The organism is Kitasatospora sp. NPDC041988 (assembly GCF_055588525.1).
The window spans coordinates 1-48,625 of record NZ_JBVJCO010000019.1 but is presented as its reverse complement, the minus strand read 5'-3'; the positions used below and the strand labels follow the sequence as shown (position 1 = coordinate 48,625).

Sequence of the window (48,625 nt, the reverse complement as noted above, 5' to 3'; positions counted from 1 at the left end):
CCGCCCGCGCCACCCACCCCCCACTCCCCCCCCCCCCCCCTCCCCCCTCCCCCCCCCTCCCCCCCCCCCCCCCCCCCCCCCCCCCCGCCCCCCCCCCCCCCCCCCCCGGGGCAGGTTTCGGCGGCGACAGCGGTTTCGCCCTCGCGTTGGGGCTGACCCCGTTGGCCGGCCCGTTGCTCGGCGGGCTCTGCGCCTGGGCACTGATGGCCGTCACCCCCGCCCGCCACTGGGCCCGGACGGTGAAGGCCGCCCTGGCCGGTCAGGCCGCGCTGGTGGGGGCCGTCGCCGCGCCGGCGTTTCCCTTCGTCACCCTCTTCACCTTCGCCACCCTCCGTTAGGGCTTAGCCTGCGCCTCGGGGTGGCCCGCCCGGGCGACGGCGGCTTCACGGGCGGCTTCGAGGGCGGTGAAGACGGCCTGGCCGGCCTCGTTGCGGCGGCGCAGGTGGGTGACCACGGTGTTGGTGACCGCGATCAGCGGGACGGCCACGATGGCGCCGCCGATGCCGCCGATGATGGAGCCGGCGGCCACGCCGAGGACCACGCCCAGCGGGTGGACGCGGACGGCCCGGCCGAGGATGAGCGGCTGGAGGATGTGGCCCTCGAGCTGCTGGACGGCGATCAGCACCACCAGCACCATCAGCGCGGTCCACGGCGAGGTGGTGACCAGCGCGATCAGCACCGCGACCGTCCCGGTGACCAGCGCGCCGACCAGCGGGACGAAGGCGCCCAGGAAGATGATCACCGCGAGCGGCAGCGCCATCGGCACGCCGAGCAGCTGGATGCCGATGCCGATGCAGACCGCGTCGATGAAGGCCACGCAGACGGTGCCTCGGACGTACGCGGTGAGGGTCGCCCAGGCCTTCGGTCCGGCGCCGGCCATCGCGTAGCGGGAGTGCCGGGGCAGACCGCGCAGCGCCCAGTTCCAGATCCGCTCGCCGTCGTAGAGGAGGAAGAAGGTGGTGAAGAAGGCGAGCAGGACGGTGGTGAGCACCTCGACGGCGATCTGCGCACCGGTGAGGCCGACCGAGGTGAGCTGATCGGTGTTGGTGCTGATCGCCTTGGTGATCTGGTCGGCGAAGTCCTTGATCTGCTGCTCGGTCAGGTGCAGCGGGCCGGTGATCAGCCAGTCCCGAAGGGTGGCGACACCGTCCTGGACCTTGCTGGTGACGTCGGACAGGTTGGTGGTCACCTGCCAGACCACGAACCAGCCGACCAGCCCGATCCCCGCCAGGCCGCTCATGAACACCCCGCCGGCGGCCAGCGAGCGCGGTACACCGTGCCGGCGCAGCCAGGAGACGCTGGGCTCCAGCAGCGCGGAGATCAGCAGCGAGGCCAGCACGGCGAAGGCCACCAGCCGCAGCATGTCGACGACCATGAAGAGCACGTAGAGCGCGGCGCCGAGCAGCAGCAGCCGCCAGGTCGACTCGGCGGCCACCCGCAGGCCCCACGGCACGGCCTCGGCCGGGGTGGCGGGCCGTCCGGGGTGGAGTTCGCGCCCGAACGCGCCGTGGGTCGGTACCGGTGCGGCCGGCGCCGCGGGGGTGGCCTTCGGCGAGGGCGTGGCCTTCGGCGAGGGGGCGACCTCCTCACGGGGCGCCGGCAGGACGGCCGGTGCCGGCAGCGGCACCACTTCGACCGGCGGCTCGTGGAAGTCGGCCGCGATCGCGGCACGCCGGCGCCGTTCGATCACGGCGACCGCGCTCGCCACCACGGCCACACCCTTGGCCATGGCCTTGAAGGCCTTCCCGCCCCGCGCCATTCTCGCTACCGCCGCTCCCCCGCTGGGCCGCCGTGCCCGGCGGTACGCCGTGTACCGTCACGGCCGTCAGGAATGAAACTACCCGCCCGGTGCCCGGCGAGTCCGGCGGGCGGGTCGGTTGGCCGCGATCGGCACCGGGGCGAACGGCCGGATCGGCTGCGCACCTCGGCCCCGTACCGGGACAAACCTGCCTGATCCGGGGCGTTTCAGGCGACGGGCAGCGGGGAGGACTCCGGACGAGAACCGGAGCCATCTGTCGGCGGACCGGCCGGTGCGGGGAGCAACCAGGACCCCTTCCCGCGCCCCGCGTCCGCAACCAGGACCGCACCGCCCGTGAGCGCACTGGTCAGCGCAGCCCGGGCGGCGCGGCCCGCCCCCCGGGCCGGGCCGGCCGGCATGGGAACGCGACGCAGCCCCCGACCGCGAGCAGAGCGGTCGGGGGCTGCGTCGAACAGCGGTGTCGGTACCGGCCCAGTGGCAGTAGCGGCCTAGTACCAGTGGTGCGACTGCCAGAACGACCAGGCGCCACAGGGGCTGCCGTAGCGGCTGTTCATGTAGTCCAGGCCCCACTTGATCTGCGTCGCCGGGTTGGTGCGCCAGTCGGCGCCCGCCGAGGACATCTTGGAGCCGGGCAGCGCCTGGACCAGGCCGTAGGCGCCGGAGCTCTTGTTGGTGGCGGTGTAGTCCCAGCCGCTCTCGCGCTTCACGATCTGGCTGAAGCACTGGAACTGCGCGTCGCTGCCGACGATCTGCTGGGCGAGCGCCTGGACCGAACCGGGGCTGACCGAGACCGGCGGGGCCGACGTGTCGGTGGCGGCCATCGCCGAGCGGGCCTTGGAGCGGTTGGCGGCGGCCTCGTCGGCCTTCCGCTTCTCCTCGGCTGCCTTGGCCGCGTCGGCCTTGGCCTGCGCATCGGCCTTGGCCTGTGCGTCGGCGGCGGCCTTCTGGCGCGCGGCCTCGTCGGCGGCCTTCTGCTCCGCCGCGGCCTTGGCTGCGGCGTCGGCGGCGGCCTGCTGGGCGGAGGCCTGGGTGCCGATGTTGTCGCTGATGGTCTGCGCCTGGGCGCCAGAGGGGACTTCGGCAAGCAGGGTCGCACCGGCGACGTCGACCGTCTGCGTCGTCTTGCCCTCGCTGCCCGAGGCCATACCCACGACGGCACCAACGGCGGTGACGGCGGTGGCGGAGGCCACAGCAACTCCCCGGACCGAGATCCGAGTCACATGGTTTCCTTCCAGCATCGCCCACGCGTGACCGTGCGGACGCAACATGCCCCTTGGCGCTGCCCTCCGTACGGTGCTGGTCACGGGAGGTACTGACCCGGCGCCGGCCGACGTGAGTCGAGCAGGCGTTGAGATCGGGCGGCGTACGACTCATCGGTGTTCAATTGTGCGTCCACCTACCGGAGTTGGCGGACCATCCGGACGGGGCCACCGGTTGCCCGGAAGCCCTGTCATGCCGTACGCGGGGCCTGACAGAACCCTCACCATGCCGCACCGGGCACTGTCGACGCAATTCCCCGTTGCGTGGCGCATCTCACATTCACCGCACCGGAGTTCTCCGGACAGAAAGCACTCGATGTGATGAAAGGGACGGGGGCCCGCCCCGTCAGGAGCGGGCCCCACGCCCGGAATTGACCGTATTGTCCGACTATGACCCTGCCGGGCGGATCACGGGTGGATGTCCTCCAGCATCTCCGTGACCAGCGCCGCGATCGGCGAACGCTCGGAGCGCGTGAGCGTGATGTGCGCGAACAGCGGATGCCCCTTCAGCTTCTCCACCACCGCCACCACACCGTCGTACCGGCCGACCCGGAGGTTGTCCCGCTGCGCCACGTCGTGGGTGAGCACCACCCGCGAGCCCTGGCCGATCCTGGACAGCACCGTCAGCAGGACGTTGCGCTCCAGCGACTGCGCCTCGTCCACGATCACGAAGGCGTCGTGCAGCGAACGCCCGCGGATGTGGGTCAGCGGCAGGACCTCCAGCATGCCCCGGGAGATGACCTCCTCGATCACGTCCGGGGTGGTGACGGCGGAGAGGGTGTCGAAGACCGCCTGCGCCCAGGGGCTCATCTTCTCCGTCTCGGAGCCCGGCAGATAGCCGAGCTCCTGGCCGCCGACCGCGTACAGCGGCCGGAAGACCATCACCTTGCGGTGCTGCCTCCGCTCCAGCACCGCCTCCAGCCCGGCGCAGAGGGCGAGCGCGGACTTGCCGGTGCCGGCCCGGCCGCCCATCGAGACGATGCCCACCTCCGGATCGAGCAGGAGGTCCAGCGCGACCCGCTGCTCGGCGCTGCGCCCCCGCAGCCCGAAGGCCTCGCGCTCCCCGCGCACCAGCCGGACCCGGCCGTCACCGGTCACCCGGCCGAGCGCCCGGCCCCGCTCGGAGCTGAGCACCAGTCCGGTGTGGACGGGCAGTTCGGCGGCCCCCTCGACGTGCACGGTGGCGTCGTGGCCGGCCGCGAACAGCGCGTCCACGTCGTCGGCCGGGACGTGCAGCTCCGACATGCCCGTCCAGCCCGAGGTGATCGCCAGCTCGGCCCGGTACTCCTCGGCGAGCAGGCCGACCGAACTGGCCTTGATCCGCAGCGGGAGGTCCTTGGAGACGACGGTGACGTCGTACCCCTCGGCCTGCAGGTTGCGGGCGACCGCCAGGATCCGGGTGTCCGCCTCGCCGCCGCCGGACCGGTAGCCGGCCGGCAGTATCGACAGGTCGGAGTGGTTGAGCTCAACCCGGATGGTGCCGCCGAGCTCGCCGACCGGGATCGGCTCGTCGAGCCGGCCGAACCGGATGCGGAAGTCGTCGAGCAGTCGCAGCGCCTGGCGGGCGAAGTAGCCCAGCTCCGGGTGGTGCCGCTTGGCCTCCAGCTCGGTGACCACCACCACCGGCAGGACGACCTCGTGCTCCTCGAAGCGGCTCATGGCGAGCGGGTCCGCCAGGAGCACGCTGGTGTCGAGAACGTACGTGCGCCGGTCTGGTGTCCGGCGGCTCTTGGAACTGACCACTAGGCCTCCAGGGCGGATGACCCTGCGTCATCCGCGGCAAGCCGGCCCCCGCTGCCCCGGTGGCCTCGGAGCCGGTCTGACCGGAGTATTCCCAGGCGAGGGGCGGTGCATTCGCGTCCCCGGCGAACTGACGGATCATTGCCGATGAACGTTTGGCCTCGCCCCGGGCCCGGGTAGGCCAGCTCCTACGGGGCAGTCGGCCGCGGCTCGGCCCGGTGGCTCCCCGCGGGAGTCCCGGAGGGGGTCAGAGCCCCATCCGCCGGTGCCGCTCCTCGTACGCGCGCAGCGCCCGCAGGAAGTCGACCTTGCGGAAGGCCGGCCAGTACGCCTCGCAGAAGTAGAACTCGCTGTGCGCGCTCTGCCAGAGCAGGAAGCCCGACAGCCGCTGCTCGCCCGAGGTGCGGATGACCAGGTCCGGGTCGGGCTGGCCCTTGGTGTAGAGGTGCTCGGCGATGTGCTCGACGTCGAGGATCTCGGCCAGCTCCTCGATCGAGGTGCCACGCCCGGCGTGCTCCTGGAGCAGCGAGCGGACGGCGTCGGCGATCTCGTGCCGGCCGCCGTAGCCGACCGCCACGTTGACGGTGATCCCCTCGATCCCGGCGGTCTCCTCGGCGGCCCGCTTGAGCACGTCCGCGGTGTGCTGGGGCAGCAGGTCCAGCGCGCCGACCGGGTTGACCTTCCAGCGGCGGGCGGCGGCCAGGCCGGTGACGGCGTCCTCGATGATGCCGAGCAGCGGGACCAGCTCGTCGGCGGGCCGGGAGAGGTTGTCGGTGGAGAGCATCCAGAGCGTGACGACCTTGACGTGCGTCTCGTCGCACCAGCCGAGGAACTCGCTGATCTTGTCGGCGCCGCGCTGGTGGCCGTAGGCGGTGGAGCCGCCGGTCGCCTTGGCCCAGCGGCGGTTGCCGTCGAGGATCACGCCGATGTGGTGCGGGGTGCGGGCGAGGTGGACCTCGACCCGGCGCCCGTAGAGGCCGTACATACCGTCCAGCAGGGTGCGCAGACCCGGCGTGCGTTCGACGACATCGCGCAGACCCATGGTTTTCGGCCCCTCCGTAACTCTTCACCGGGGTACGTCACAACCCCCGGCGCAGCCTACTCCCGCACGGACGCGGTGGGTAAAGCCGCAGGTAGCGGTCCGGTCACGGTCCTGTGCGGAGTCTGTTGCGACCGGTGTGGCGGCGGTGGCCGGAAGGCGCTCACCGGCACACGCGACGGCCACCGGGGTGACGGCTACGGAACGGTATCCGATTCCTTAAGGAATCCGTAAGCCGACGATCGATGCTTGACGACCAGCAATGGTCTAGTCCAGCTTTTGACCCAGGGCGGAACAAGCACCGGATCCCCGCCCCACCCGAGGCAGTACTGCGGACCTCCCCTCCCCCACACGCGGCCGCCGCGCCCCCCACCGCGGCGGCCGCTCCTCCCCCACAGGAGCGCACCTCCATGGCCCGTACGCTCAACCAGCCCGCGCACAAGCGCCGGCGCAGCACCCTTCCGGCCCTCGCCGCCGGCGCCACCGCCCTCGCCCTGGCCGGCAGCGGTCTGGCCCTCTTCGCCGGCGGCGCCAGCGCGGCCGCCGGGAACCTGGTCGCCAACGGCGGCTTCGACTCCGGCTCGCTGAGCGGCTGGTCGTGTACCGGCGCCGCGACCACCGTCTCCTCCCCGGTCCACGCCGGCACCGGCGCGCTCCAGGCCACGCCGGGCGCCGCGGACACCGCCGAGTGCACCCAGACCGTCAGCGTGCTGCCCAACACCAGCTACAGCCTGAGCGCCTGGGTCCAGGGCCCGTACGTCTACCTCGGTGCGCGCGGCACCGGCGGCACCGACCCGAGCAGCTGGTCCAACCAGAACAGCTGGAACCAGCTCTCCTCCACCTTCACCACCGGCGCCAACGTCAACACCATCACGCTGTACGTGCACGGCTGGTACGGCCAGAGCGCCTACCTCGCCGACGACATCGTGCTGAACGGCCCGGGCGGCACCTCCACCGCGAGCCCGACCGCGACGCCCACCCCCACCGCGACCGCGACCGCCTCGCCCACCGCGACCGCCTCCCCGACGGCGACCGCCACCCCGACCCAGACCGCGACGCCGACCCCCACGGCCACCGCGACCAGCACCCCGCCGCCGGCCACCGGCCTGCCCAAGCACGTGGTCACCGGCTACTGGCACAACTTCGACAACGGCGCGACCGTCCAGAAGCTCGGCGACGTCCAGAGCGCGTACGACATCATCGCGGTCTCCTTCGCCGACGCCGTGCCCACCAGGACCGGCGCGATCAGCTTCGCCCTCGACCCGGCGCTCTCCAAGGCCCTCGGCGGCTACACCGACGCGCAGTTCCGCGCCGACGTGAACGCCAAGCGGGCGGCCGGCAAGAAGGTCATCCTCTCCATCGGCGGCCAGAACGGCGCGATCTCCGTCAACGACGCCACCGCGGCGGCCGCGTTCGTGGACAGCGCCTACGCGATCGTCAAGGACTACGGCTTCGACGGCATCGACGTCGACCTGGAGAACGGCGTCAACGCGACCTACCTGGGCAACGCGCTGCACAGCCTGCAGGCCAAGGTCGGCCCGAACTTCATCCTGACGATGGCCCCGGAGACCATCGGGATGTACAGCACCGCCGGTGCCTACTTCCAGCTGGCGCTCAACACCAAGGACATCCTGACCGTCGTCAACACCCAGTTCTACAACTCGGGCGGCATGAACGGCTGCGACGGCAAGGTCTACAACCAGGGCACCATCGACTTCATCACCTCGCAGGTCTGCACCCACATCCAGGGCGGTCTGCGGCCCGACCAGGTCGGCATCGGTGTCCCGGCCTCCGGCAAGGCGGCCGGCGGCGGCTACGTCTCGCCGACCGTGGTGAACAACGCGCTGGACTGCCTGGCCACCGGCAAGAACTGCGGCAGCTTCGTCCCGCCGGCCAAGTGGCCCACCATCCGTGGCGCGATGACCTGGTCCACCAACTGGGACGCCAACAACGGGAACGCGTTCTCCAACGCGGTCGGCCCGTTCGTCCACCAGATGCCGTAACCCCCGGGGTCCGTCACTGACGGACCCGTGGCGCGCCGCTCCTTGAGGGTGGGGCCCGCGCGCCGCCGACGGGCCCGTCGTACCCGACCGGTACGGCGGGCCCGTCCGCTTCCTACTGGAGAAGTACTGCGGCGAGCGTGCCGAGCAGCAGGAAGGGGCCCATCGGCAGGTCCAGGCCGCGCACCGGCCGCCGCCGGATCAGGGCGGCCACGGCCAGCGCGATCGCCCAGAGCCCGGCCAGGAACCCGGCCGAGAACAGCCCGGCGAAGGCCGCCGACCAGCCGTACCGGCCGAGCAGCGCGCCGAGGCCCAGCGCCAGGACGGTGTCCCCGGCACCCATCAGGCCGAACCAGCCGGGCAGTTCGAAGAGCGCGGCGGCGGCCAGCGCCACCAGCAGGCAGCGCAGCAGCACGCCCGGGCGGCCGTCCGCGAGCTCCAACACCACCAGCAGCAGCGCCAGTCCGGCCGCCAGCGTCCAGCTCAGCGGGTACGGCAACCGGCGCACCCGGGCGTCGGTGAAGCCGAGCACCACGCCGGGCCCGGCCGCCCAGAGCAGCAACAGGGCGTCGCCCGGGTGGGCCGCACCCAGCGCGGCGGCGGCCGACGCCGCCGCCACCGCCTCGACCAGCCAGGGCCGCGGGCCCAGCCGCTCCCGGCAGCCCGGGCAGCGGCCGGTCGGCGGCAGGCCGCGCAGCTCCCGGGCACAGAACGGGCAGGCGGTGCACCACGGTTGGCCCTCGGGCACGGCGTACCGCACGACCAGCCCGCGCAGCGCCGGTGCCAGCAGCAGACCGGCCAGCACCGCTCCGAGTACCGTGACGGCCACGGCGCCCCCTCTCGCTCACCGCCGGAACCGGCCCTCCGGGAACCGGTCGGCGCTCCTCGGCGTCCGACCCCTGCGGTGCCCATCGGAGTCCGGGCGCCGCACCGACCACATCATCCACGGGGAAACACTGTGACCAACACTCAGAACGCGGTGCGCGCGGCCGTCCCGCTCGCGGCCCTGGCCCTGCTGCTGACGGCCTGCGGGCCGGACAACGCGGACCCGGCCGACCCGGGCGCGGCGGGCACCGGCGGCGCGACGGCGGCCGTCACCGGCACCCCGGCCGCCACCGGGACGCCGTCGGCCACCGGCGGGGGCTCGGCCGGCACCGCGGGCACCGGCGGCACCGCGGCCACGGGCGGCACCGGCGGTTCGACCCCGAACCCCGTCCCCTCGGCCGCCACCAGCGGCAACCCGATCGGCGGAGCCAGCGGCGGCAGCGGTAGCAAGATCAGCTACGACAACCCGCTGGCGCCCACCGCCACCGGCAGCTACCTCGGCAAGACCAAGGCCGACGTCGCCCCGGTCTCGGTGGTCAAGGGCAACGCCGCCGAGATCGCGCCGTTCAACTTCAAGCCGGCCGACGTGGAGGGCAAGACGCCGTACTACGTGACCGTCTCCTTCACCAACCGCACCGGCGCCCCGCTCACCGACGAGTACTTCATGATGCGGTTCAAGGTGAAGTCCGACGCCTCGGGCACCGGCGGTGCCCTGCCGGCCCCGACCATCATGAAGTCGATCCCGCAGTGCGACGCCGGCAAGAAGCCCGGCACCCTGGCGGACGGCCAGACCCAGCAGCAGTGTGCCGTCTATCTCGTCCCGACCGATACCCCGCCGAAGTTCCTCGTCTTCGGCAGCGTTCTGGACACCGAGCCCCTGATCTGGAAGGCCGGCTGACAGCTGCGCCTCTCGATCGAAGGGGCACCTCACGGGCGGTCCGGCACGTGTCCTCGCACGCGCGCCGGACCGCCCCGCCGTACCCCTAAAGTAGGCAGGCATGCAGGTCATCCAGTCCAGCAAGCTCGCCAACGTCTGCTACGACATCCGCGGCCCGGTGCTCGACGAGGCGATGCGGCTGGAGGAGCAGGGCCACCGCATCCTGAAGCTCAACACCGGCAACCCCGCCGTGTTCGGCTTCGACGCGCCCCCGGAGATCCTCCAGGACATCCTGCGCAACCTGGCGTCCGCGCACGGGTACGGCGACTCGAAGGGCCTGCTCTCGGCCCGCCGCGCCGTGGTGATGCACTACGAGGACCGCGGCCTGCACGGCCTCACCGTCGAGGACGTCTTCCTCGGCAACGGCGTCTCCGAGCTGATCCAGCTGGCTATGACGGCGCTGCTGGACGACGGCGACGAGGTGCTCGTCCCGGCGCCGGACTACCCGCTCTGGACCGCCTCGGTCTCACTGGCCGGCGGCACCGCCGTGCACTACCGCTGCGACGAGCAGTCCGAGTGGTACCCGGACCTCGCCGACATCGAGGCCAAGGTCACCGACCGGACCAGGGCGATCGTGGTGATCAACCCGAACAACCCGACCGGTGCGGTCTACCCGCGCGAGGTCCTGGAGGGCCTGGTCGAGATCGCCCGCCGGCACAAACTGGTGGTCTACGCGGACGAGATCTACGACAAGATCCTCTACGACGACGCCGAGCACATCCCGCTGGCCACCCTGGCCCCGGACCTCTTCTGCGTCACCTTCAACGGCCTCTCCAAGGCGTACCGGGTCGCGGGGTTCCGCTCCGGCTGGATGGTGCTCTCCGGCGACCGCCACCGCGCCCGCAGCTACATCGAGGGCCTGACCGTGCTCGCCTCGATGCGGCTCTGTGCCAACATGCCGGCCCAGCACGCCGTGGCCGCGGCGCTCGGCGGGCGGCAGTCGATCAAGGACCTCGTCCTGCCCGGCGGCCGGCTGCTGGAGTCCCGGGACGCCGCGTGGCGGCTGCTCAACGAGATCCCCGGGGTGAGCTGCGTGAAGCCGAAGGGCGCGCTCTACGCCTTCCCCCGGCTGGACCCGAAGGTCTACAAGATCAAGGACGACGCCCAGATGGTGCTGGACCTGCTCCGCGCCGAGCGGATCCTGCTGGTCCAGGGCACCGGCTTCAACTGGCCCGAGCCGGACCACTTCCGGGTGGTCACCCTCCCGCGTGCCGAGGAGATCACCGACGCCGTCACCCGCATCGGCGACTTCCTCAGCGGCTACACCCAGCCCTGACGGCGTTCCTTCGTCAAAACGCTGCGGCTCGTCAGAACGCTGCGGCTCGTCAAAACGCTACGGCCGGAGTCCCGGTCCGGACGATCTCCTTGGTCGGGGAAAGATCGTCCGGCGGGGCTCCGGCCGTCCTGTCGCTCGGTCGGTGCGCGATTCGTGCCACGCACCGCCGATTGCTCTCGGCTGAGGCTCAGGCTCAGCCGAGGCGCGCGACCAGGTCTCGGTACTCATCCCACAGCTCGGTGGGCGTGTGGTCGCCGAACAGCTCCAGGTGGGCCGGGACGAGCGCGGCCTCCTGGCGCCAGATGTCGGCGTCGACGGTGAAGAGCAGGTCGAGGTCCTCCTTCGACAGCTCCAGGCCGTTCAGGTCGAAGCCCTCGACGGTCGGCAGCACGCCGATCGGGGTCTCGACACCCTCGCCGGCGCCCTGCAGGCGCTCGACGATCCACTTGAGCACGCGGCTGTTCTCGCCGTAGCCGGGCCAGACGAACTTGCCCTCGCTGTTCTTGCGGAACCAGTTCACGTAGTAGATCTTCGGCAGCTTGGCGGCGTCCGCCTGGGCGCCGACCTTCAGCCAGTGGGCGAAGTAGTCGCCCATGTTGTAGCCGCAGAAGGGCAGCATCGCGAACGGGTCGCGGCGCAGCTCGCCGACGGTGCCCTCGGCGGCGGCGGTCTTCTCGGAGGCGATGTTGGCGCCCAGGAAGACGCCGTGCTGCCAGTCGAAGGACTCGGTCACCAGCGGGACGGCGGTGGCGCGGCGGCCGCCGAAGAGGATGGCCGAGATCGGCACACCCGCCTGGTCCTCCCACTCGGGGGCGATGGTCGGGCACTGCGCGGCCGGGACGGCGAAACGGGCGTTCGGGTGGGCCGCCGGGGTGCCGGACTCCGGCGTCCAGTCGTTGCCGCGCCAGTCGGTCAGGTGGGCCGGCGGCTCGTCGGTGAGGCCCTCCCACCACACGTCGCCGTCGTCGGTCAGGGCGACGTTGGTGAAGACGGTGTTGCCCCAGAGCGTCTCGATGGCGTTGGCGTTGGTGTCCACGCCGGTGCCGGGGGCGACGCCGAAGAAGCCGGCCTCGGGGTTGATGGCGTACAGGCGGCCGTCGGCGCCGAAGCGCATCCAGGCGATGTCGTCGCCGATCGTCTCGACCTTCCAGCCCGGGATGGTCGGCTGGAGCATGGCCAGGTTGGTCTTGCCACAGGCGGACGGGAAGGCGGCCGCGACGTACTTGGGCTCTGCCTGGCCCTTGTCGTCGGCGGGCGGGGTGAGCTTGAGGATGAGCATGTGCTCGGCCAGCCAGCCCTCGTCGCGGGCCATGGTCGAGGCGATGCGCAGCGCGTAGCACTTCTTGCCGAGCAGGGCGTTGCCGCCGTAGCCGGAGCCGAAGGACCAGATCTCCCGGGTCTCCGGGAAGTGCGAGATGTACTTGGTGCTGTTGCACGGCCACGGCACGTCCGCCTGACCCTCGGCGAGCGGGGCGCCGACGGTGTGCACGGCCTTGACGAAGTCGCCGTCCTCGCCGAGCTGGTCCAGCACGGCCTGGCCCATGCGGGTCATCACGCGCATCGACACGGCGACGTAGGCGGAGTCGGTGATCTCGACGCCGTACGCGGCCAGCGGGGAGCCCACCGGGCCCATCGAGAAGGGCACCACGTACATGGTGCGGCCCTTCATCGAGCCGTTGAACAGGCCGTTCTCGCCCTGGAAGACGGCCCGCATCTCGGCGGGGGCCTTCCAGTTGTTGGTCGGACCGGCGTCCTTCTCCTGCTCGGAGCAGATGTAGGTGCGGTCCTCGACGCGCGCCACGTCCGTCGGGTCCGAGGCGGCGTAGTAGGAGTTGGGGCGCTTTTCCTCGTTGAGCTTCTTGAAGGTGCCCTGGGCCACCAGCAGGTCCGCGAGGCGGTGGTACTCGTCCTCGGAACCGTCGCACCACTCGATGCGGTCCGGCTGGGTGAGCTCCGCGATCTCGCTCACCCAAGCCAGCAGACGCTTGTGGCGGGTGGGCGCGGATGCGCTGAGAGCGAGGTTCTCGTACGACACGATCGCTCCGTTTCACGCCATCTCGGCAGGGAGGCGGCGTAGCGGGGGTTTGAGGGTGCTTGCAGCGTAGCTCCGGCCTCAAGGCTCGAATACGGCGCAGCGGTGAAATTGACGCATCTTTTACTACATTCAGTCTGGTTACTGGTTGGTAAGGCGTCGCTTTCGGCCGAGCCGAGGCACTCGAACGCTGGAGTCGAACACTCCAAAACGTCCAAGTAGTGATGAGCACCACTTCCTACGCGGCGGTAACCTACGGCTCCGTAGGTAACGGGTAGCATGCTGCCCATGACTGCTGAGCTCGTGGAGATCACGGAGCGTACGGAGAGCAAGCCGAAATGGCGCGGCTGGCTGCACGCCGCGATGTTCCCCGCCACGGTGGCCGCCGGGATCGTGCTGATCTGCCAGGCCGGCTCCACGTCCGCCAAGGCCGCCTGCGCGATCTACTCGGTCAGCGCCTGGATGCTGTTCGGGGTCAGCGCGGTCTACCACCGCTTCACCTGGGGACCACGCGGCGACGCCGTCCTGCGCCGGCTCGACCACGCGAACATCTTCCTGATCATCGCGGGCACCTACACCCCGTTCACCATCCTGCTGCTGGACGGCGCCGCGAAGCAGGTGCTGCTCTGGGTGGCCTGGGGCGGAGCGCTGGCCGGGATCGCGTTCCGGGTCTTCTGGGTCGGCGCGCCGCGCTGGCTGTACACACCGGTGTACATCGCGCTGGGCTGGGCCGCCGTGTTCTTCCTGCCGGACTTCCTGCACACCGGCGGGGTCGCGGTGGTGGTGCTGATGGTCGTCGGCGGGCTGCTCTACAGCGTCGGCGGGGTCGTGTACGGGCTCAAGCGGCCCAACCCGTCACCACGCTGGTTCGGCTTCCACGAGGTCTTCCACGCCTTCACCCTCGGGGCCTTCATCGTGCAGTACGTCGGGGTCTCACTGGTGGCGTACAACGCGGCCGGCTGAGCCGGGTACGCCATGACGGGCGGCCGGCCGGTCCTGTGACCGGGTGGCCGCCCGTTCTGCCGTCCACTCCGGGGCGGGGCGCGGCGAGCGGCCGTGGTCAGGGTGGTCGCGGTGCGCCGGGAGGGCGTCCGTCGAGCACTCGCGCGTGACCTGCTCATGCGACGCGTGCTCGTGCGACGCGTGCCCGTGGGATGCGTACGGGCGGCCGGGGTGCGGGCGGGAGCGGGCCTGCCGGGCGTCCAGCGCCTCGCGGGCCCGACGGCAGCGCTCGCAGTGCGCCGCGTCCGGGGCCCCGCCGGCGGCCTGGTGGCCACGCGGCGCGACGGGTTGGCGCAGCAACCGCCAGCGGCGGCCGACGTACACCATCAGCAGCAGTACCTCGACCCCGGCGACCACCAACACCAGCGGGGCGCCGTTGATCAGATAAGCGGCAACCACGGCCAGCGCCGATCCCACCACCACCGCCGCGCCCCAGATCTGGGCGGTCAACTCCCTGTCGGCCATTCGGTCTCCCCTTCCTGCACCGGTTCCTCCGCCGGGCCAGTGGTCGGCTCCTGCCGCCCCACCCCTTCTCCGCTCTCGGCACGCGTCGGACCGCACTGACCGATTGCCACATCGTATCTACCGACAGTCACCCGCCGACGCCCCCAAGCGGCGAACGACAGATCAACGTTGCGTCAATTCCACGTGCGGAACGCGCACTTCCAGGACACATGACGGAGCGTGACCAAGTGGACGCGCCTCGACGTATTGACGGTCGCCACCTTTTGGGAGGTACTGTCATTTGACAGGAACTTCCCCATCCTTCGACCGGCTCCCGGAGGTTGCCCGTGTCCACCGCTCCCGCCCCCGCCCCGCCCGGGCCGCACCCGCGGCGCTGGCTGGCGCTGGTCGCCGTCGCGCTGAGCGTCCTGGTGATCAGCTTCGACATGACGATCCTCAACGTGGCCCTGCCCACCCTGGCCTCCCAACTGCAGGCCGGCACCGGGCAGCAGCAGTGGATCGTCGACTCGTACACCGTGGTCTTCGCCGCCGCGATGCTCCCGGCCGGCCTCATCGGCGACCGGTTCGGCCGTCGCCGCACCCTCACCGTGGGCCTCGCCCTGTTCGGCCTCGCCTCCGCGGTCGGCATGCTCGCCGACAGCCCCGGCACCCTGATCGCCGCCCGCGCAGCCATGGGCCTGGCCGGCGCGCTGATCATGCCGATGTCCATGGCGGTGATCCCCGGGCTCTTCCCGTCCGGCGAGCAACGCCGCGCCACCGCGATCCTGGCCGCCGCACTGGCGGCCGGGGCCCCGCTCGGCCCGCTGATCGGCGGCTTCCTGCTCCAGCACTTCTGGTGGGGCTCGGTCTTCCTGATCAACATCCCGCTGACCGCCATCGGCATCGTCGCCTGCGTGCTGCTGCTCCCGGAGACCCGCAACCCCGCCGCACCCCGGATCGACCTGCTCGGCACCGTGCTCGGCGCAGGCGGCCTGGCCGCACTCACCTTCGGCATCATCGAGGGCCCCGACCGCGGCTGGGCCGACCCGCTGGTGCTCGGCATGCTCGGCGGCTCCCTGATCGCGCTCACCGCCCTGGTCCTGCGCAGCCGTCGCCAGCGGGACCCGATGCTCGACCTCACCCTGCTCGCCGACCCGACCTTCCGCTGGGCGTCGGTGGCCGCGACGCTCGTCTCGCTGGTCCTGTTCGGCGCCTTCTTCGTCCTGCCGCTCTACTTCCAGAGCGTGCTCGGCGCCGACGCCTTCGGCACCGGCCTGCGGCTGATGCCGATGATGCTCGGGCTGATGGTGGCCGCCAAGCTCAGCGACCGGCTGGTCGCCCGGATCGGCGCCCGCGCGGTGATCGCCATCGGGCTGGCCGTACTGGCCGCCGCCCTGCTGCTCGGCAGCCGCACCGAGATCTCCGACGGCTACGGCCTGGCCGCGGTCTGGCTCACCCTGCTCGGCCTGGGCATGGGCCTGTCGCTGATCACCGCCCAGGCCTCCGCCCTGCTCACCCTGCCGCCCGCCCGGGCCGGCGTCGGCTCCGGACTGATCCAGACGCTGCGCCAGGTCGGCGGGGCGATCGGGGTGGCCGTCTTCGGCAGCCTGCTGGCCGGTTCGTACCGCGGCTCGCTGGACACCGCGGCGCTCTCCGCCGACGCCGCGCACAAGGCCGGGCAGTCGGTGGTCGCCGCCGACGCCGTGGCCGCCGCCACCGGGGACCAGGCACTGACCGCCTCGGCGCACGCCGCGTACGTCCACGGCATGACGGTGGTGCTGCTCGTCTCCGGGGTGATCGCGGTGCTGTCGGCGGTGCTGGTCGCGCTGCGGATGCCGAGCGCCGAGCCGCGAGCGGCAGCGGAGGCGCAGGAGGCCGCCGAGGCGCAGGAGACGGCGGAGACGGCGGAGGTGGCGCAGGCGGCCGCTGCCGAGGCCGGGTCACAGCCGGGGTCACCGTCCGGGACGGCCACCGTACCGGCCACCGATCACGGATAATCGAAGGCATGAACGCAACGCGGCCGACAACGGCGCCCCCGGCAGCAGGACCGGCCCTTTCGGTCCAGGCGATGCTGGAGGCTCCGTTGTCGCTGCGCGAGCGGAAGAAGCTGAAGACCCGCCAGGCGATCCGCCGCGAGGCGTACCGGCTGATCGCCGAACAGGGCTACGAGAACACCACTGTGGAGCAGATCGCAGCGGCGGCCGAGGTTTCGCAGTCCACCTTCTTCCGGTACTTCGGCACCAAGGAGGACCTCGTCCTCACCGACGAGTACGACCCGGCGATGGTCACCGCGCTGTTGGCCCGCCCCGCCGACGAACCGTTCCTGCACTCCTGCCGGGAAGCCCTCATCGGGCTGATCCGCGACCTGCCGCAGCACGAGCGGGACGAGCTGCTCACCCGGATGCGGCTGGTCAAGGACGTCCCCGCGCTGCGCGCGAGGATGCACGAGGACGCCAACAACCCGCAGCAGCTCTACCTCGACGTGCTGACCCGCCGGGCCGGCGTCGAGGAGCCGACCTTCGAGATGCGGATCACCGCGGCCGCCATCGGCGCGGCCACCACCGAGACGGCGCTGCGATGGGCCGAGAGCGAGGGCACGCTGGACATCGCGGACCTCGTCGACCACACCTTCGCCTTCCTGGAGCGCGGGTTCGACGGCCTGTAACCGGCCACACGGGTCGGCATGTGGGTGGCCGTGCGCTGCGTTCGTGCGCTGCGTCCGTGCGCCGTGAGCGTGCGACGGCGGGGCCCGGCCGCCGCGCCGGACCCCGCCGCCCCTCACCCGGTGGCGCTACCCGCGCCGGGCACCCGCCCGCCGACGCAGCGCGACGCCCGCGCCCGCGAGCGCGGTGACGCCCAGGGCCCCGGCCGCCGTGACGGCGGGCAGCGCGGTACCGCCACCCTCCGCCGCCGCCTCCTGCGCGGTGGCGTCCGGCTGGTAGCCGCCGCCCTTCCCGGCCCGGTCGTACGCCGAACCGGGCAGCTTGTCCCCGTACCGCTGCTGGACCAGCTTCTGGTACGCCGCCAGGCTCACCCCGGCCGCGCCCACCGAGCGCCGCGCCTCGTCGTCCAGCGGCAGGACCCGGCCGTCCCGCAGCACGTACCAGGCGTTGAGCTGCGGCTCGCGGAACGCCGTCCCTCCGCCGCTGCCGGCTGCCTGTGCCGCGTAGTCGCTCTCGTCGCCGCCGGAGGCGATGTTGACGACCCGCCAGGTGTCGCCCTGCTTCACCGTCCAGACCGACGCCACCTGGCCGTCCGCCGAGACGGCCTTGCTGGCGGTGAACTCGGCCTTGGCCACCGGCGCGCCCGGGGTCCCGGCCACGAAGGCCGCGTCCAGGGTGTAGACCGGCACGGTGTCGCCGGACAGGCTCGGCGCGGCCGCGCTCGCCGCCTGCGCTTCCTCGGCCGCGCCGATGGTCAACTGTTTGGTCGGCGGCACGCCCTTGCGGGCGAAGAAGTGGCCCAACTGGTCCAGGACGTCCGGGGTCTGGGCCGCGCCCCGGGCCTGCGCCAGCTCGGCACCGGTGACCGGCGAGGGAGAGCCGGCCCCGTTCTCGGCGTGCGCCGCCGGGGTGACGGCCAGGCCCAGGCCGGCGGCGATCAGGACGGCCACGGCCGCGTTACGGATGCCGTTCATGTCGCCCCTCACGCGCCGATCCGGTACAGGGAGTGGGTCCAGGAGAACGTGCCGTTGGACACGTAGTAGTTGTAGTCCGCCCAGTTGTAGCGGTAGTTGGACGGCCACGGGTCGCCCCAGTAGACCCAGTTGTCGGCGGTGTCGTACCCGTACACCACGTGCATGTGGCCGCCGCCGGAGCTCCACTGGATCCGGGTCTCGACCGGGCGGTCGGCGTTCACCTCCGTCTGCACGGTGCTGTAGCGCAGGTACCCGGTGACGTACGAACCCGGGTTGATGCCGGCCCAGCTCAGGCCGTTCTGCACATCACCCAGCGTGGCCTGGCTGTTGGGGCAGCTGGAGTTGGTCGAGCGGCCGAACGCGGCGTTGCAGAACTGGTTCTGGCTGTAGCTGTAGCCGAACCAGGTGGCGATGGTGTTGCCGCTCGCCGCCCAGCACCAGTTGGTCTGCTGTTGCTGCTGCATGGTGATGTTGAGCTTCTTGTACGTGCCGGCCAGGTCGGCCGTACTGCCCGCAGCACCTGCCGGGCGGACGTGCGCGGCAGGGACCGGCGCGCCGTTGGGGGCGGCGGAGGCCGGGGCGGTGGCCGCGACGGTGAGCGCCGGGCCGAGCACGCCGAGCGCGAGCACCGAAACCGCGCGGCGCAGGCGTATCCGTGGAACTGACATGGGGGAGTTCCTCCTTGCACAGGCAGAGGAGTGGAGAAGTGTGGGGGTGCGGTCCGGATCGCGTCACCGAGCATCCCGCCGTTGACAGAGCCTGGTCAACGGCCCTCGTGGGCCCCGTCCACAGGTGTGAACAACCCCGCCCAGGTGTGAACGCCACCCCCCGAAACCACCGCGCGGCACACCACCACCGGTGACAAACCGCCCTCCGCATGTGAATATTCACGACCAACCGGAACCCGCCCGGCCCGTCCCCCGAGGAGGCCGCCATGCAGCGCAGCGAACAGGCCGACCTCGCCACCGCCCTGCGCACCGGCCCCTTCCACCTCGCCCTGCGCACCGCCATCGCCGCCCGCGGGCTCGCCCTGCACCGTGTCCGCGAACACCTCGCCCAACGCGGCGTCCAGGTCGGCATCACCAGCCTCAGCTACTGGCAGCAAGGCCGCCGCCGCCCCGAACGCGCCGAATCACTGCGCGCGGTAAGGGTGTTGGAAGACGTCCTCGACCTCCCCGCGCACTCCCTCACCCGACTCCTCGGCCCCCGCCGCGCCACCCCCGCCGACCCGGCCGGCCCACCCGTCCGCCCCTACCGCGACCTCATCACCCCGGCCACCGCCGTCGACGACCTGCTCGCCACCATCGCGAGCCCACGCGACACCGGCCTGCACACCATCACCCACATCGAACGCATCCGCATCGGCCCCGACCGCCACCTCGTCCGCCGCGACTCCCAGCACGCCCTGCGCGCCCACCGCGACGGCATCGACCGCTACCTGGCCATCTACCAGGGCGACCCCGGCTGCGACATCGACCGCGTCGGCGTCCGCGCCGAGGAGAACTGCCGCCCCGGCCGCATCCGCCGCGACCCCGCCCACGACCTGCTCGTCGCCGAACTCCTCCTCGACCGCCGCCTCCGCGCCGGCGACACCCACCTGCTCGGCTACGGCTTCGACGACACCCCGACCCCCACCCCCAGCAGCGAATACGTCCGCGGCTTCAACTCCGGCGCCGGCCAGTACGTCCTCCAGGTCACCTTCCACCCCGCCGCCCTCCCCGTCCGCTGCCACCGCTTCGCACTCCACTCCCCCGGCGAGAAGCCGTACGAGACGGAGGAGCTGACACTCGACGGCCACCGGTGCGTACACCTGGTGGCGACGCAGCTGCGGCCGTGCCTGCTGGGGATCCGGTGGGACTGGGAGTAGCGGAGGGGTCAGTGGGACCAGTAGGAGTCGTCGAGGTCGGCGCCGTGCCCACCCTTCGGCCTCTTGGCCAGCGGCGGCACCGGCCCGTACTCATGAGCGGGCTGGTACCGCACGAAGTCGAGGTCCGCGCTGAACGAGACACTGTTGTACGCCCCGTCCGAGGACGCGCTGAGCCCCACGAACAGATAGTCGCCGGCCTCGCAGCGAAGGGAGGTCAGCCCGGGGTTGCCCTTGTCAGGCTCGGTCCGGTCCACCGGACGACACCCCAATGCCTCCCAGTTCCAGCTGATCTGATCGAGCAGCCTCGGGAGCTTTGCCGGCGAAATCCGGGTGCGAATGGTGACCGCCCCGAAGAGGAGGGACTTCAGGCTCGGCTCGCCGTCCCAGTGGTCGTCCTCGCGCGCCACCTGGTAGTCGCCACCGAGATAGGCCACGGGCGGCGAGATCCCGTCCATGGTGGCACGCAGGAACGCGTCGATCCGGCCCTTCGCCGCCTCGGGGCTCTTCAGGACTCGCTTGTCCCGCAGAGCCATCGGCCCGTAACCGTTGTAGAAGAGGCCCACTCCGGTGGCCAGCACAGCTGTCGCCACCGCGATCGGGATGACCACCTTCCAACGGATCCTCATCGGCCCGCCGCCAGCTGGACGTCGCCGTTGCGCGTGACGATGGAGGCGATGTTACCCAGTGAGGGGCCGCCGTTCTCCGGGGTGAGGTACTTGGTGTGCATCCCGATGACGTCCGTCGCCGCACCGCCGTTGTTGACGGAGAAACGCTTCGCACCGAAGGAGTCGCTGGCCGGGTCCCTCCCGTACCAGCCCTCGTCCGGGTTGAAGAGTTCGTGCTTGGCCGTGGCGAGGAATGGTCCGAACGGGCCGGCGCCCAGGGCCACGAGCGCGTCCCCCGGTGTCGGCGTATGGGTGACGACGTCATTGGTGGCCGCGCCTGCCCAGACATGTCCGGGCATTCCGAGATCGGACGCCTTGTCCACACCTACACCTGGGCTGCCGAGGAACACCACGTCGTCCGGTGGGCTGAAGGGCCCCGGATGCGTGGCGAGTTTGGTGGCCTGGCCGACCACATAGGAACCGTAGCTGTGGCCGATCGACGTGATGTGCGGCGGCTGACCACCGCCGTGGGCGGCCCGCACCCCACTGAGGAAGTTCGCGTAGTCCGGCGCGCCCTTGAGTCCGGCCTTCGGTGACGCGGCTCCCGGGTCGGCCCCCGGCGGGTCGTAACCGAGCCAGACGATCGAAGCCACCGATCCGCCGGGCGGCACCTTGGCGTTGGCCGCCCGCCAGAGGTTCAGCGTGTTCTCCGCCTCATTGGTCCCGGGGGCCCAGTTGTCCTTCGGCCCCAGTGCTGCGGGGACGGTGGTGATGCCCGGAACGTAGGCGGAGATGTCAGTGGCTGTGTCAGGATTGCCGAACGAGATGATCGCCCGGCCCTGGCCTTCGGTGCTGATCCCCAGCAGGTAGTCCTGCGGACGGCCGTCGCCGGCGTTCTTCGCATCGTCGTTCAGGCGACGCATGATGGGGTTGAGTTTCTCGAACTCCTCCTGTTCGGCCTTGGTACGAGGCCGACCGCCGAGTTCCCGCAGCCGCTTCGCCAGGTACTCCCGGTTCACCTGGTCCCGTACCGGTGCCGGGATGCCGTCCAGGTTGCCGATCGCCTCCGGGTGGTGGTCGATGAACCACTGCTGGCCGGCCGGGTCGAGGCCCTTCCACCAGGAGTTGACCTCCGTCGGGGTGGCGTCCTTCCCGGGCATGTCCTTCTTGTAGGCCGGGTTGTTGAGGTCGCCGAACTGCTGAAGGTACCCGTCCGCGTTGGCCGTCTTCAGGTCCAGTCCGGACTTGTCGGTGGCGCGGCCGGTGAAGCGCTTGAGGGCGACGGCGAGGCCCTGGTCGGCCTGGGTGGCCTCGGTGAGGGCGCCGGTGATCCGCTTGCTGATCTCCTCGGCCGCCGCCTTCTGCCTGTCCGCCCAGTCGGCCGCCTGGTAGGGGTTGGCCGAGGCGCTCCAGCTGACGGTGCCGTCGTCGGCGACCTTGAGGTTCTTGGCGGCCGCGTCGGTGAGTGCCTGCCGCAGCTTGGACTGCGCGAGGGAGAACGTGTCGGCATGGTCGCGCAAGGTGCCCTCGATGCAGGACAGTTCGATGTCTGCCGCCTGCAGCTTGGCCGTGGTCGCGTCCAGGGACTTGGTGGCCGCGTCGGCGGCTTCACCTGTCCAGCCGGAGCCGTGCACCCGGTCGGCGGTGCCGCTCTTCCACTCCGTGGCGTGCTGAACGTACGCCTTGTACAACTGCCCGTACGCCTCGGCCGCGGCGTACAGCTCGTCCGGTTTGGCGTTCTTCAGGCCCGCCAGGTCCACTGCTCAGCCCCCCAGCTGTCACTCACGAGTGCTCCCCCTTGTACTCACCGCTACCATAGCGCGCACAGCCGACAGCACAGCCGAGGGGGAGACGGTGGCCGACGGTACGGGTTTCAAGGTGCGGCCGGACGAGTTGTCCGCCGCAGGTACCAACGCGCAGACGGTGGCGGGGAAGGTTCCGGAGGAGACGGCGAAGCTGGCCGCGCCGAGCGACCGGGCGGCGGCCGGGCTGCCGGGGTGGCAGAGCGGGGCGGCGCTGCACGACTGCTCGGCCGCCTGGAAGACGCTGCTCGACGGGCTGGCCGAGGACATGAAGGCAGCGGGCGGCAACCTGCTCGCCACCGCCCACAACTACCGCAACAGCGACCGGTCGATGGGCGGGACTCCGGTGGCGGAGGGCGGCAGCGACCCGTTCAACACCAAGGTCCGTCATTCGCCCGGGGTCCACGCGATCGACTGACGGCCGGCGGGCGTCGGCCATTCTGTGGTGCGGCGGGTGTCGTACGCCGGGTCGACGGTGCCGAAGAGCCGGTCCCATATCGTGGTGTAGAAGCCCAGGTTGACCGCCGGGTCGGCGTGGTGGCCGGCGTGGAACATCGGCAGCGCGACCCAGCGGAACACCGCGCGCCGCCGTATCCGGGCGGGGAAGGGTTCGACGCCCAGGTGTCCGAGCAGGCCGAAGACGAGGTTGATGCCGACGTACCCGGCGAGGGCGGCGGCGGAGATCTCGTGGACGCAGAGCACGGCGAGCCAGGTGCCGCCGAAGCCCATCACCTCGAGCGGGTGGAGCACGAAGAGGGTGGCCGGGCGCGGGTCGGGGTAGCGGTGGTGGAGTTCGTGGGCCAGCCGGTAGAGCCGGCGGCGGTGGGCGACCCAGTGGCCGCCGTACATCAGTCCGTCCATCACCAGGGTGAACACCAGGAGTTCGGCTGCCGCGCGGAGTCCGGTGTCGGCCGAGAGATGGATCCAGCCGGCCCGCCAGAGCGCCCAGCCGGCCACGCCGACGGCGGAGTTGAGCAGGACGGCGACGGCGGCCAGCAGCAGCTCCTGCCGGTCGGGCGGCGGGGGCGGCGGTGTCACCCGGCGTTCGCCGTAGCGCCGGACGAGCACTCCGCCCACGACCAGTGAGAGCGCCAGCAGCCCCAGGTTGGCGGTGAGCGCGCCGGCCACCACCTCCCCCGGGCCCAGCTTGCCCGCCCAGACGAGTAGCCCGTCCCCCATCGCGGTCACCCCCTCACCCGGCCTACCCGGCCCGACCGGCCCGCAGACCCTCTCAGCCCACGACGTCCGCGACGTCCGCGACGTCCGCGACGCCCTCAACGCCCGCGACGTCCGCGACGTCCACGACGCCCGCGAAGTCCAGCGTCAGGCTGTCTTCCACCGGCCGGTACCCGATCTTCTGGTAGATCGAGTTGCTGGTCGAGTTGGCGAGGTCGGTGTAGAGCAGCACCTCGGACGCGCCCCGGGCGAGGGCTGCTGCCGAGGCGGCCGCCGTGACGCCGCTGGCGTAGCCGTGCCCGCGTGCCTCGGTGGGCGTGTAGACCGGGCCGATCCTGGTCATGCCGACGACAACGGGGCTGTTTCCTGCCATCGCGACGGGGCGGCCGTCGTCCTCCCAGAGGTGGAGCAGGCCGTCGGCGATGCGTTCGTCCACCGTGGCCGGGACGTTGGGGAGTTCGACGGTGGCCTCGACCGCGAATGCCTCGTACCACTCGATCAGCAGCTCGCGGTCGGCCGGCGCGGCGACCCGGTGGCGGCCGGCGGGCGGGCGCGGCGGGTCGGTCAGCTCGCCGAGCCGGTAGAGCCGTTGGTTGAACCGGAGGGACGCGGTGGCGCCGGTGGCGGCCTGCCAGACGGCGGAGAACGCCCGGGCCGCCGAGTCGCCGCCGGACACGCCGGGGACCTCGCTGAACTCGGGCCCGGCCGCGGCCAGTTCGCCGGCGAGCTCGGCAGCCGCCGCGTCCGGCATCACGCCGAGGCGCGGCTCGAACGGCGGCGACCACAGAAAGGCGCCCTCGACCGGGCCGCCCGGCTCGCGGCTCCACCAGCCGAAGACCGGCGTCTCCTCCCCGAAGGCGTGCAGCCCGCGCCTGACCAACCGGTCGACCACGGTGAGCAGCACGGTGTTCTCGGCCGGGCGGGCACCGAGGAAGTCACCGGCCCGGGTGCGGAACTCGTCGAGGGAGGTGGTCAAGGTCCAGGTCATGCCCGATTCTCGCCCGCCCGCCGGACCGGGACCAACCGAATTACGCGGCCGGGCCGCTCAGCTCCGGCAGGGCCCCGAGCCGCTCGGCCAGCGCCGCCGGATCGGTGGTCGGCGCGTCGCAGGCGAAGTGCCGGCAGACGTACGCGGCGGGCGCCCCGCCCACCAGCGGCCGGTCGGCCAGCAGCGGCACCTCGACCGCCCCGGACGGCTCGCCGAGTGCGACCACCGCGCCCGGCGCCGTCCCCAGCAGCGCCGCCCGGTGCAGTGCGGCCGTCGCCGCCGCCCCGGCCGGGCCGACCACGGCGACCTCGCGCGGGCCGTCCGTCAGCGCCTCGGCGACGGCCAGGCCCCAGCCGATGAACCGGGGTGCCCTGGTGGCCAGTGCCCCGACGATGCCGAGCGCCCGCTCGGCGGCGGTGCGGTGGCGCGCCGAGCCGGTGTACGCGGCGTAGGTGAGCAGCGCGCCGGCGGCGGCCGTCCAGCCGGACGGGGTGGCGTTGTCGGTCGGGTCCTGGGGCCGCCGGATCAGTTCCTCGGCGTCGTCGGCGGTGTCGTACAGCGCGCCGGACGTCTCGTCGGCGAAGTGCTTGAGCACGGTGTCCAGCAGCCCGCCGGCCAGCTCCAGCCACTCCGCCTCGCCGGTCACGGCGTACAGCGCGAGGAAGCCCTCGGCGGTGTCGGCGTAGTCCTCCAGCACGCCGGCGTTGGCGCCGGCCCGGCCGTCCCGGGAGGTGCGCAGCAGCCGGCCCTCGGGGGTGAGGTGGACGGCGAGCAGCAGGTCGGCGGCGCGCTCGGCGGCCTCGACCAGGTCGGGGCGGTCGAGCAGGGCGCCGGTTTCGGCGAGTGCGGCGATGGCGAGGCCGTTCCAGGCGGCGACCACCTTGTCGTCCCGGGCGGGCGCCGGCCGCCCGGCCCGCGCTTCGAACAGCCTGGCCCGGACGCGTTCGGCCGCGGCCGGGTCCGCCGCGTCACGCAGCATCTGCAACACCGACGCCCCGTGCTCGAACGTCCCGGCCCCGGTCACCTCGTACAGCTCCGCCGCGAGCGCGCCGTCGGCCTCCCCCAGCACCTCGGCCAACTGCCCGGGCGTCCAGGCGTAGTACGCCCCCTCGGCCTGCTTCCCGGTCGCCGGGTCGAGGCTGTCGGCGTCCAGCGCCGAGGCGAACGCGCCTTCCGGGGTGCGCAGTTCGCGCAGCAGGAAGTCGGCGGTGGAGAGTGCCGTCCGCCGGGCGAGCGGGGAGCCGGTGGCCCGCCAGAGGTGCAGGTAGGCGCGGAGCAGCAGCGCGTTGTCGTACAGCATCTTCTCGAAGTGCGGGACCACCCAGCCGGCGTCCACCGAGTACCGGGCGAAGCCGCCGCCGAGCTGGTCGTGGATGCCGCCGCGGGCCATCGCCTCGCCGGTGCGGACGGCCATCTCCAGGGCTGCCTCGGAGCCGGTGCGGGCGTGGTGGCGGAGCAGGAACTCGATCACCATGGCCGGCGGGAACTTGGGCGCGCCGCCGAAGCCGCCGCGCCGGGCGTCGAAGTCCCGGCTGAGCGTGACCAGCGCCTGGTGCAGGTCCGCCTCGGCCGGCGGGTGGTGGGCGCCGGCCGAGTAGACGGAGGCCCGCTCGGCCAGGTCGGCCCGGATGCGGGTGGCCACCTCGCCGACCTCGTCCCGGCGGTCGCGCCAGGCGGCGTCGACACCTTCGAGCACCTGGCGGAAGGACGGCATCCCGTGCCGGGGCTCCGGCGGGAAGTACGTCCCGAAGTAGAACGGGTCCTTGTCGGGGGTGAGGAAGACCGTCATCGGCCAGCCGCCCTGCCCGGTCGCCGCCTGCACGGCCTCCATGTAGACGGCGTCGACGTCCGGGCGCTCCTCGCGGTCGACCTTCACCGCGACGAACCGCTCGTTGGCGTACCCGGCCAGCGCCTCGTCCTCGAAGGACTCGTGCGCCATCACGTGGCACCAGTGAATTCGTAGAAGCATAAGTGGCAGGACGCATAGCCCACACTCAAGAGGATGGGCACGTCCCGCCGCTTAGCTTCATTCATCGCCTCCTCTCCCCATGGCCACCAATCCACCGGATTGGAGGCATGCTGGAGCAGGTACGGCGACGTCGCATTGGCGAGTCGGTTCATACCGGCATCGTCGCACGATCCAGACCGCCCAGCCCAGCCTCCACGCTCGACCTCACCCAGGCACCAGTCGCGGATCGCTAGGTCATGGCGCGGCGGCGTACTGCCGTTACCGGACCCCAGGAGATCGGCCCCCGACCGGCGACGGGTTCCTCAGGTGGCCTGCGGTGACCGTCTACCACTCACCGCGGGCCGATGCGTTGGGCGGCCGAGCGGGGTCAGGTGTCGGCGGTGGGTTCCTGGCCGTGTTGGGAGGAGCGGAGTTGCTCGTTGATGCGCAGGGCTTCTTCGAGTTGGTCTTCGAGGATGACGATGCGGCAGGCGGCTTCGATGGCGGTGCCCTGGTCGACCAGGTCGCGGGCGCGCATCGCGATGCGCAGTTGGTAGCGGGAGTAGCGGCGGTGGCCGCCCTCCGAGCGCAGGGGTGTGATGAGGCCCTGTTCGCCGAGGGAGCGCAGGAAGCCGGGCGTGGTGCCGGTCATCTCGGCGGCGCGGCCCATGGTGTAGGCGGGGTAGTCGTCGTCGTCGAAGGAGTTGGGGGTGGCGGGGGTGTGGGGCCTGTCGGTCGTCGTAGTCACTGCACCTCTCTTGGTTCCTGGGGAACGCGTCGAGGGGCCCCGGCGCCGTAACGGCTCCGGGGCCCCGAAGGGGAACAACACCATCTACCGGCCTGGGCCGGGTTCCTTGTTCCGCAACTCCCCAGGCGTGGGGGTGTGCGGGGATCGCGTATGCGTGACCGGAAACCACCGTCCTCGTACTCAAAGGGGGTCTGCGGTGTCCGCCCGGGTGAATGCCTCACGGGCCGGGCGATCCTGATGGCGCTCTGTCCCTCCGTTCATCCTCTGTACGGACTGAATACTGCGAACTGCGGTACTGCCAAGCACTGGTAACGCGAACTGCTAGGTACTGCTCACACGGGTACTTCTCGGTACTGCTGAACTTCAACTACCTGGTCCGACAGCCAGCCCCGTTGCCCGTCCTGCTCACCTGCTCGGCTTGGAACCCCACTGCCGGACTCCCAGCACGCGCGCCCGCAGCCTGGCGCCTTCACTGGGATACCGCGTCCTGCGACTGCTGGTACCGCTTGACTCAACTTCACCTGCTGGTACTGCACATGCACTTACCGCGGTACCGCTCGTGGTGACCCCTGATCACTGCGGGCCACCTGGCCCGGCCGCCAGTCCTGTCGCCCTACTGCACCTGCTCTGACTTCAGGACCCTACAACCGTGCCCACCTGCGAACTTCTGCAATGCTGCCCGCCAGTTCGTGTCTGGCGGGTACCGCTTGACTGCGTCTACGAGAGAAACACTAACCACAGCCCACGGCAATGTCTACTCCAGCCAGCACAGATTTTTCAGTGTCCGAAGGGAAGGTAGTCTGCGCTCCGCAGAAGGGCGGTCCGCACCCGCGGCCCGGGACAACGAGCAGCACCACGGACGGGAGGCGACGGTGGAAGGGCCACAGACGACGCGGCCGGTGCGCACGCCCGACCCGGCCACGCGGGCGTCCGTACTGGCCGCCCTCGCCGAAGCCGTCCGTGACCGGGACCAGCGCAGCCTGCGGCGGCTGCTGGCCCGCTTCGCCGAACAGGTCACCATCACCGACCTGCACGCCCTGCGCGATGCGCTCGACCCTCGCCGCAGTCGGCGGCCAGGCCCCTCGTAGTCGGCACGCGACGGGGGCGTCGGTACTACCGTGGCACTACCACCAGTGCGGCCCCGAGTGCCAGGTGGCGCAAACGACGGCGTCACAGGCCAGGCAGATGTGCCCGGCCCAGCGCGCCGGGAACCAGCCCTGCCCCAGGCGGTCCGGCTGCCAGCGGTCGGGCACCATGGCCACGGTGCCCATGCCGCAGAGGGTCCGCGACCCCGGATCGTCCGGGCCATCCGAATCGGAGGGCGCGACGTGGACCCAGCGCACCGCCAAGGCGTCGACAGGCTCCTCGCCCACCCGCTGGATGCGCGCGTCCAGCGGCTCGATCAGTTCCAACACCACCACGATGCCCCTGGGCCAACCGTGCGCGGTCGTGCCCGTCCCTGCACGTGGCCACGGGAGCGGCCGGCAGCGGACCATGTCGGCCACCCCGTTTCGCGGGCCTCCGCCGGAGCCCGGGCCAGGAAGTAGGTCCGGGCCGGCGGACGGAGCCGCGCCCACCGGCCGCTCGATCGCGCCAGCGGGAGGTCGAGCCGCAGGGCGCGGCCGTCCGCTGGCGCGATCCGCCACTGCAGGCCAACGGGTGAGGCCGACACGGGGGGCGGGGTCACTGGGGAAGGGCGACCAGGACGCGGCCGCGGCTGCCGGCGTCGACGCGGTCATGGGCCTTGGCGATGTCCGCCAGCTCGTAACGGTCGCCGACTTCGACGGTCAGGGCGCCCACGGCGGCCGCGGCGGTCAGATCGCGTGCTGCCTGGCGTTTCGCCTCTTCGGGGAAGTCGTCGCTGCCGATCAAGCGCAGGATGACATTGTTGAACAGCAGGGGCCAGAAGGGGATCTCGGTCCGGTCCGCGCTCGTCGCGTAGGCGGCGATCACCGCGCCGTTCGCGACGACGGCGTTGTCCAGGTCGGCGTTGTCGGACAGGGACACCTCGACGACCCGGTGCACGCCCTCGGACGCGTACGCGCGGATCGCCGCCGCTGGGTCCCCCTGGTCCATGGCCACAGCGTGGGACACCACAGCCGGGTCGACCTGCGCGAGATCCGCGCCGCGCCGGACGGTGGCGAGCACCCTCGCCCCGCCCCAGCAAGCGAGCTGCGCGGCCAGGGAGCCGACCCCGCCCAGGACGCCGTGCACCAGCACGAGCTTGCCGTCGACCGGGCCGTCGGCGAACACGGCGCGGTGGGCGGTGATGCCGGGGATGCCTAGGGCCGCGCCGAGCTCGTCGCTGAGGTGGTCGGGCAGCGGGACAGCCAGATCGGCGGGTACGACGGTGTACTGGGCGGCCGTGCCGAAGGGCCGGTAGGACTGAGCGCCGTAGATCCACACCCGCTGTCCGACCCGACGCTCGTCGACCCCCTCGCCCACGGCGTCGACGACTCCGGCGGCGTCGCTGTGCGGGATCACCCGTGGGTAGGGCATAGAGGAGCCGAGCCAGCCGCGCCGCTTCTTGGTGTCACCGGGGTTGACACCGGAGACGGTGACGCGAACGCGGACCTCACCCGGGCCGGGGGTGGGGTCGGGCAGCTCGCCGACGCGCAGCACGTCGGCGGCGGGGCCCTGTCGGTCGTACCAGGACGCAAGCATGAACGGCTACCTCCGGGGCTGGTCAGCGCACAGGTTGTCCGAGCGTAGAGGGGTCCGTCTCGGCGCGCGCGGTGACTGGCTCGTCACCGTCCAGAACCTGGTGCAACCAGGCCCGTTCGGCGCTACTGATGGCGCGGGCGGTCAGCAGCATGCCGCGCCGGTAGGGGTCGGCCATGTCCTCGGCACGCAGCGGCCGGTCGCCGTCGTAGAAGAAGCTCGCCGGCTCCTCCAGGAACTCCAGTCGCCGCCGCAGCACCGCGTGCTGTTCGGCGACGTCCGGCAGGAGGGACAGGAACGCCAGTACGGTGAAGAACCGCGTGAAGTCGCTGATCTCGTGGTCGGCGGGCGTGCGCAGCCGCTTCAGCAGGTCGGTGCGCCCGGCGTCGGTCACGCTCAGTATGTAGCGGGCCGCACCCCCAGCCGGGTCCGCGCGCCGTTCCAGCAGGCCCGCCGCGGCGAGACGCTTGATCGCCGGGTACAGACTGCCGTCGCTCACCGGCCGGGTGTAGCCCGTCAGCTCCGAGAGTCGGCGGCGCAGTTCATGTCCGGGCAAAGGCCGCTCGGCCAGGAAGCCCAATATCGCTAGGTCAAGCATGACCCTATCCTCTCACATCGATTCGATGTGCACATCGAATCGATGTACTGTGGTTCTTCCGCTCGCTCGCTGCGAGGGGCAGTGCAAGAAGAGAGAGGCGGACGGACATGTCGCCGCGATCCACCGAATCCGTGATGAGTCGCTTCGTCGAGTTCATCAACACAGCTGACGAGGACCTTGCCCGTGAGGTCATCGCCCCAGATGCCGAGTTTCATGCGCCGAGCCACCCGGAACCGCTGCGGGGGCCCGAGGGCTACCTGGAGCTGATCGCGATGATGCGCGCGGGGTTCCCGGATGTCCGGTGGACTCTGGAAGAGACCGTCACCGAGGGCGACACGGTGGCCGCCCGGTTCACCATGCGCGGAACGCATCAGGGCGAGTTCTTCGGAATCCCGGCCAGCGGCAAGACCATCTCGGTCCAGGCCATGAACCTCTACTACCTGGCCGACGGAAAGATCATCAAGGAGCGGGGCCAGCCCGACCTCCTCGGGGTGATGCAGCAGATCGGTGCCGTGCCTGCGCCTTGAGAGCACAGGCCCGTCGTCGGCAGCGCCGGACGTCTACCGGCTTCCGCCGGTGCGAGGGTGGCGTGCCAGACCATGGTCCTGGCGCACCACCCTCGTCTCATGCCACCTCGCCGGTGGTCAGCTCTTCGCATCCGGTCACGACTCGGCGACCGCGAGGCCGGCGATGGCCACGAGCATCAGCGCCGCGCCGACGACCGTGGCCGCGGTGAGCCGCTCGCCGAGGAACAGGCCCTCTCTGCGGAGCTGCGACCCACCGCTGTGCCGCCGCAGTGGCGTCGTGCACGCCGTCCTGGCCACACTCGGCGGCCAGCTCATCGACGAGGAACGCTGCGACCTGGCCGCCACCCTGCCCGAACCCGCCCGCACCACCTTCGCCTCACAGATCCCCTGGACGCTCACACCTTCGTCGACACCGTCGCCGCCACCCTGGACACCACCACCGACGCCGCCTGCTGGCACACCGGCGCCGCCCTCACCAACCTCGGCGGCGAGCCCCTGACCGACCGTGTCCTGACCCAACTCCCCCACGGCTACGCACTCCTCTACGGCCGCGCCGACCTCACCGCCGCCGCCTGGCGAAGGAACAACGGCAGGTTGCGCCACGAGAGCCGCCCGTCAGGCTCACCGCACCCCTGAATCGGCCTGGATCCGGGAGTGACGCTCCACCGGCCGGCTTCCGTCCGGCGCCGGTGAGACCGGGCCGCGGGCGGTCAGTCAGGCCGCCGCGGCCGGTGCGCTTCCCAGCGTGCCTCCGCCCCAACCCGCCTCGGCCCGGATTCCCGCCCCGGCTATGGCCCGGCGGTCGGACTCGCGACCAGGCCGGTCCGATTCCAACCCCGAAGCAGGCAACCGGCCTCCTACTCAACGTCTCAGGTGTCGGAGTAGCCGAGGTCGCCGATGGTCCAACTGCTGATGTCCTCGATGGCGATGCGGTACATGCCGCCCGTGTGGGGTAGCGCGAAGTTTCCCTGCAGGATTTTCGCGCGGTGGAGGTGGAGGTGGGTGGGCCGTGCGGGCGGGCCGTCGGCGGATGGTGCGAAGAGGGCGGCGAACGGCTTCAGGTGATCCGAGGCTTGGAGGACCTCCGCCACCCGCTCCCACCACAGGGACACCGGCGCGAGCCTGCCGGTGATCACTGCGCCGGGGACCACCACGGTCAAGGACATCTGGTTGCTGTGCTCGGACTCGACCATCGCGGCGATGTCGACGAGCAGCCCGTCAGGGTTCGACATGATTCCCAGATTAGGACACGGCAGCCGGGGTCCGGGAGTCCACCCGGGACAGTGACCGCGACGCGTTCGGGTGTGCCGCCGGTCTACGCGGCCAGGCTTCGACCGGCGCCCGCTGCCGCGAGCACCGGCCGGCTGCGACGCGGCGCACGGCAGGACGGCAGGCCCGCGAGGGCTGGGCTGGTGCCAGGACCGTGCCGACCCGCGGTGACGAGCAACTCGGTTCCAAGGGCGACGACGGTAAAGCCCGCGGCGTCGAGGACCTCCGACAGGGCCAGGGTGAGTGCGTTGCGGATGCCGCGGAACTCGGTGCGCCCGGCGGCGTCGGCGGGATGCGGGGAGGCCGCGACGATTCCAGCGCCCACATGACCGGCGTACAGCCGACATTGACTGATCGTCATGTGCCGTTCCGGCTATCGCCGGTACCGCGCCGGGCTGAGGCCGCAGGGCCCTTCGACATAGCCGTCGGGACCAATGGCCGGGGTGCGTGCCCCCTGGCTGGTGCACCGAGGCGCGGTGCGCCGTCGCCTCGGTGCAGGGTCCGCCCGCGAGTGGTGCAGCGTGGTTGGCAGAGTGGCCCCGGCCTGCTGCGGGACGTCCGGGGTCAGAGTTTGAACAGCGCGGTGTACGGCTGGGTGATGCGTTCCTGCCGTGACCCGAAGTCGACGAGTACGGCAATGTCACTGTCGCCTTCGACGCCGATGGCCCGGCCGAGGCCGTACCTGTCGTGGGTGACGCGGTCGCCCACGGCGAACCGCTTGAGCGGCGCCTGGACCCGGGCCTTGAAGGGGCTGGTGGGCAGGGGGCGGCGGACTGCTGCTGATTTCGTCATTCCTTCGAGTATGCACCGGAAAGCGCGGGGGCGGGCCCTTTTGGCGGCACTCGAATGTGGACGGGTCGGAATTCGAATCGTGCCGTCCACCGTCTCCGCCGGTGCCGTTGACGGGACTGACCCAGGGCCGGAGTGGTGGGAGTCCGCGCGGCGCGCGTCGGGGCTCGCCCGCGTCGCACTGCCGACGGAGCCGCCACTTCGGGCAGAGCGCCATGCTGTCAACCAGCCTGTTCACAAGGCGTGTTGACGCCCCTGGCGGCTCGGCGGCGGCGGGCCTCCGGGGAGGGCCCTGCGAAACCGGGGAAGAAATAATCCACCACAGAAGGCCGGGGCCTGCTAGAGTCTTCTTAGTTGCAGTAGTGGTTCCCATGAACTTTGTGTGCGCCTGCTGATGTATCGCAGGCGCATTTTTGTTTGCCCGGCTCTTCCCCGGGTGGGTCATCATCGCGGCACTCGGAGTCCGCACAGTGCGGACTCCGGACAGCCCCTTGAAGGAGAATTTTTTTATGGCTAATGGCACTGTGAAGTGGTTCAACGCGGAAAAGGGCTTCGGCTTCATCGAGCAGGAGGGTGGCGGCCCGGACGTCTTCGCCCACTACTCGAACATCAACGCCAACGGCTTCCGTGAGCTGCTTGAGGGCCAGAAGGTCGAGTTCGACGTCACGCAGGGCCAGAAGGGCCCGCAGGCCGAGAACATTCGTCCGCTGTAGTTTTTCTGCCATGGCACCCGCCTAGCAGCGAGGGGCCCGCACCGCGTACATGCCCGGTGCGGGCCCCTCGGCATTGCGTCACGACGCACATCCCCGGCCGTTCAGGCCCCCTGGCTTCGCCACTGGCAGCCATCCCCACGCGAGACGCCAAGCGCCGCGTCCGGATCGGCGCCCTGCCGTGAGACTTCACGGTTCGAGGTTCGCGCTCCCGCCGATATCGGTGAGCGCCGACCGCAGGTGACGTGCCGCACGGTTCTACCGTCCACGCTCCGCCCGTCACACTTCTGGCCCGTTCCCTTGCGGTCTCCGCCGGCGCCCCTGCGCTGCGGAGCCTTCCTCGTGACGTGCCGCCCTGAGGAAGGTTTCCCGCATGAACCGCTCCAGTCGCTCCTCGTACCAGAACGCCAACTCCCGCTCCGGCGCCGCCTACCGGTCCCGCTCCGGCGGCAGTTCCTTCTACGGCGACCGGCCTGCCGGCGGCCGGAACTCCTCCGGGCGCAGTGCCCGTCAGGGCTCCTCCCCGCAGGGTGAGTTCGCGATGCCGGTAAGTACCACCCCGGCGCTGCCGGCCGTCGAGTCGTTCGACGAACTGGACATGCCCAAGGCGCTGCTGTCGGTGCTGACCCGCCAGGGCGTCACGGCTCCGTTCCCGATCCAGGCTGCGACGCTGCCGAACTCGCTGGCCGGACGTGACGTGCTCGGCCGTGGCCGCACCGGCTCCGGCAAGACCATCGCGTTCGGTCTCGCGGTGCTGGCCCGCATCGCCGGGCAGAAGGCCGAGCCGCGTCGGCCGCTGGCGCTCGTGCTGGTCCCCACCCGTGAGCTCGCGCAGCAGGTCACCGACGCGCTCACCCCCTTCGCCCACGCGGTGCGCCTGCGGATGGCGACCGTGGTGGGCGGGATGTCGATCGGGCGCCAGGCGCAAGCGCTGAACCGCGGCGCCGAGGTCGTGGTGGCCACCCCCGGCCGGCTCAAGGACCTGATCCAGCGCGGCGACTGCCAGCTCGACGGCGTCGCGGTGACCGTCCTGGACGAGGCCGACCAGATGGCAGACATGGGCTTCCTTCCGCAGGTCACCGAGCTCCTCGACCAGGTCGCCGAAGGCTGCCAGACGATGCTGTTCTCCGCCACCCTGGACCGCAACGTCGACCGGCTGGTGCGCCGCTTCCTCAAGGACCCGGTCACCCACTCGGTGGACCCGTCCGCGGGAGCGGTCAGCACCATGGAGCACCACGTGCTGCACGTGCAGAACTTCGACAAGAACGCCACGATCGCGCACATCGCCTCACGTGACGGCGGGGTGATCATGTTCATCGACACCAAGCACGGCGCCGACCGCCTGGTCCTCGACCTGCTCGCCAACGGCGTGAAGGCGGCGGCGTTGCACGGCGGCAAGTCCCAGCCCCAGCGCACCCGCACCCTGGAGCAGTTCCGCACCGGCCAGGTCACCGCGCTGATCGCGACCAACGTCGCCGCGCGCGGCATCCACGTCGACGGGCTCGACCTGGTCGTCAACCTGGACCCGCCGGCCGACCACAAGGACTACCTGCACCGCGGCGGCCGCACCGCCCGGGCGGGCGAGTCCGGCACCGTCGTCACCCTGGTCCTGCCGAACCAGCGCCGTGAGATGGCCCGGATGATGACCACCGCCGCCATCACCCCCGTCACCACCAGGGTCAGCGCCGGCGACGAGGACCTGGCCCGCATCACCGGCGCCCGCGTGCCCACCGGCATCCCCACCGTGATCGCCGACCCCGTCGTCGAACGCCCGCGCCGCGGCACCTCCACGAGCCGCAGCCGCCGCAGGCGCCCCGCCTACGCAGGAGTCGACACCCACGCGACCACCACGGGCCGCGACAACCAGGGCTCCTCCGGCCGCCGCCGTGCACCGAGGCGCGTCGCCCTCGCAGCCTAGAACGTACGTGTGGGCCTGGACCGCCCTCGCGGTCCAGGCCCACACGGCCCGCCGATGCGGAGCCGACGCCACAGTGCGCTCCGACGGCCCCGCAGGCAGGCCGTCCCGCCAGCAGTGCCCCGACACCGCCGGCCCCGGCGGAAGCGACACCAAGGAGTCCGCCGTGACCATCACCCTCGAACGCCCCGCGACCACCGCCACGGTCGGCGACCTCATGAAACACCCCGAGCTGCAGATCAGCGACGACGTCATGGTCGACACGGCGGTCGACATCCTGCGCAGCTCCGGCGCCGACCACCTCCTGGTCCGCGACGACGACGGCCGCTGCGCGGGGGTGCTGACCCGCCTGCACCTCGCCCCGTTCCAGGCCCGCTCCTGGTACACCGAGCGGACCCCGGTGCGCGACATCGTCCTCGACCGTGCCCCGTTCGCCACCCCCGCCATGCCCGCCACCACCGCGGCCGCCGCCATGCGCGCCCGCAGCCTGGCCGTGTGGCCGGTAGTGGACCACGACGGCCACGCCATCGGCCTGCTCATCCTTTAGACCTTGTCCTACGTGGTGAGCTTCCGCTCGGGCCACCGCCCGCAAAGCGGTCGGCCGGCCTGACGGCCCGCGTACGGGGGGCGCACTCCAACGGGGCGGCGAGCCGTCGTACCGGGCGGCCCGGAACCCGCCCGCGCCGGCGAGGCAGGGTGTCGGGCGGCCGGGCCGGTGGAGAACGGTCGGCCGGCGACCAGAGCTTGGGGGTGCCCGCTTCCGGGGCGGCCGGCGGTGTGCGGCTGTCGCCCACCGCGGGCCGATGCGGTTTGGCGGACGGGCAGGTGGGTCAGGTGTCGGCGGTGGGTACCTACCCGTGCTGGGAGGAGCGGAGCTGCTTCGCCCGTCCTGCTCAACCGCTCGGCTGATGTCCGCGGACTCATGCTTAAGGTGCCAGTCACTGCCACCAGTGGCAGGCGGCGTAGCCGACGGACAGCAGCACCGGCACCCCCCGCCGGCGTGCCTCCTCGAACGCCTCGGGGCCCCACGGCCACCAGTCCACCGGGTTCTCGGCGTGCTGGAGCAGGTAGGGCGAGGTCGCGTCCGCGAGACGGTTCGGCATGCCCCCATCCTTGCGCATCGGCGCGTGGGCGGGGGCGCGGTCTCACTCCTTCGGCGTCTCCGGCTCCTCGACGAAGTCGACGCGCTTGAACTGCTTGTTCATCGACTTGGCCAGGAACCAGGTGGCCACGCCGAGGGCGGCGAAGACGACGAAGCCCAGCAGGCCGGGGGTCACCTTGGTCTCGTCGAGGGCGAGCTCGGCGGCGAGGTGGGTGAGGTTCACGGGGGCGCTCATATCTCTATGGTGGCCCGGCTCACGGGGAGCCGGGCCATCGGGGGTGGGTCAGTCGCGCGTGTCGGCGGCCTCGGCCGCCAGGGTGGGGGTGCGCAGGCCGGCGAACAGGTCGTCCTCCGGCAGGTCGGCGTCGATCAGGGTGCGGGAGAGCTCGTAGTCCTCGGTCGGCCAGACCTCGCGCTGGACGTCGAGCGGCACCCGGAACCAGGGGCCGTCGGGGTCGATCTGGGTGGCGTGCGCGATCAGCGCCCGGTCCCTGGTCTCGAACCAGTCGTCGCAGCGGACCCGGGTGGTGATCTCGCGCTCCTTGCGGCCGCTCTTCTCCCACCCCTCGATCCACTCGCCGTAGGGCGACTCGTGGCCGTGCTCGGTGAGGTACGCGTGCAGCGCGCGGATCCGGCCCATCGGGAAGCCGTGGTTGTAGTAGAGCTTCAGCGGCTGCCAGGGCTCGCCGGCGTCCGGGTAGGCGTCCGGGTCACCGGCGGCGTCGAAGGCCAGCATGGTGATCTTGTGGGTCATGATGTGATCCGGGTGCGGGTACCCGCCGTTCTCGTCGTAGGTCGTGATGACCTGCGGCTTGAACTCGCGGATCAGCCGGACCAGCGGCTCGGCCGCCTCCTTGACGTCCTGCAGGGCGAAGCAGCCGTCGGGCAGCGGGGGCAGCGGATCGCCCTCCGGCAGGCCCGAGTCGACGAAGCCCAGCCAGGCCTGCTTGACCCCGAGGATCGCGCGGGCCTCGTCCATCTCCTTGCGCCGGACCTCGTGGATGTTCTCCTCGATCTCCGGCTTCCCCTGAAGCTTCGGGTTGAGGACCGACCCGCGTTCCCCCCCTGTGCAGGTGGCCACGAGCACGTCCACCCCCTGGTCGACGTACATGGCCATGGTGGCCGCGCCCTTGCTGGACTCGTCGTCCGGGTGGGCGTGCACCGCCATCAGTCGCAACTGCTCAGTCAACGCCTGCGTTCCTTCCACAATGTCTGGGCTCCCGCGAAGTCCGGTCTGCCCACCGTCTGAGCCGCTCGGTTCGGGACCGCGTCACCGCGGGACCGGCCGCCGAGTGCGCCGCGGCACCACGTCGCCACGCCGCCGACACGGCCGAGCCCCGCCCCCGCCGGACCGGCCGCGGGCGTGCCCCTCCTATAGTGACGGACTGGAGGAGCGTCGCATTCCCCGCACCACCCAGGCGGGCCTCCAGGAGAGGACTGAGTTCGATGAGCTCTGGCACCACCACCGCCGCGCAGCCGCCCGAGGGGCGCTACGGCCGGCGCGGCGACCGCGAGGCCGACCGCCGTCTCAAGGTGGTGGGCGCGGTCTGCGGCGTGCTGGCGCTGGGCCTGCTGGCCTGGCTGGGCGGCTCCTACCTGATCCGCGAGACCACCATCAACGGCACCGTCCCGTCCTTCGAGGCGGTCTCGGACAGCGAGATGAAGCTGCACCTGGCGGTGCGCAAGAGCGACGGCACGGCGGGCAGCTGTACCGTCCGCTCGCAGGGCGAGGACGGCGCGGTGGTCGGGGTGGCCGACTTCCCCGTCCCGAAGGACGGCTCCAGCTACGACGACACCGTGAGCCTGCGGACCACCGCCCGCGGCACCACCGCCGAGCTGCTGGGATGCACGCCGGCGAAGTAATGACTGGCGATCGCGGCTCGCCCGGGCGCATATTCGATCTGGAGAGCGGGAATCCGTAGAGGAGTCCTGCCGCACCCGTCCTGTACACCTCGGCGCAATGCCGTCGTCAATGGCGCGCCAACGACTCTCCCGCTTGTCGGCGGGAGTTGTTAGGCTCGTGGTTTCGCCCCTTCCGCACCAAGAGGTACGGGAGCGGGCGTTGCTTTGTAGTTACGACCGATATCTCCACCGACATCTCCACCACCACCCTGCTGACGACTCACACCCTCAGCACAGCCCCAGCACCTACGAGGAGCACCCGTGACCCAGACCAGCGACCACGTGACCTGGCTCACTCAGTCCGGCTACGACCAGCTCAAGGCCGAGCTGGACCACCTGACCGGCCCCTGGCGCATCGAGATCGCCCAGAAGATCGAGGCGGCGCGCGAAGAGGGTGACCTCAAGGAGAACGCCGGCTACCACGCGGCCAAGGAGGAGCAGGGCAAGCAGGAGCTGCGGATCCGCCAGCTCACCCAGCTCCTGGAGCGCGCCAAGGTCGGCGAGGCCCCGGCGGACTCGGGCGTGGTGGCCCCGGGCATGGTCGTCACGGTCGCCTTCGACGGCGACGAGGACGACACCATGACCTTCCTGCTGGGCTCGCGCGAGATGGCCGGCAGCGACGACCTGGACGTCTACTCCCCGCAGTCGCCGCTGGGCCGCGCCATCGACGGCAAGAAGATCGGCGAAGAGGCGACGTACGAGCTGCCGAACGGCAAGCAGGCCTCGGTCACGATCACCGAGGTGAAGCCGCACAACGGCTGACCCGCCGACACACCGAGGGCGGCCGTGGAGGGAAATCCACGGCCGCCCTCGCGTGTGCCCGACGGGCGTCAGCCCACGGCGGAGCGGTACTTGCGCACCGACAGCCAGGAGAAGACGGCGGTGATCAGCAGCGACCAGAGCACCGACATCAGCACGGCGTGCTGCATCGGCCAGGCGCTGTCCACCGGGCCGACCTGGTTGCCGAAGAGGTCGCGGCAGGCCTGCACGGTGGCGCTGAACGGGTTCCAGTAGGCGATGCCCTGGAGCCAGCCCGGCATCGAGCTGATCGGCACGAACGCGTTGGAGATGAAGGTCAGCGGGAAGAGCCAGATCAGCCCGGCCGAGGTGGCCGCTTCGGGGCTGCGCACCGAGAGGCCGATCAGCGCGCCGATCCAGGAGAAGGCGTAGCCGAGCAGGAGCAGCAGCCCGAACGCGCCCAGCGCGCTCAGCACCCCCTCGTGGATCCGCCAGCCGACCGCCAGCGCCACCAGCGCCAGCACGACGAGCGTGAACGCGGTCTGGCAGAGGTCCGCCAGGGTGCGGCCGACCAGGACGGCCGAGCGGGCCATCGGCAGCGAGCGGAACCGGTCCACCAGGCCCTTGGTCATGTCCTCCGCGATGCCGGCGGAGGCGCCGGCGGTGGCGAAGGTGACGGTCTGGGCGAAGATGCCGGCCATCAGGAACTGGATGTACGTGTCGGAGCTGGCCTGCGTCCCGGGGATCTGGATGGCCCCGCCCATGACGAACGAGAACAGCAGCACGAACATCACCGGCTGCATGAGCCCGAACACCACGATCTCGGGTATCCGGGTCATCCGGCGAAGGTTGCGCTTGGCGACCACCCAGGAGTCGTGCAGGGTGGCGGCCACGCCGTGGCGCTGCTTGGGTATCGCCCCGCCGATGGCGTGCTCGGTGGCGGTCGTCATCTCACAGCTCCTTGCCGGCCGGGACGGCCTGCTTGTCGGGGCCCCGGCCGTCCTCGCCGCCCGTGCCGTCGTCGTCGCCCCTGCCGGCCTGGCCCTTGGCGCGGCCGCCGCGGCCCCGGCCGCCCTTGCCGGTGGCGCCGTTCTCCTCCTCCTCGACCTCGGTGATGTGGCCGGTGAGCGAGAGGAAGACGTCGTCCAGGGTCGGCCGGCGCAGGCCGATGTCGTCGATCTCGATCGAGCGGGCGTCCAGCTCGCGGATGGCGTCCGCGAGCACCCGGGCACCGCCGCTGACCGGCACGGTGATCTTCCGGGTGTTCTTCTCGACGGCCGGCTCGCCCAGGGCGTACTCCGAGAGCGCGGCGATCGCGTCGCCGACCAGGTCGGCGCGGTGCACCACGACCTCGATCCGCTCGCCGCCGATCTGCGCCTTGAGCTGGTCGGCGGTGCCGCGGGCGATCACCCGGCCGTGGTCGACCACGGCGATGTCGTGGGCGAGGCGGTCGGCCTCCTCCAGGTACTGGGTGGTGAGCAGCAGCGTGGTGCCCTGTTCGACCAGGGTCTCGATGACCTCCCAGAGCGCGAGCCGGTTGCGCGGGTCGAGGCCGGTGGTCGGCTCGTCCAGGAACATCACCGGCGGGCGGACGACCAGGGCGGCGGCGAGGTCGAGCCGGCGGCGCATACCGCCGGAGTAGGTCTTGGCGGTGCGGTCCTTGGCCTCGGTGAGGCTGAACCACTCCAGCAGCTCCAGCGCCCGCGCCTTCGCCTCGCGGGCGGTCATCTGGTAGAGCTCGCCGACCATCTGCAGGTTCTCGAAGCCGGTGAGGTACTCGTCGACGGCGGCGTACTGGCCGGAGAGCCCGATCAGGCTGCGGACCTTGTTGGGGTGTTTGAGCACGTCGATGCCGGCGACCGTCGCGCGGCCGGAGTCGGGTCGGAGCAGGGTGGTGAGGACGCGCACGGTGGTGGTCTTGCCGGCGCCGTTCGGGCCGAGCAGCCCGAGCACCGTGCCCTCGGGGACGTCGAGGCTGACGCCGTCCAGGGCTCGTACGTCGCCGAAGGTCTTCACCAGGTTCTCGGCTTGGATGGCTGGCGCCATGGGCCTGCCTCATCTCCTCGGACGATATGAGCGATCTGTCCACTCTGCCCCGGATTCGGGCACGCGGGCGACTCGATTTTCGGCCGCACGGCGACAGAACGCGATGTATCGCGAGTCTGGCAGCACGCGATATATCGCGTCAAGGCATACGGCTCCGCCATGGTGACAGAGGTCACTGACAATTCCCGGGCCGGCGCGAGCCGCCGAACCTACGGGGAGACGACGTACCCCGCGTCCCGCAGCTCACCGAGCACCGCCGCGCAGTGCTCCGGCCCCTTGGTCTCCAGGTGGAGGTCCACCTCGACCTCGGTCAGCCCCAGCTGCGGGTCGATCCGCACGTGCGCCACGTCCAGCACATTGGCGTCCACCCGGGTCAGCACCCCGAGCAGGTCCGCCAGCGAACCCGGCTTGTCCGCCAGCCGCACCCGCAGCGACAGGTAGCGGCCGGCCGCCGCCAGGCCGTGCCGCAGCACCCGCTGCATCAGCTGCGGGTCGATGTTGCCACCGGAGAGCACCGCCACCACCGGGCCCTCGAAGGAGTCCGGCTGCTCCAGCAGCGCCGCCACCGGGCTGGCCCCGGCCGGCTCCACCACCAGCTTCAACCGCTCCAGGCCCAGCAGCAGGGCGCGCGAGAGCGAGTCCTCGGAGACCGTCCGGACGCCGTCCGCCAGGGTGTTGACCACCTCGAACGGGATGTCCCCGGGCCGGCCGACCATGATCCCGTCCGCCATGGTGGCGAAGTGCTCCAGCGTCACCGGCCGCCCGGCCGCCAGCGAGGGCGGGTACGCGGCCGCGCCCGCCGCCTGCACCCCGATCACCCGCACGTCCGGGCGGAGCGGCTTCACCGCCGCCGCGATCCCGGCCAGCAGCCCGCCGCCGCCCACCCCGACCAGGATGGTGCGCACCTCCGGGCACTGCTCCAGGATCTCCAGGCCGACGGTGGCCTGGCCGGTGACCACGTCCCAGTGGTCGAAGGGGTGGATGAACACCGCGCCGGTCGCCTCCGAGTACCGCTGCGCAGCCTGCAGGGCCTCGTCCACATTGGCGCCGTGCAGCCGGACCTCGGCGCCGTACTCGCGGGTCGCCGCGACCTTGGGCAGCGGCGCGGCCACCGGCATGAAGACCGTCGAACGGACCCCGAGCAGCGACGCCGCCAGCGCCACCCCCTGGGCGTGGTTGCCGGCGCTCGCCGCGACCACCCCGCCGGCCCGCTGCACCGGCGAGAGTCCCGCGATCCGCACGTACGCCCCGCGCAACTTGAACGAGCCGGTGCGCTGGAGGTTCTCGCACTTCAGGTGGACCGGCGCGCCGATCATCGCGGACAGGTGCCGGCTGCCCTCCATCGGCGTCACCCGGGCGACCCCGGCGAGCATCTTCTGGGCGCCGCGGACATCGTCGATGGTGATCGGCCAGCTGTGCATACCTCCAGCCTACGGTGGGTGACACCGCCAACCCGGGATGTCGGGACTGTTCCCGGGCCCGCCCGGCCCGCGTACGCTGCTGGTCCTGAGCCTCCCTCACCGCACGACGATCGTGAGCCGCGATGACGACGACCTCGCCCCAGGCCACCGACCGCACCGACCCCGTGCACACCCAACTCCAGTACCAGCTGGCGGTGTTCGCCCGGCGAATGGAACAGGTCCGCAGCTCCGACGCGGTGGGCGCGCTGGACCGGGCCGCCTATCTGCTGCTCGACCGGCTGGAACGGCACGGGCCCGTCAACGTCAAGGCCCTGGCCGACGCGCTCGGCGTCGACTCCTCCACCGTCACCCGGCAGGTCGCCCCGCTGGTCGCGGCCGGGCTGGTCGGCCGGGTCCAGGACCCTGCCGACCGCCGTGCCGTCCGACTCGCACTGACCCCGGTCGGCACCCGGCGGCTGGCCGAAGTCAGCGCCGGGCGGGCCGAGTTGGCCCGCCGACTGATGGCCGACTGGCCGCCCGAGGAGCAGCGCGCGTTCTGCGCCCTGCTGGCCCGCTTCAACCACTCCATGGAGTCGTACACCGCGGGCCGGCAGGGCGACTAGCCGCTACTTGCCGAGCGCCTGCGTGAGGTCGGCCAGCAGGTCGTCGATCGACTCGATGCCGACCGAGACGCGCACCAGGTCGGCGGGCACCTCCAGGGCGGAGCCGGCCACCGAGGCGTGGGTCATCCGGCCCGGGTGCTCGATCAGCGACTCGACGCCGCCCAGCGACTCGCCGAGGGTGAACAGCTGCGCGCGGTTGCAGACCTCGACCGCCGCCTCCTCGCCACCGTTGACCCGGAACGACACCATGCCGCCGAACGCCTTCATCTGCTTGGCGGCGATGTCGTGGCCGGGGTGCTCGGGCAGGCCCGGGTAGAGCACCTGGCTCACCTTGGGGTGGCCCACCAGCAGCTCGGCGACCTTCTCCGCGTTCGAGCTGTGCCGGTCCATCCGGACACCCAGGGTCTTGATGCCGCGCAGCACCAGCCAGGCGTCGAACGGGCCCGACACCGCGCCCATCGCGTTCTGGTGGTACGCGACCTCCTCACCGAGGGCGGCGTCGGCCAGCACCAGGGCGCCGCCGACGACGTCCGAGTGGCCGCCCATGTACTTGGTGGTCGAGTGCACGACCGCGTCCGCGCCCAGCGAGATCGGCTGCTGCAGGTACGGGCTGGCGAAGGTGTTGTCCACCACCAGCAGCGCGCCGGCGCCGTGCGCGATCTCGGCGAGCGCGGCCAGGTCGGTGATGCCCAGCAGCGGGTTGGACGGCGTCTCCACCCAGACCGCGCGGGTGTTCGGGCGCAGCGCCTCGCGGACGGTCGAGAGGTCCTGGGTGTTGGCGACGGAGAACTCGACGCCCCAGCGGGTCAGCACCTTGGCGAAGAGCCGGAAGGTGCCGCCGTAGGCGTCGTTGGGGATCACGATGTGGTCGCCCGGCTTGAGGATGGTGCGAAGAAGGGTGTCCTCCGCGGCCAGGCCGGAGGCGAAGGCGAGCCCGCGCGCGCCGCCCTCCAGCGCCGCGAGGCACTCCTCCAGCGCGGTGCGGGTCGGGTTGGCGCTACGGCTGTACTCGTAGCCGCCCCGCAGGCCGCCCACCCCGTCCTGCTTGTAGGTGGACACCTGGTAGATCGGCGTGACGACGGCCCCGGTCTGGGGGTCTGCTTCCTGACCCGCGTGGATGGCGAGAGTCTCGAAGCCCTGGGGAAGCTGGTGCTCGGTCATGCCTCCGAGCGTAGTGGGCGAATGCCGGGGTGCCTTCCGGAATCCCCGGCGCCCGCGGAATCCGGGGGCGGCCGTCCGCGTTGCAACCTGCGCCACCCTTGCCACCTTTTCCGACCAGCTGGAGCAGGCCGTGCTGTTCAACCGCCACAAGACTTCGCTCGTCCCGGCCGGCCAGGCGCTGCCCGGCCGGGAGACGCCGGCCTTCGCCCTGCGCGAGCCGCACACCGTACTCGGCCACCCGCTCGCCGGGCCGTACCCGGAGGGGCTGGAGGTGGCCGACTTCGGACTGGGCTGCTTCTGGGGCGCGGAGCGGACGTTCTGGCGCCTGCCCGGCGTCTGGACGACGCTGGTCGGCTACCAGGGCGGGTACACCCCCAACCCGACGTACGAGGAGGTGTGCAGCGGGCTGACCGGGCACACCGAGGCGGTCCGGGTGGTCTTCGACCCGGCGGTGATCCCGTACGAGCGGCTGCTGAAGACGTTCTGGGAGGCGCACGACCCGACCCAGGGCAACCGGCAGGGCAACGACGTCGGCACCCAGTACCGCTCCGCCGTCTACACCCACTCGCCGGCCCAGGCTTCGGCCGCAGTCGCCACCCGGGACGCCTTCCAGCCGGCCCTGACCGCGCTCGGCCTGGGCCCGGTCACCACCGAGATCGCCCCGGCCGGCCCGTTCTACCCGGCCGAGCCGTACCACCAGCAGTACCTGTCCGACGCCAAGAACCCGAACGGCTACTGCGGGCTCGGCGGCACCGGCGCCAGCTGCCCGATCGGCGTCGCCCGCACCCCGCAGGACTGACCGCAGCGCGGATGCTCCCGTCCGGGCGCAGACTGAAGGGACCAGCAGGCCGGCCCCTGTCACCGAGCTCTGGTGGCAGGGGCCGGCCCCGTCCCGAGGAGTACCGATGGCCGGCCTCATCCGCAGGAACTTCGACGACCAGGCCGAGGAGGTCCGCCCCTTCGAGGCGGGCATGGGAGAACTGCGCCTGGTCAACCTGGAGGGCGGCGCCGTCGGGCGGGCGGTCTTCCAGCCCGGCTGGCGGTGGTCCCAGCACATCAAGCCGATCGCCGGCACCGACAGCTGCCAGGCCTCCCACCTGGGATATGTGATCTCCGGCCGGATGAAGATCGTGATGGACGACGGCGAGGAGGCCGAGTACGGCCCCGGTGACTTCATGATCTGCCCGCCCGGCCACGACGCCTGGGTGGTGGGCGACGAGCCCTGCGTCGCCCTCGACTGGCAGGGCTTCGTCGACTACGCCAAGCGCTGAGCCGCGGGCCGGCCCGGGCTCACCGCGCCCGCCGGACTTCGTGCATGAAGCAGCCGAACTGCAGCGCGCGGACGTGCACCACGGCCACCTCCGGGTCGGCGAGCAGGGCGGCGGCGGCCGCCTCGGCGGTCTCGGGGGAGACGGGCACGCCGCCCAGGATGCGGCCCCGGCGGTCGTACGCCCGCAGCACCCGGTCGCCGGTGTGCAGCGCGGACGGCCAGTCCGGGCCCGCGCCGGCACACGGACCGTCGTGCACGAAGACCGGGCCGACCTCGTCGTACGGGCCCGGGTCGGCCCCGGTCTCGGCGGCCCAGCGCCGGAGCGGGGCGTAGCCGACGAGGGCGATCCGGTCGCCGGGCAGCGCCCGGGTGAGGCAGCAGCGCAGCGGGGCGCCGCCGGTCTCGTCGGTCGAGCGGACGGGCGGGCGCCCCGCGTCGTCGCGCACCAGCAGGGATCGGTGGACGGCCGGGTCGACGGGGCGGACGGCCGGAGCGGGTGTGGTGGTTGTCGTCATAGGTCCACCCTGCCGCCGGGGCCGCGGCTGGTCCGGCGGGTTTCGGCCGTCGCGCTCGGGCGCCGCCGCAAGGTTCGGTCCACCCGGGGAGAGTCCTCGGCGAAGCGACTCAGAGCGCCCGGCAGGCTCGGGCCCCGCGGCGGGCTCAGACCGCGCTGCCGGCCTTCCACGCGGCCCAGCCCAGGTTCCAGCCGTTCAGGCCGTTGGACGGTTCGACGGTCTTGTCACCGGAGTTCACGACCTCGACCACGTCGCCGATCATCGAGCTCTTGTAGAACTTGTAGCCGTCCGCGCTCTGGTCCTGCCCGCCCTTGGCGTCCTTCAGGCCGACGCAGCCGTGGCTGGTGTTCTGGCCGCCGAAGATCGACGCCGGGGACCAGTAGTTGCCGTGGATGAAGGTGCCGGAGGTGGTGAGCCGCTGGGCGTGCGGCACGTCGGCGATGTCGTACTCGCTGCCGAGGCCGACGGTCTGGGAGTTCATCCGGGTCTGCTGGTACTGCTCGGAGATGACCATCTTGCCGCCCCAGGTGCGATAGTCCGGCGCACCGCCGGAGATCGCGTAGACGGCGCTGACCTGGCCGTCGGTGGTGACGGTGAGCTTCTTGGTGGCGAGGTCGGCGACGCTGGTCTGCGCGCGGCCGATGGTGAAGCGGACGTCCTTGGACTGGGTGCCGTACACGCCCTTCGCGCCCTGGACGTCCTTGAGCCGGAGCTTGATGGTGACCTTGGTGCCCTTGGCCCAGTATTCCTGCGGCCGGAAGTCGAGGCGGGTGCTGGAGAACCAGTGCCCGACGATCTCGACGCCCGGCTCGGCTATGACGGTGATCGCCTGCTGGACGGTCTTGCGGTCGGTGACCGGCTTGCTGAAGTTGATCGAGACCGGCATGCCGACGCCGACGGTGGAGCCGTCCTCGGGGGTGAAGTAGCCGACGAAGGTGTTGGCGGGGGTCGCCGTGGTGAAGGTGGCGTTGGCGTCCGCCTCCAGCTTGTCCTTGTCGGTGGCCGAGGCGGTGACGGTGTACTTGGTGCCGCTGGCCGGTGCGGTGGCGGAGGTCCAGCCGGTGCCGTCCGAGGAGAGCTCGCCGGCCAGTGCCCTGCCGGTGGAGTCGGTGACCTTGACCGTGCCGAGGGTGCCGCCGGTGACGGTGACCTTGACCGGGTCGCTGAAGCTGGCGGCGGTGGCGCCGTCGGCGGGGGTGACGGTGATGACGGCCACCGAGGTCTTCGGCGAGCTGCTCGCGCTCGCGGCGTTCCCGCCGCCGGAGCCGGTCCCCGTGCCCGGGGAGGTCCCGCCGCCCGCGTTGCCGCTCTCGCCGCTCTTGGCGTCGTTGCAGGCCGCCAGCAGCAGGACCGGCGCACCGATCAGGCCGGCCAGCACGCCACGCCGGCTCCAGTTGTTTCCGCCTGTCCGTCCCTGCCCGTCCCGTGCCGTCACGTCGCGTTCTCCCTGCTGATCATCCCGGGCATTACGGATACAGAAACGCAAACTACCCCTTCACGGTTCCATCACCGACGGAAATCGATCGTATGAGATGACCCAACTTCCCACCAAATATGGACAAAACGCCCGGCCTGCGCGCAGCAGACCGGGCGGTCACCAACCGTGACGGAGGTGGGCGGCGGAGCGGTGACTACTCGGCGGACTCCTCCACCGTGTACTCGTCCCAGCCCTCGCCCTCGGGGTCGAACTCGGTCTGCGCGGACTCCCACGTCGCCGAGGCGAGCTCCACGCCCGGGACGTCGCCGAGCAGGGCGACCGGGTCGATGAAGTGGGCGAGCGAACCCGACGGGTCCACCTCGATGGCCTCGACGGACTGGGTGCGCTCCTCGTCGTCGAGGTACTCGTCGTCGGCCACCTGCTTCAGGGCGGCCGCCTTGAGCGCCCCCTCGTCGGTGATCTCGGCGATGAGCTCGATGCTGAGCCGGACGTAGCGCGGGGCGTCCTGGCCGGTCGTTTCAGTGCTGGTCATGCGTGCGAGCGTACGGGAAACGGGCCCCGGAAACGGACCCGAGCACCCCGGAGGCGAGCAGGCGAGCCCTGCCCCGAGCACACCGGAGGCGAGCGGGCGAGACCCCGCCCCGAACCGAAGGGGCGCGCCGGCGCCGAAAGAGAGAAGCGAGGACGCCGCGAGGAACGAGCGGCGTTGGAGCGCCGACCGTCGGCACCGGGCCCGAGCGCCCCGGAGGCGAGCGGGCGAGCCCCGCCCCGAACCGAAGGGACGCGCCGGCGCCGAAAGAGAGAAGCGAGGACGCCGCGAGGAACGAGCGGCGTTGGAGCGCCGACCGTCGGCACCGGGCCCGAGCGCCCCGGAGGC

Annotated in this window: 49 protein-coding genes and 2 pseudogenes; 19 read left to right on the top strand and 32 right to left on the bottom strand. The window is 71.7% G+C overall.

Annotated elements, in window-relative coordinates; genetic code table 11:
• Window positions 1–161: 161 nt before the first annotated feature.
• Window positions 162–338, top strand: a complete 177-nt coding sequence (locus tag ACZ6NC_RS20215) for a hypothetical protein (protein WP_465734593.1) — start codon at window positions 162–164, stop codon at window positions 336–338.
• Here the strand turns inward: ACZ6NC_RS20215 and ACZ6NC_RS20210 are convergent.
• The 4 genes from ACZ6NC_RS20210 to ACZ6NC_RS20195 form a co-directional block, all read right to left on the bottom strand.
• Complete coding sequence (locus ACZ6NC_RS20210; RefSeq protein ID WP_465734591.1) at window positions 335–1,759, bottom strand: AI-2E family transporter; 1,425 nt, start codon at window positions 1,757–1,759, stop codon at window positions 335–337. The two genes, ACZ6NC_RS20215 and ACZ6NC_RS20210, sit on opposite strands and share 4 nt — an antisense overlap.
• A gap of 488 nt (window positions 1,760–2,247) precedes the next feature.
• On the bottom strand, window positions 2,248–2,979 hold the full coding sequence (locus tag ACZ6NC_RS20205; RefSeq protein WP_465734589.1) for an aggregation-promoting factor C-terminal-like domain-containing protein: 732 nt from the start codon (window positions 2,977–2,979) through the stop codon (window positions 2,248–2,250).
• A 447-nt stretch (window positions 2,980–3,426) separates the two neighbouring features.
• Window positions 3,427–4,761 (bottom strand): PhoH family protein, encoded by a 1,335-nt coding sequence (locus ACZ6NC_RS20200; RefSeq protein WP_465734587.1) that lies wholly within the window; start codon window positions 4,759–4,761, stop codon window positions 3,427–3,429.
• Window positions 4,762–5,005: 244 nt separating this feature from the next.
• Entirely contained in the window at window positions 5,006–5,800 is a 795-nt protein-coding gene (locus tag ACZ6NC_RS20195) for an isoprenyl transferase (protein WP_209417189.1), read from the bottom strand.
• A gap of 407 nt (window positions 5,801–6,207) precedes the next feature.
• Here ACZ6NC_RS20195 and ACZ6NC_RS20190 point away from each other — a divergent pair, with 407 nt between their 5' ends.
• Window positions 6,208–7,800: a chitinase gene (locus ACZ6NC_RS20190; RefSeq protein WP_465734585.1), complete on the top strand. Its 1,593-nt coding sequence runs from the start codon at window positions 6,208–6,210 to the stop codon at window positions 7,798–7,800.
• A 112-nt stretch (window positions 7,801–7,912) separates the two neighbouring features.
• Here ACZ6NC_RS20190 and ACZ6NC_RS20185 read toward each other — a convergent pair whose 3' ends face one another.
• Window positions 7,913–8,626 carry a prepilin peptidase gene (locus tag ACZ6NC_RS20185; protein ID WP_465734583.1) on the bottom strand — a complete coding sequence of 238 codons (714 nt, stop codon included), beginning with the start codon at window positions 8,624–8,626 and terminating at the stop codon, window positions 7,913–7,915.
• Between the two features lie 129 nt (window positions 8,627–8,755).
• On the opposite strand from ACZ6NC_RS20185, the gene ACZ6NC_RS20180 reads away from it, so the two are divergent.
• Together ACZ6NC_RS20180 and ACZ6NC_RS20175 are read left to right on the top strand one after the other, a co-directional pair.
• A complete protein-coding gene (locus tag ACZ6NC_RS20180; RefSeq protein ID WP_465734581.1) occupies window positions 8,756–9,520 on the top strand; it encodes a hypothetical protein in 765 nt (254 codons plus the stop codon).
• A gap of 100 nt (window positions 9,521–9,620) precedes the next feature.
• Window positions 9,621–10,835: a pyridoxal phosphate-dependent aminotransferase gene (locus ACZ6NC_RS20175; RefSeq protein ID WP_465734580.1), complete on the top strand. Its 1,215-nt coding sequence runs from the start codon at window positions 9,621–9,623 to the stop codon at window positions 10,833–10,835.
• 193 nt (window positions 10,836–11,028) lie between these two features.
• Here ACZ6NC_RS20175 and ACZ6NC_RS20170 read toward each other — a convergent pair whose 3' ends face one another.
• The gene (locus ACZ6NC_RS20170) at window positions 11,029–12,870 is read right to left on the bottom strand and encodes a phosphoenolpyruvate carboxykinase (GTP) (RefSeq protein ID WP_465734578.1); all 1,842 of its coding nucleotides are present in this window, start codon (window positions 12,868–12,870) and stop codon (window positions 11,029–11,031) included.
• A gap of 276 nt (window positions 12,871–13,146) precedes the next feature.
• Here ACZ6NC_RS20170 and trhA point away from each other — a divergent pair, with 276 nt between their 5' ends.
• A complete protein-coding gene (gene trhA / locus ACZ6NC_RS20165; protein WP_465734576.1) occupies window positions 13,147–13,830 on the top strand; it encodes a PAQR family membrane homeostasis protein TrhA in 684 nt (227 codons plus the stop codon).
• On the opposite strand, the gene ACZ6NC_RS20160 is transcribed toward trhA, so the two are convergent.
• Complete coding sequence (locus ACZ6NC_RS20160; protein WP_465734574.1) at window positions 13,801–14,334, bottom strand: hypothetical protein; 534 nt, start codon at window positions 14,332–14,334, stop codon at window positions 13,801–13,803. The genes trhA and ACZ6NC_RS20160 overlap by 30 nt on opposite strands.
• Window positions 14,335–14,660: 326 nt before the next feature.
• Here ACZ6NC_RS20160 and ACZ6NC_RS20155 point away from each other — a divergent pair, with 326 nt between their 5' ends.
• Window positions 14,661–16,310, top strand: a complete 1,650-nt coding sequence (locus tag ACZ6NC_RS20155; RefSeq protein WP_465734572.1) for an MFS transporter — start codon at window positions 14,661–14,663, stop codon at window positions 16,308–16,310.
• 8 nt (window positions 16,311–16,318) lie between these two features.
• Window positions 16,319–16,978: a TetR family transcriptional regulator gene (locus ACZ6NC_RS20150; protein ID WP_465734570.1), complete on the top strand. Its 660-nt coding sequence runs from the start codon at window positions 16,319–16,321 to the stop codon at window positions 16,976–16,978.
• Between the two features lie 126 nt (window positions 16,979–17,104).
• Here the strand turns inward: ACZ6NC_RS20150 and ACZ6NC_RS20145 are convergent, their stop codons facing one another.
• Window positions 17,105–17,950 carry a hypothetical protein gene (locus ACZ6NC_RS20145; protein WP_465734568.1) on the bottom strand — a complete coding sequence of 282 codons (846 nt, stop codon included), beginning with the start codon at window positions 17,948–17,950 and terminating at the stop codon, window positions 17,105–17,107.
• Between the two features lie 8 nt (window positions 17,951–17,958).
• The gene (locus ACZ6NC_RS20140) at window positions 17,959–18,618 is read right to left on the bottom strand and encodes a papain-like cysteine protease family protein (RefSeq protein ID WP_465734566.1); all 660 of its coding nucleotides are present in this window, start codon (window positions 18,616–18,618) and stop codon (window positions 17,959–17,961) included.
• 266 nt (window positions 18,619–18,884) lie between these two features.
• Between ACZ6NC_RS20140 and ACZ6NC_RS20135 the strand changes: the two genes are divergently transcribed.
• Window positions 18,885–19,817, top strand: a complete 933-nt coding sequence (locus ACZ6NC_RS20135) for a hypothetical protein (protein ID WP_465734564.1) — start codon at window positions 18,885–18,887, stop codon at window positions 19,815–19,817.
• A gap of 8 nt (window positions 19,818–19,825) precedes the next feature.
• On the opposite strand, the gene ACZ6NC_RS20130 is transcribed toward ACZ6NC_RS20135, so the two are convergent.
• Entirely contained in the window at window positions 19,826–20,443 is a 618-nt protein-coding gene (locus ACZ6NC_RS20130) for a hypothetical protein (RefSeq protein ID WP_465734562.1), read from the bottom strand.
• Window positions 20,440–22,182, bottom strand: coding sequence for an alpha/beta hydrolase (locus ACZ6NC_RS20125; protein ID WP_465734560.1), 1,743 nt, complete (start codon window positions 22,180–22,182; stop codon window positions 20,440–20,442). The genes ACZ6NC_RS20130 and ACZ6NC_RS20125 overlap by 4 nt, the downstream gene beginning before the upstream one ends.
• Window positions 22,183–22,276: 94 nt before the next feature.
• On the opposite strand from ACZ6NC_RS20125, the gene ACZ6NC_RS20120 reads away from it, so the two are divergent.
• Window positions 22,277–22,642, top strand: a complete 366-nt coding sequence (locus ACZ6NC_RS20120) for a hypothetical protein (RefSeq protein WP_465734558.1) — start codon at window positions 22,277–22,279, stop codon at window positions 22,640–22,642.
• Here ACZ6NC_RS20120 and ACZ6NC_RS20115 read toward each other — a convergent pair.
• The 4 genes and pseudogenes from ACZ6NC_RS20115 to ACZ6NC_RS20100 all read right to left on the bottom strand — a co-directional run bounded on the left by ACZ6NC_RS20115 (window position 22,612) and on the right by ACZ6NC_RS20100 (window position 27,006).
• On the bottom strand, window positions 22,612–23,403 hold the full coding sequence (locus ACZ6NC_RS20115; RefSeq protein WP_465734556.1) for a sterol desaturase family protein: 792 nt from the start codon (window positions 23,401–23,403) through the stop codon (window positions 22,612–22,614). The two genes, ACZ6NC_RS20120 and ACZ6NC_RS20115, sit on opposite strands and share 31 nt — an antisense overlap.
• A 52-nt stretch (window positions 23,404–23,455) precedes the next feature.
• A complete protein-coding gene (locus tag ACZ6NC_RS20110) occupies window positions 23,456–24,388 on the bottom strand; it encodes a GNAT family N-acetyltransferase (protein WP_465734554.1) in 933 nt (310 codons plus the stop codon).
• Between the two features lie 40 nt (window positions 24,389–24,428).
• Window positions 24,429–26,509, bottom strand: a pseudogene (locus ACZ6NC_RS20105) (thioredoxin domain-containing protein).
• A 215-nt stretch (window positions 26,510–26,724) separates the two neighbouring features.
• On the bottom strand, window positions 26,725–27,006 hold the full coding sequence (locus ACZ6NC_RS20100; RefSeq protein ID WP_465734759.1) for a helix-turn-helix domain-containing protein: 282 nt from the start codon (window positions 27,004–27,006) through the stop codon (window positions 26,725–26,727).
• A 977-nt stretch (window positions 27,007–27,983) separates the two neighbouring features.
• Here ACZ6NC_RS20100 and ACZ6NC_RS20095 point away from each other — a divergent pair.
• A complete protein-coding gene (locus ACZ6NC_RS20095; protein ID WP_465734552.1) occupies window positions 27,984–28,172 on the top strand; it encodes a hypothetical protein in 189 nt (62 codons plus the stop codon).
• Window positions 28,173–28,208: 36 nt separating this feature from the next.
• On the opposite strand, the gene ACZ6NC_RS20090 is transcribed toward ACZ6NC_RS20095, so the two are convergent.
• The 3 genes from ACZ6NC_RS20090 to ACZ6NC_RS20080 all read right to left on the bottom strand — a co-directional run bounded on the left by ACZ6NC_RS20090 (window position 28,209) and on the right by ACZ6NC_RS20080 (window position 30,343).
• Entirely contained in the window at window positions 28,209–28,502 is a 294-nt protein-coding gene (locus ACZ6NC_RS20090) for a hypothetical protein (RefSeq protein WP_465734550.1), read from the bottom strand.
• A gap of 265 nt (window positions 28,503–28,767) precedes the next feature.
• Window positions 28,768–29,748 carry an NADPH:quinone reductase gene (locus tag ACZ6NC_RS20085; RefSeq protein WP_465734548.1) on the bottom strand — a complete coding sequence of 327 codons (981 nt, stop codon included), beginning with the start codon at window positions 29,746–29,748 and terminating at the stop codon, window positions 28,768–28,770.
• A gap of 22 nt (window positions 29,749–29,770) precedes the next feature.
• Window positions 29,771–30,343, bottom strand: a complete 573-nt coding sequence (locus ACZ6NC_RS20080) for a PadR family transcriptional regulator (protein WP_465734546.1) — start codon at window positions 30,341–30,343, stop codon at window positions 29,771–29,773.
• 134 nt (window positions 30,344–30,477) lie between these two features.
• Between ACZ6NC_RS20080 and ACZ6NC_RS20075 the strand changes: the two genes are divergently transcribed.
• Window positions 30,478–30,870: an ester cyclase gene (locus ACZ6NC_RS20075; protein ID WP_232246730.1), complete on the top strand. Its 393-nt coding sequence runs from the start codon at window positions 30,478–30,480 to the stop codon at window positions 30,868–30,870.
• A gap of 135 nt (window positions 30,871–31,005) precedes the next feature.
• On the opposite strand, the gene ACZ6NC_RS20070 is transcribed toward ACZ6NC_RS20075, so the two are convergent.
• The 4 genes from ACZ6NC_RS20070 to ACZ6NC_RS20055 all read right to left on the bottom strand — a co-directional run bounded on the left by ACZ6NC_RS20070 (window position 31,006) and on the right by ACZ6NC_RS20055 (window position 32,931).
• Complete coding sequence (locus tag ACZ6NC_RS20070; RefSeq protein WP_465734544.1) at window positions 31,006–31,398, bottom strand: hypothetical protein; 393 nt, start codon at window positions 31,396–31,398, stop codon at window positions 31,006–31,008.
• A 341-nt stretch (window positions 31,399–31,739) separates the two neighbouring features.
• Window positions 31,740–32,102 (bottom strand): hypothetical protein, encoded by a 363-nt coding sequence (locus ACZ6NC_RS20065; RefSeq protein ID WP_465734542.1) that lies wholly within the window; start codon window positions 32,100–32,102, stop codon window positions 31,740–31,742.
• An 83-nt stretch (window positions 32,103–32,185) separates the two neighbouring features.
• Window positions 32,186–32,500, bottom strand: coding sequence for a hypothetical protein (locus ACZ6NC_RS20060; RefSeq protein WP_465734540.1), 315 nt, complete (start codon window positions 32,498–32,500; stop codon window positions 32,186–32,188).
• Between the two features lie 203 nt (window positions 32,501–32,703).
• Complete coding sequence (locus ACZ6NC_RS20055; RefSeq protein WP_465734538.1) at window positions 32,704–32,931, bottom strand: hypothetical protein; 228 nt, start codon at window positions 32,929–32,931, stop codon at window positions 32,704–32,706.
• A 506-nt stretch (window positions 32,932–33,437) separates the two neighbouring features.
• On the opposite strand from ACZ6NC_RS20055, the gene ACZ6NC_RS20050 reads away from it, so the two are divergent.
• The 3 genes from ACZ6NC_RS20050 (at window position 33,438) to ACZ6NC_RS20040 (ending at window position 36,100) form a co-directional block, all read left to right on the top strand.
• Window positions 33,438–33,641 (top strand): cold-shock protein, encoded by a 204-nt coding sequence (locus ACZ6NC_RS20050; protein ID WP_030918248.1) that lies wholly within the window; start codon window positions 33,438–33,440, stop codon window positions 33,639–33,641.
• Window positions 33,642–34,011: 370 nt separating this feature from the next.
• Window positions 34,012–35,556, top strand: coding sequence for a DEAD/DEAH box helicase (locus tag ACZ6NC_RS20045; RefSeq protein ID WP_465734536.1), 1,545 nt, complete (start codon window positions 34,012–34,014; stop codon window positions 35,554–35,556).
• A gap of 163 nt (window positions 35,557–35,719) precedes the next feature.
• Window positions 35,720–36,100 carry a CBS domain-containing protein gene (locus ACZ6NC_RS20040; RefSeq protein ID WP_465734534.1) on the top strand — a complete coding sequence of 127 codons (381 nt, stop codon included), beginning with the start codon at window positions 35,720–35,722 and terminating at the stop codon, window positions 36,098–36,100.
• A gap of 400 nt (window positions 36,101–36,500) precedes the next feature.
• On the opposite strand, the pseudogene ACZ6NC_RS20035 reads toward ACZ6NC_RS20040, so the two are convergent.
• The 3 genes and pseudogenes from ACZ6NC_RS20035 to mca form a co-directional block, all read right to left on the bottom strand.
• Window positions 36,501–36,656: pseudogene (locus tag ACZ6NC_RS20035) on the bottom strand (DUF255 domain-containing protein); the annotation flags it as partial.
• 42 nt (window positions 36,657–36,698) lie between these two features.
• On the bottom strand, window positions 36,699–36,890 hold the full coding sequence (locus tag ACZ6NC_RS20030; protein ID WP_380324609.1) for a hypothetical protein: 192 nt from the start codon (window positions 36,888–36,890) through the stop codon (window positions 36,699–36,701).
• Between the two features lie 48 nt (window positions 36,891–36,938).
• Window positions 36,939–37,844, bottom strand: a complete 906-nt coding sequence (gene mca / locus ACZ6NC_RS20025; protein WP_465734532.1) for a mycothiol conjugate amidase Mca — start codon at window positions 37,842–37,844, stop codon at window positions 36,939–36,941.
• A gap of 257 nt (window positions 37,845–38,101) precedes the next feature.
• Here mca and ACZ6NC_RS20020 point away from each other — a divergent pair, with 257 nt between their 5' ends.
• Together ACZ6NC_RS20020 and greA are read left to right on the top strand one after the other, a co-directional pair.
• Window positions 38,102–38,518 carry a DUF4307 domain-containing protein gene (locus ACZ6NC_RS20020; protein ID WP_465734530.1) on the top strand — a complete coding sequence of 139 codons (417 nt, stop codon included), beginning with the start codon at window positions 38,102–38,104 and terminating at the stop codon, window positions 38,516–38,518.
• 300 nt (window positions 38,519–38,818) lie between these two features.
• A complete protein-coding gene (gene greA, locus ACZ6NC_RS20015) occupies window positions 38,819–39,319 on the top strand; it encodes a transcription elongation factor GreA (RefSeq protein ID WP_465734528.1) in 501 nt (166 codons plus the stop codon).
• Between the two features lie 68 nt (window positions 39,320–39,387).
• On the opposite strand, the gene ACZ6NC_RS20010 is transcribed toward greA, so the two are convergent.
• The 3 genes from ACZ6NC_RS20010 to ilvA form a co-directional block, all read right to left on the bottom strand.
• Entirely contained in the window at window positions 39,388–40,245 is an 858-nt protein-coding gene (locus ACZ6NC_RS20010) for an ABC transporter permease (protein WP_465734526.1), read from the bottom strand.
• Window position 40,246: 1 nt separating this feature from the next.
• A complete protein-coding gene (locus ACZ6NC_RS20005; RefSeq protein ID WP_465734524.1) occupies window positions 40,247–41,341 on the bottom strand; it encodes an ATP-binding cassette domain-containing protein in 1,095 nt (364 codons plus the stop codon).
• 209 nt (window positions 41,342–41,550) lie between these two features.
• The gene (ilvA, locus tag ACZ6NC_RS20000) at window positions 41,551–42,762 is read right to left on the bottom strand and encodes a threonine ammonia-lyase (RefSeq protein ID WP_465734522.1); all 1,212 of its coding nucleotides are present in this window, start codon (window positions 42,760–42,762) and stop codon (window positions 41,551–41,553) included.
• 122 nt (window positions 42,763–42,884) lie between these two features.
• On the opposite strand from ilvA, the gene ACZ6NC_RS19995 reads away from it, so the two are divergent.
• Window positions 42,885–43,364 (top strand): MarR family winged helix-turn-helix transcriptional regulator, encoded by a 480-nt coding sequence (locus ACZ6NC_RS19995; protein WP_465567139.1) that lies wholly within the window; start codon window positions 42,885–42,887, stop codon window positions 43,362–43,364.
• 3 nt (window positions 43,365–43,367) lie between these two features.
• On the opposite strand, the gene ACZ6NC_RS19990 is transcribed toward ACZ6NC_RS19995, so the two are convergent.
• On the bottom strand, window positions 43,368–44,525 hold the full coding sequence (locus ACZ6NC_RS19990; protein WP_465734520.1) for a cystathionine gamma-synthase: 1,158 nt from the start codon (window positions 44,523–44,525) through the stop codon (window positions 43,368–43,370).
• Window positions 44,526–44,655: 130 nt separating this feature from the next.
• On the opposite strand from ACZ6NC_RS19990, the gene msrA reads away from it, so the two are divergent.
• Together msrA and ACZ6NC_RS19980 are read left to right on the top strand one after the other, a co-directional pair.
• The gene (msrA, locus tag ACZ6NC_RS19985) at window positions 44,656–45,324 is read left to right on the top strand and encodes a peptide-methionine (S)-S-oxide reductase MsrA (RefSeq protein WP_465734517.1); all 669 of its coding nucleotides are present in this window, start codon (window positions 44,656–44,658) and stop codon (window positions 45,322–45,324) included.
• Between the two features lie 106 nt (window positions 45,325–45,430).
• On the top strand, window positions 45,431–45,796 hold the full coding sequence (locus ACZ6NC_RS19980; protein ID WP_465734515.1) for a cupin domain-containing protein: 366 nt from the start codon (window positions 45,431–45,433) through the stop codon (window positions 45,794–45,796).
• A gap of 19 nt (window positions 45,797–45,815) precedes the next feature.
• On the opposite strand, the gene ACZ6NC_RS19975 is transcribed toward ACZ6NC_RS19980, so the two are convergent.
• The 3 genes from ACZ6NC_RS19975 to ACZ6NC_RS19965 all read right to left on the bottom strand — a co-directional run bounded on the left by ACZ6NC_RS19975 (window position 45,816) and on the right by ACZ6NC_RS19965 (window position 48,280).
• The gene (locus ACZ6NC_RS19975; RefSeq protein ID WP_465734513.1) at window positions 45,816–46,310 is read right to left on the bottom strand and encodes a DUF1203 domain-containing protein; all 495 of its coding nucleotides are present in this window, start codon (window positions 46,308–46,310) and stop codon (window positions 45,816–45,818) included.
• 145 nt (window positions 46,311–46,455) lie between these two features.
• Window positions 46,456–47,745, bottom strand: a complete 1,290-nt coding sequence (locus ACZ6NC_RS19970; protein WP_465734511.1) for a L,D-transpeptidase — start codon at window positions 47,743–47,745, stop codon at window positions 46,456–46,458.
• 196 nt (window positions 47,746–47,941) lie between these two features.
• Window positions 47,942–48,280 carry a hypothetical protein gene (locus ACZ6NC_RS19965; protein WP_465567152.1) on the bottom strand — a complete coding sequence of 113 codons (339 nt, stop codon included), beginning with the start codon at window positions 48,278–48,280 and terminating at the stop codon, window positions 47,942–47,944.
• Between the last annotated feature and the right edge of the window lie 345 nt (window positions 48,281–48,625).

Excerpts from the sequence above, each read along its gene's own strand:
- ACZ6NC_RS20210 (WP_465734591.1), bottom strand. The coding sequence starts at position 1,759 with ATGGCGCGGGGCGGGAAGGCCTTCAAGGCCATGGCCAAGGGTGTGGCC.
- ACZ6NC_RS20195 (WP_209417189.1), bottom strand. The coding sequence starts at position 5,800 with ATGGGTCTGCGCGATGTCGTCGAACGCACGCCGGGTCTGCGCACCCTG.
- ACZ6NC_RS20190 (WP_465734585.1), top strand. The coding sequence starts at position 6,208 with ATGGCCCGTACGCTCAACCAGCCCGCGCACAAGCGCCGGCGCAGCACC.
- ACZ6NC_RS20175 (WP_465734580.1), top strand. The coding sequence starts at position 9,621 with ATGCAGGTCATCCAGTCCAGCAAGCTCGCCAACGTCTGCTACGACATC.
- trhA (WP_465734576.1), top strand. The coding sequence starts at position 13,147 with ATGCTGCCCATGACTGCTGAGCTCGTGGAGATCACGGAGCGTACGGAG.
- ACZ6NC_RS20160 (WP_465734574.1), bottom strand. The coding sequence starts at position 14,334 with ATGGCCGACAGGGAGTTGACCGCCCAGATCTGGGGCGCGGCGGTGGTG.
- ACZ6NC_RS20150 (WP_465734570.1), top strand. The coding sequence starts at position 16,319 with ATGAACGCAACGCGGCCGACAACGGCGCCCCCGGCAGCAGGACCGGCC.
- ACZ6NC_RS20145 (WP_465734568.1), bottom strand. The coding sequence starts at position 17,950 with ATGAACGGCATCCGTAACGCGGCCGTGGCCGTCCTGATCGCCGCCGGC.
- ACZ6NC_RS20140 (WP_465734566.1), bottom strand. The coding sequence starts at position 18,618 with ATGTCAGTTCCACGGATACGCCTGCGCCGCGCGGTTTCGGTGCTCGCG.
- ACZ6NC_RS20135 (WP_465734564.1), top strand. The coding sequence starts at position 18,885 with ATGCAGCGCAGCGAACAGGCCGACCTCGCCACCGCCCTGCGCACCGGC.
- ACZ6NC_RS20130 (WP_465734562.1), bottom strand. The coding sequence starts at position 20,443 with ATGAGGATCCGTTGGAAGGTGGTCATCCCGATCGCGGTGGCGACAGCT.
- ACZ6NC_RS20115 (WP_465734556.1), bottom strand. The coding sequence starts at position 23,403 with ATGGGGGACGGGCTACTCGTCTGGGCGGGCAAGCTGGGCCCGGGGGAG.
- ACZ6NC_RS20110 (WP_465734554.1), bottom strand. The coding sequence starts at position 24,388 with ATGACCTGGACCTTGACCACCTCCCTCGACGAGTTCCGCACCCGGGCC.
- ACZ6NC_RS20100 (WP_465734759.1), bottom strand. The coding sequence starts at position 27,006 with ATGGGCCGCGCCGCCGAGATGACCGGCACCACGCCCGGCTTCCTGCGC.
- ACZ6NC_RS20085 (WP_465734548.1), bottom strand. The coding sequence starts at position 29,748 with ATGCTTGCGTCCTGGTACGACCGACAGGGCCCCGCCGCCGACGTGCTG.
- ACZ6NC_RS20080 (WP_465734546.1), bottom strand. The coding sequence starts at position 30,343 with ATGCTTGACCTAGCGATATTGGGCTTCCTGGCCGAGCGGCCTTTGCCC.
- ACZ6NC_RS20075 (WP_232246730.1), top strand. The coding sequence starts at position 30,478 with ATGAGTCGCTTCGTCGAGTTCATCAACACAGCTGACGAGGACCTTGCC.
- ACZ6NC_RS20065 (WP_465734542.1), bottom strand. The coding sequence starts at position 32,102 with ATGTCGAACCCTGACGGGCTGCTCGTCGACATCGCCGCGATGGTCGAG.
- ACZ6NC_RS20060 (WP_465734540.1), bottom strand. The coding sequence starts at position 32,500 with ATGACGATCAGTCAATGTCGGCTGTACGCCGGTCATGTGGGCGCTGGA.
- ACZ6NC_RS20055 (WP_465734538.1), bottom strand. The coding sequence starts at position 32,931 with ATGACGAAATCAGCAGCAGTCCGCCGCCCCCTGCCCACCAGCCCCTTC.
- ACZ6NC_RS20050 (WP_030918248.1), top strand. The coding sequence starts at position 33,438 with ATGGCTAATGGCACTGTGAAGTGGTTCAACGCGGAAAAGGGCTTCGGC.
- ACZ6NC_RS20045 (WP_465734536.1), top strand. The coding sequence starts at position 34,012 with ATGAACCGCTCCAGTCGCTCCTCGTACCAGAACGCCAACTCCCGCTCC.
- ACZ6NC_RS20030 (WP_380324609.1), bottom strand. The coding sequence starts at position 36,890 with ATGAGCGCCCCCGTGAACCTCACCCACCTCGCCGCCGAGCTCGCCCTC.
- ACZ6NC_RS20020 (WP_465734530.1), top strand. The coding sequence starts at position 38,102 with ATGAGCTCTGGCACCACCACCGCCGCGCAGCCGCCCGAGGGGCGCTAC.
- ACZ6NC_RS20010 (WP_465734526.1), bottom strand. The coding sequence starts at position 40,245 with ATGACGACCGCCACCGAGCACGCCATCGGCGGGGCGATACCCAAGCAG.
- ACZ6NC_RS20005 (WP_465734524.1), bottom strand. The coding sequence starts at position 41,341 with ATGGCGCCAGCCATCCAAGCCGAGAACCTGGTGAAGACCTTCGGCGAC.
- ilvA (WP_465734522.1), bottom strand. The coding sequence starts at position 42,762 with ATGCACAGCTGGCCGATCACCATCGACGATGTCCGCGGCGCCCAGAAG.
- ACZ6NC_RS19995 (WP_465567139.1), top strand. The coding sequence starts at position 42,885 with ATGACGACGACCTCGCCCCAGGCCACCGACCGCACCGACCCCGTGCAC.
- ACZ6NC_RS19990 (WP_465734520.1), bottom strand. The coding sequence starts at position 44,525 with ATGACCGAGCACCAGCTTCCCCAGGGCTTCGAGACTCTCGCCATCCAC.
- ACZ6NC_RS19980 (WP_465734515.1), top strand. The coding sequence starts at position 45,431 with ATGGCCGGCCTCATCCGCAGGAACTTCGACGACCAGGCCGAGGAGGTC.
- ACZ6NC_RS19975 (WP_465734513.1), bottom strand. The coding sequence starts at position 46,310 with ATGACGACAACCACCACACCCGCTCCGGCCGTCCGCCCCGTCGACCCG.
- ACZ6NC_RS19965 (WP_465567152.1), bottom strand. The coding sequence starts at position 48,280 with ATGACCAGCACTGAAACGACCGGCCAGGACGCCCCGCGCTACGTCCGG.